The organism is Halothiobacillus sp. (genome assembly GCF_028710545.1).
Taxonomy (GTDB): domain Bacteria; phylum Pseudomonadota; class Gammaproteobacteria; order Halothiobacillales; family Halothiobacillaceae; genus Halothiobacillus.
In genome coordinates, this window is record NZ_JAQTTX010000010.1 from 1 (window position 1) to 57671 (window position 57671).

47 protein-coding genes and 2 pseudogenes (1 of these 49 running past the window's edge) are annotated in these 57671 nt (G+C 55.8%); 23 read left to right on the forward strand and 26 right to left on the reverse strand.

Annotation, left to right across the window (positions count from 1 at the left end; translation table 11 throughout):
- The 3 genes and pseudogenes from PHD44_RS03095 to PHD44_RS03105 all read right to left on the reverse strand — a co-directional run.
- Positions 1-146, reverse strand: a pseudogene (locus tag PHD44_RS03095) (IS5/IS1182 family transposase); the annotation flags it as partial.
- Positions 147-247: 101 nt separating this feature from the next.
- Entirely contained in the window at positions 248-1072 is an 825-nt protein-coding gene (locus tag PHD44_RS03100; protein ID WP_300187959.1) for an inositol monophosphatase family protein, read from the reverse strand.
- Positions 1056-1814, reverse strand: a complete 759-nt coding sequence (locus PHD44_RS03105; protein ID WP_300187961.1) for a DUF2076 domain-containing protein — start codon at positions 1812-1814, stop codon at positions 1056-1058. The genes PHD44_RS03100 and PHD44_RS03105 overlap by 17 nt, the downstream gene beginning before the upstream one ends.
- Before the next feature lie 335 nt (positions 1815-2149).
- On the opposite strand from PHD44_RS03105, the gene PHD44_RS03110 reads away from it, so the two are divergent.
- Complete coding sequence (locus PHD44_RS03110; protein WP_300187963.1) at positions 2150-5635, forward strand: EAL domain-containing protein; 3486 nt, start codon at positions 2150-2152, stop codon at positions 5633-5635.
- Between the two features lie 26 nt (positions 5636-5661).
- Here PHD44_RS03110 and ribF read toward each other — a convergent pair whose 3' ends face one another.
- The 5 genes from ribF to PHD44_RS03135 all read right to left on the reverse strand — a co-directional run bounded on the left by ribF (position 5662) and on the right by PHD44_RS03135 (position 12609).
- Positions 5662-6606, reverse strand: coding sequence for a bifunctional riboflavin kinase/FAD synthetase (gene ribF / locus PHD44_RS03115; protein WP_300187965.1), 945 nt, complete (start codon positions 6604-6606; stop codon positions 5662-5664).
- 71 nt (positions 6607-6677) lie between these two features.
- A complete protein-coding gene (locus PHD44_RS03120) occupies positions 6678-6983 on the reverse strand; it encodes a DUF3240 family protein (protein WP_300187967.1) in 306 nt (101 codons plus the stop codon).
- Complete coding sequence (locus PHD44_RS03125) at positions 6980-10084, reverse strand: CusA/CzcA family heavy metal efflux RND transporter (protein ID WP_300187969.1); 3105 nt, start codon at positions 10082-10084, stop codon at positions 6980-6982. Before PHD44_RS03125 ends, PHD44_RS03120 begins: the two co-directional genes overlap by 4 nt.
- Positions 10084-11226, reverse strand: a complete 1143-nt coding sequence (locus PHD44_RS03130) for an efflux RND transporter periplasmic adaptor subunit (RefSeq protein WP_300187971.1) — start codon at positions 11224-11226, stop codon at positions 10084-10086. Before PHD44_RS03130 ends, PHD44_RS03125 begins: the two co-directional genes overlap by 1 nt.
- 9 nt (positions 11227-11235) lie before the next feature.
- A complete protein-coding gene (locus tag PHD44_RS03135) occupies positions 11236-12609 on the reverse strand; it encodes a TolC family protein (protein ID WP_300187973.1) in 1374 nt (457 codons plus the stop codon).
- Between the two features lie 156 nt (positions 12610-12765).
- On the opposite strand from PHD44_RS03135, the gene PHD44_RS03140 reads away from it, so the two are divergent.
- The 3 genes from PHD44_RS03140 to glnA all read left to right on the forward strand — a co-directional run bounded on the left by PHD44_RS03140 (position 12766) and on the right by glnA (position 16763).
- Positions 12766-13551, forward strand: a complete 786-nt coding sequence (locus PHD44_RS03140; RefSeq protein WP_300187975.1) for a response regulator — start codon at positions 12766-12768, stop codon at positions 13549-13551.
- Positions 13548-14963 carry an ATP-binding protein gene (locus PHD44_RS03145; RefSeq protein WP_300187977.1) on the forward strand — a complete coding sequence of 472 codons (1416 nt, stop codon included), beginning with the start codon at positions 13548-13550 and terminating at the stop codon, positions 14961-14963. The genes PHD44_RS03140 and PHD44_RS03145 overlap by 4 nt, the downstream gene beginning before the upstream one ends.
- 390 nt (positions 14964-15353) lie before the next feature.
- The gene (gene glnA / locus PHD44_RS03150) at positions 15354-16763 is read left to right on the forward strand and encodes a glutamate--ammonia ligase (RefSeq protein WP_300187979.1); all 1410 of its coding nucleotides are present in this window, start codon (positions 15354-15356) and stop codon (positions 16761-16763) included.
- A 250-nt stretch (positions 16764-17013) separates the two neighbouring features.
- Here the strand turns inward: glnA and PHD44_RS03155 are convergent, their stop codons facing one another.
- The 7 genes from PHD44_RS03155 to PHD44_RS03185 all read right to left on the reverse strand — a co-directional run bounded on the left by PHD44_RS03155 (position 17014) and on the right by PHD44_RS03185 (position 24525).
- Positions 17014-17598 carry a GspH/FimT family pseudopilin gene (locus PHD44_RS03155; protein ID WP_300187981.1) on the reverse strand — a complete coding sequence of 195 codons (585 nt, stop codon included), beginning with the start codon at positions 17596-17598 and terminating at the stop codon, positions 17014-17016.
- A 322-nt stretch (positions 17599-17920) separates the two neighbouring features.
- Entirely contained in the window at positions 17921-18439 is a 519-nt protein-coding gene (locus tag PHD44_RS03160; RefSeq protein ID WP_300187983.1) for a type IV pilin protein, read from the reverse strand.
- Between the two features lie 16 nt (positions 18440-18455).
- On the reverse strand, positions 18456-21767 hold the full coding sequence (locus PHD44_RS03165; protein ID WP_300187985.1) for a PilC/PilY family type IV pilus protein: 3312 nt from the start codon (positions 21765-21767) through the stop codon (positions 18456-18458).
- An 81-nt stretch (positions 21768-21848) separates the two neighbouring features.
- Entirely contained in the window at positions 21849-22421 is a 573-nt protein-coding gene (locus tag PHD44_RS03170; RefSeq protein ID WP_300187987.1) for a PilX N-terminal domain-containing pilus assembly protein, read from the reverse strand.
- 1 nt (position 22422) lies between these two features.
- Positions 22423-23499 carry a PilW family protein gene (locus tag PHD44_RS03175; RefSeq protein WP_300187989.1) on the reverse strand — a complete coding sequence of 359 codons (1077 nt, stop codon included), beginning with the start codon at positions 23497-23499 and terminating at the stop codon, positions 22423-22425.
- Positions 23496-23963, reverse strand: coding sequence for a type IV pilus modification protein PilV (pilV, locus tag PHD44_RS03180; protein ID WP_300187991.1), 468 nt, complete (start codon positions 23961-23963; stop codon positions 23496-23498). Before pilV ends, PHD44_RS03175 begins: the two co-directional genes overlap by 4 nt.
- Positions 23947-24525 carry a GspH/FimT family pseudopilin gene (locus tag PHD44_RS03185; RefSeq protein WP_300187993.1) on the reverse strand — a complete coding sequence of 193 codons (579 nt, stop codon included), beginning with the start codon at positions 24523-24525 and terminating at the stop codon, positions 23947-23949. The genes pilV and PHD44_RS03185 overlap by 17 nt, the downstream gene beginning before the upstream one ends.
- A 315-nt stretch (positions 24526-24840) precedes the next feature.
- Here PHD44_RS03185 and PHD44_RS03190 point away from each other — a divergent pair, with 315 nt between their 5' ends.
- The 7 genes from PHD44_RS03190 (at position 24841) to PHD44_RS03220 (ending at position 32432) form a co-directional block, all read left to right on the forward strand.
- The gene (locus tag PHD44_RS03190; protein ID WP_300187995.1) at positions 24841-25323 is read left to right on the forward strand and encodes a hypothetical protein; all 483 of its coding nucleotides are present in this window, start codon (positions 24841-24843) and stop codon (positions 25321-25323) included.
- Between the two features lie 79 nt (positions 25324-25402).
- On the forward strand, positions 25403-25678 hold the full coding sequence (locus tag PHD44_RS03195) for a BrnT family toxin (RefSeq protein ID WP_300187997.1): 276 nt from the start codon (positions 25403-25405) through the stop codon (positions 25676-25678).
- The gene (locus PHD44_RS03200; RefSeq protein WP_300187999.1) at positions 25671-25907 is read left to right on the forward strand and encodes a hypothetical protein; all 237 of its coding nucleotides are present in this window, start codon (positions 25671-25673) and stop codon (positions 25905-25907) included. The genes PHD44_RS03195 and PHD44_RS03200 overlap by 8 nt, the downstream gene beginning before the upstream one ends.
- Before the next feature lie 768 nt (positions 25908-26675).
- Positions 26676-27143, forward strand: a complete 468-nt coding sequence (locus PHD44_RS03205; protein ID WP_300188051.1) for a pilin — start codon at positions 26676-26678, stop codon at positions 27141-27143.
- Positions 27144-27291: 148 nt separating this feature from the next.
- Positions 27292-29502 (forward strand): tetratricopeptide repeat protein, encoded by a 2211-nt coding sequence (locus PHD44_RS03210; RefSeq protein ID WP_300188001.1) that lies wholly within the window; start codon positions 27292-27294, stop codon positions 29500-29502.
- Positions 29503-29859: 357 nt separating this feature from the next.
- The gene (locus PHD44_RS03215) at positions 29860-30267 is read left to right on the forward strand and encodes an endonuclease domain-containing protein (RefSeq protein WP_300188002.1); all 408 of its coding nucleotides are present in this window, start codon (positions 29860-29862) and stop codon (positions 30265-30267) included.
- A 179-nt stretch (positions 30268-30446) separates the two neighbouring features.
- Positions 30447-32432: a hypothetical protein gene (locus tag PHD44_RS03220; protein WP_290679076.1), complete on the forward strand. Its 1986-nt coding sequence runs from the start codon at positions 30447-30449 to the stop codon at positions 32430-32432.
- Between the two features lie 304 nt (positions 32433-32736).
- On the opposite strand, the gene PHD44_RS03225 is transcribed toward PHD44_RS03220, so the two are convergent.
- Complete coding sequence (locus PHD44_RS03225) at positions 32737-33324, reverse strand: arylesterase (protein WP_290679073.1); 588 nt, start codon at positions 33322-33324, stop codon at positions 32737-32739.
- A gap of 180 nt (positions 33325-33504) precedes the next feature.
- On the opposite strand from PHD44_RS03225, the gene PHD44_RS03230 reads away from it, so the two are divergent.
- Together PHD44_RS03230 and PHD44_RS03235 are read left to right on the forward strand one after the other, a co-directional pair.
- Positions 33505-34245 carry an ABC transporter ATP-binding protein gene (locus tag PHD44_RS03230; RefSeq protein WP_300188006.1) on the forward strand — a complete coding sequence of 247 codons (741 nt, stop codon included), beginning with the start codon at positions 33505-33507 and terminating at the stop codon, positions 34243-34245.
- Entirely contained in the window at positions 34236-36737 is a 2502-nt protein-coding gene (locus PHD44_RS03235) for an FtsX-like permease family protein (protein WP_300188008.1), read from the forward strand. Before PHD44_RS03230 ends, PHD44_RS03235 begins: the two co-directional genes overlap by 10 nt.
- A gap of 199 nt (positions 36738-36936) precedes the next feature.
- Here the strand turns inward: PHD44_RS03235 and xth are convergent, their stop codons facing one another.
- The 7 genes from xth to dnaA all read right to left on the reverse strand — a co-directional run bounded on the left by xth (position 36937) and on the right by dnaA (position 46550).
- A complete protein-coding gene (gene xth / locus PHD44_RS03240; RefSeq protein ID WP_300188010.1) occupies positions 36937-37710 on the reverse strand; it encodes an exodeoxyribonuclease III in 774 nt (257 codons plus the stop codon).
- An 891-nt stretch (positions 37711-38601) separates the two neighbouring features.
- Entirely contained in the window at positions 38602-39525 is a 924-nt protein-coding gene (locus tag PHD44_RS03245) for a GIDE domain-containing protein (RefSeq protein ID WP_300188012.1), read from the reverse strand.
- Positions 39526-39539: 14 nt separating this feature from the next.
- Positions 39540-40115 carry a LemA family protein gene (locus PHD44_RS03250; protein WP_300188014.1) on the reverse strand — a complete coding sequence of 192 codons (576 nt, stop codon included), beginning with the start codon at positions 40113-40115 and terminating at the stop codon, positions 39540-39542.
- Positions 40116-40252: 137 nt separating this feature from the next.
- Positions 40253-42670 carry a DNA topoisomerase (ATP-hydrolyzing) subunit B gene (gyrB, locus tag PHD44_RS03255; protein WP_300188016.1) on the reverse strand — a complete coding sequence of 806 codons (2418 nt, stop codon included), beginning with the start codon at positions 42668-42670 and terminating at the stop codon, positions 40253-40255.
- Between the two features lie 221 nt (positions 42671-42891).
- Positions 42892-43965 (reverse strand): DNA replication/repair protein RecF, encoded by a 1074-nt coding sequence (locus tag PHD44_RS03260; RefSeq protein ID WP_300188018.1) that lies wholly within the window; start codon positions 43963-43965, stop codon positions 42892-42894.
- Positions 43962-45074: a DNA polymerase III subunit beta gene (gene dnaN / locus PHD44_RS03265; protein WP_300188020.1), complete on the reverse strand. Its 1113-nt coding sequence runs from the start codon at positions 45072-45074 to the stop codon at positions 43962-43964. Before dnaN ends, PHD44_RS03260 begins: the two co-directional genes overlap by 4 nt.
- Before the next feature lie 66 nt (positions 45075-45140).
- Positions 45141-46550 (reverse strand): chromosomal replication initiator protein DnaA, encoded by a 1410-nt coding sequence (gene dnaA, locus PHD44_RS03270; protein ID WP_300188022.1) that lies wholly within the window; start codon positions 46548-46550, stop codon positions 45141-45143.
- A 284-nt stretch (positions 46551-46834) separates the two neighbouring features.
- Here dnaA and rpmH point away from each other — a divergent pair, with 284 nt between their 5' ends.
- The 9 genes and pseudogenes from rpmH (at position 46835) to cmoB (ending at position 55087) form a co-directional block, all read left to right on the forward strand.
- On the forward strand, positions 46835-46969 hold the full coding sequence (gene rpmH / locus PHD44_RS03275) for a 50S ribosomal protein L34 (protein WP_012825254.1): 135 nt from the start codon (positions 46835-46837) through the stop codon (positions 46967-46969).
- Between the two features lie 27 nt (positions 46970-46996).
- On the forward strand, positions 46997-47368 hold the full coding sequence (rnpA, locus tag PHD44_RS03280; protein WP_300188024.1) for a ribonuclease P protein component: 372 nt from the start codon (positions 46997-46999) through the stop codon (positions 47366-47368).
- Positions 47353-47565, forward strand: a pseudogene (gene yidD, locus PHD44_RS03285) (membrane protein insertion efficiency factor YidD); the annotation flags it as partial. The gene rnpA and the pseudogene yidD, both read left to right, overlap by 16 nt.
- A 211-nt stretch (positions 47566-47776) precedes the next feature.
- Positions 47777-49492, forward strand: a complete 1716-nt coding sequence (yidC, locus tag PHD44_RS03290) for a membrane protein insertase YidC (protein ID WP_300188026.1) — start codon at positions 47777-47779, stop codon at positions 49490-49492.
- Positions 49493-49508: 16 nt separating this feature from the next.
- The gene (gene mnmE, locus PHD44_RS03295; RefSeq protein ID WP_300188028.1) at positions 49509-50855 is read left to right on the forward strand and encodes a tRNA uridine-5-carboxymethylaminomethyl(34) synthesis GTPase MnmE; all 1347 of its coding nucleotides are present in this window, start codon (positions 49509-49511) and stop codon (positions 50853-50855) included.
- A 251-nt stretch (positions 50856-51106) separates the two neighbouring features.
- Positions 51107-52168: a selenide, water dikinase SelD gene (selD, locus tag PHD44_RS03300; RefSeq protein ID WP_300188029.1), complete on the forward strand. Its 1062-nt coding sequence runs from the start codon at positions 51107-51109 to the stop codon at positions 52166-52168.
- Entirely contained in the window at positions 52168-53280 is a 1113-nt protein-coding gene (mnmH, locus tag PHD44_RS03305) for a tRNA 2-selenouridine(34) synthase MnmH (RefSeq protein WP_300188031.1), read from the forward strand. Before selD ends, mnmH begins: the two co-directional genes overlap by 1 nt.
- Positions 53277-54053: a carboxy-S-adenosyl-L-methionine synthase CmoA gene (gene cmoA, locus PHD44_RS03310; protein WP_300188033.1), complete on the forward strand. Its 777-nt coding sequence runs from the start codon at positions 53277-53279 to the stop codon at positions 54051-54053. Before mnmH ends, cmoA begins: the two co-directional genes overlap by 4 nt.
- A gap of 5 nt (positions 54054-54058) precedes the next feature.
- Complete coding sequence (gene cmoB, locus PHD44_RS03315; RefSeq protein ID WP_300188035.1) at positions 54059-55087, forward strand: tRNA 5-methoxyuridine(34)/uridine 5-oxyacetic acid(34) synthase CmoB; 1029 nt, start codon at positions 54059-54061, stop codon at positions 55085-55087.
- Here cmoB and PHD44_RS03320 read toward each other — a convergent pair.
- Positions 55074-56585, reverse strand: a complete 1512-nt coding sequence (locus PHD44_RS03320; RefSeq protein WP_300188037.1) for a YifB family Mg chelatase-like AAA ATPase — start codon at positions 56583-56585, stop codon at positions 55074-55076. The genes cmoB and PHD44_RS03320 overlap by 14 nt on opposite strands.
- A gap of 105 nt (positions 56586-56690) precedes the next feature.
- Positions 56691-56954, reverse strand: a complete 264-nt coding sequence (locus PHD44_RS03325) for an accessory factor UbiK family protein (RefSeq protein WP_300188039.1) — start codon at positions 56952-56954, stop codon at positions 56691-56693.
- 266 nt (positions 56955-57220) lie between these two features.
- On the opposite strand from PHD44_RS03325, the gene PHD44_RS03330 reads away from it, so the two are divergent.
- Positions 57221-57391: a hypothetical protein gene (locus tag PHD44_RS03330; protein WP_300188041.1), complete on the forward strand. Its 171-nt coding sequence runs from the start codon at positions 57221-57223 to the stop codon at positions 57389-57391.
- Between the two features lie 25 nt (positions 57392-57416).
- Here the strand turns inward: PHD44_RS03330 and PHD44_RS03335 are convergent, their stop codons facing one another.
- A protein-coding gene (locus tag PHD44_RS03335) for a winged helix-turn-helix transcriptional regulator (RefSeq protein ID WP_298217475.1) crosses the window boundary here: on the reverse strand, positions 57417-57671 show its 3' portion. 249 nt of this gene lie beyond the right edge of the window; 255 of the gene's 504 nt are visible here — the last part of the coding sequence; its start codon lies beyond the right edge, outside the window; the stop codon is at positions 57417-57419.

The window sequence follows — 57671 nt, forward strand, 5'->3', positions numbered from 1 at the left end:
GGCGCAATGCGGTCAACTTCTGCAGCCAAGGCCGCAAAGTCAATGCAGGCTGCGATCTCGCTGAGTGGGTCGCCCAGCTTGTCAATGGTCTGCTTGTGATGCTGGTCGGCAAATAGGTCGGTCTTAATGGCGCTGCGTCGTTTCATTGGAAGCAAAAGAGATGGTGGTCAGATGAATCGAATTTTACCGGATGCTGTGGGGAATGGATGGGGTTTTTCGAGGTGCCCAGATATTGATCACAGGCTTATCAAGCATTCAGTAACACGCCCAACCACTCGTCCATCAACGATTCACTAACAGCCACAACTGCCGATCGTGGTGCGAGTTTGAGTGCATCATCCAGTGCGTCACGGTGGCCATCGAGCGCGGCCGAGGATGCGCCTGCCTCCAGCGCGATCAATTGCCCTGCGGCATAATCCCAGGGTTTTTGTTTGCCATGCACATAAACCTGAACACGCCCGGCGGCAAGCCAGCACCAGTCCAGCGCGACCGAGCCGATGGAGCGCTGCGAGGCATACGGTGCGTCCCCGGCGAGGCGGCAAGCCAGCGTTTTATCCAGGCGTTTGAAATCGACGATGGCCAGACAACGTGCCAACGGCAGTTCGGGTAGTTTGCTTACGTCCAGACGGGTTTCGTTGAGGAAGGCGCCAGTGCCGCGGCGGGCATGAAACAGCTCGTCGCGCACGGGGTCATAGACGAGCCCGGCGATGACCTGACCGCGGTCGAGCAGCGCCAGTGTGAGCGAGAATACCGGGAAGCCCGCACGGAAATTACTGGTGCCATCCAATGGATCGACGACCCACAGAGCCTGTTCTCCCGCAAGGCAACGGCTCCACGCAGCGCTTTGCTCCTCGTCGGTCATTTCTTCGCCCAGAAAACCGATGGTGGGGAAATGTTCGGCCAGCCAGCTCCGAGCGGCGGCTTGAACTGCATGATCGACGGCAGTAACCCAACTGCCATCCGCCTTGGTCTCGACCCCGGTTGCCGCCGTATTCATGTGCTGGCGGGCAATCCGACGCATGGCGTCGCGGGTTTGCGGCCAATCGGCATGCCAATCAAACCCAGTCGTCATCGCCGCCACCAAACAAGCCATCAAAGAACCCGCCGCCTGCGTCGTCCTGATCGAACATTCCGCTGCTGTCCGCCTGCATCGGGTCAATCGGGTCTGCCATAGGGTCATCGAAGCCGCTACCTGCATCGGTCATGCCGCTATTATCCCAGCCGCCGGCATTCGCATCCGCACTTGTGTCAGGCGAGGAGCCATACACATTTTCCGTGATATTCGTGACATCTTCTGTCGGTTGATTGCCCGCCAGCGCACCGCCACCCAAACCACCACCCATCAGGTGTTCGATGCCCTGAAACAGCAGGGCGCCCCCGAGAACGCCGGTTGCGGTGGCTGCCGCCGTGCCGAGAAACGAACCGCCACCGAAGGCCGCACGGGAAGAAGGCACCGCTGAGTTGGCGGCTGAAGCGGCGGCTGGCAGGGGAGAAGGTTCAGCCCGGCCGATGGGCTGCCCGTAGGCATTGGTCTGTACGGGGTTGTTCGGCATAGACTGGGGCGTTGTGCCACCAAGGAAGCTGCCGGATGCCTGCGACTGTAGGGCCTTGATCTGGGCCTGGGCCTGCTCCAGGGCCATTTCGAGTAGCAGGTGCCGTTGAACGAGCAGGTAGGCCGCATCGGGTGCTGCCGTGAATGTGTCACGGATCATTTGTGCCGCTTCGGGGTCTTGTGCCGAGGGGGGCATGCCTTGGGCCGCCTCGCGCAGGTTATTGAGCAGGTTGTTCAACAGGGTGCGCTCTTGATGGTTCATCTGTCCTCTCCTCAGGTTAAGCCAGAATAAGGTTTGTGCAAAAATATCCGATTTGATCCGGGCGCCAGAATGGCACATTCAGCGTTTGATTGGAGTCCGATCGTAACCTACGGTTCCCCGTTTTTCTTGTGACTTACCTTTTGTCGCCACTGGCCGCCAATCTATGTGAGAATCCCCGCCTGGGTTGCCATGATGCCGAATGAGGCGTGAATACCGGTCGGGTCGGGTTCGGATCGGCCGGGCCGGAGCGCTGGTTTCGGCTTTTACGGCAAAAGGTGATTTATACGTTATTTTTTCAGATCGGTGTTATCAATCCGCCCCGGGTATCTATGGGTATGAAATTACGCGCCAATGCGCACTGGATTTTTGGTTTTGCACTGGCCGTTGTGTTTACGCTGACCGCCTTTTTTGTGCTGCGCGGGCAGGAAGAGCGCGCCGCCGATATCGAGTTTGAGGTCCACGCATCCGAGCGGATAGAGGACCTGGCCGCCAGTATGCACCTGTCGCTGGATTATCTCGACGCGCTGGGTGCTTATTTCGATGCGACCAGCCAGGTGGACCGCGCGCTGTTTCAGCGCCTGGCTTCCCCCTTCCTCGATGACGGTTCACCCATCTCCGCGCTTGAATGGGTGCCTCGGGTGCCGGATGCAGAACGGGCCGCCGTGACCGCCGCGGCGCGGTTGGATGGATTCCCGGCATTTGAATTTACCGAGCGCGACGCCTCCGGGGCATTGATTCCCGCAGCCAAGCGCCCGGAGTATTTTCCGGTGTATTTTCTTGCCCCCTATCGCGGTAACGAAGCGGCTTTGGGTTTTGATCTTTGGGCCGATTCGCTGCGGCGCGCTGCCATGAGACGCGCGATCGAGACGCGCAAGCCCGTGGCGACGGATCGGATCTCGCTGGTTCAGGATTCGGTCAAGGCAAACGGCTTTCTGGTTTTTCGGCCCGTATTTGCGTCCACTTCACGTTTGGCGGAGCATCGATCCGCCCCGGTGCGCGGTTTTGTTCTGGGGGTATTCCGGCTCGATCGACTGATGGCAAAGGACGACGCTTACCATCCAGCGGTGCGGCTTGTGATCTTCGATAACTCGGCCAAAGGTGGTCCACAGCTTTTATATCCGGGTGGAGAATCTGCCGATATCTCGCAGGTGCTGTCCAGCCCGCACCAGCTGACCCGTACATTGACCGTGGCCAACCGAACCTGGACGGTAGTGGCCCTGCCGCGCTCGCCCGCCTTGTCCACTCACCATTCGGCGAGTACGGCGACTCTGGTTCTGGGCTTATTGCTCTCGGTGCTCCTGGCCGTGTATTTGCGGCAGAAGGAACGTCGGCAGGCGCTGATCGAGGACACCGTGCGGACACGCACCCACGATCTTAAACAAGAGCGCAATTTCAATCGGGCAATTCTGGATTCGGCGGGGGTTGTCGTCATGGTGATCGACCGCAAGGCCGAAATCATACGCTTCAATCTCGAAGCCCAGAGATTGACCGGCTGCACGGCCGAAGAAGTCGTCGGCAAGCCGTTTTATTGGGAACGCTTTTTGCCGCCGGATCAGCGCGCCGACATCAGAGTGCTGTTCGAGCGTTTTCTGGCCAAGGATATTCCCGCGCGTCTTGACATGCCCTGGCTCGATCGTTCGGGTAAACGGCATGAGTTTGACTGGAGCACCACGCTCCTGCTGGATGATCAGATGGCGCCCGAGTACCTCGTAACGGTCGGCATCGATATGACCGATGCCCGCAAAAACGCTGAGGCGCTATCGCGAAGCGAAGCGCGGTTTCGCCAAATGTTCGAACACAACAACGCGGTGATGTTGCTGATCGACGCACAGACAGGCGGTATTTTCGATGCCAACGCGGCGGCCAGCCAATTCTATGGCTGGCCGCACGAGGCGCTGTGCCACATGAATATTTCGCAAATCAATCGGTTCACTGATGAGGAAGTGGCGGCAGAGCGCCAACGGGCGGCGAACGAGTCGCGTCGCTATTTTATCTTTCCTCATCGGCTGGCCGATGGCAGCGTGCACACGGTTGAAGTGCATACCACGCCCATTGACATCGATGGCCGCAAGATGCTGTTTTCCATCGTTCACGATATTTCAGAACGGCTGGCGGCCGAAGCCCGGGTCCGGCAGCTTGTGCACGAGCAGAGCATCATGCTGGATAACACCCTGGTCGGGATTGTGCGTGTGCAGGATCGTATGATCATCTGGGCCAATCGGGCATTCGAGAACATGCTGGGCTACGGGCATGGCGCGCTCAATGGCCTATCTACCCGCAAACTCTATAAGGACGAGGCGACCTACGAACAATTCGGTGCGCGGGCCTACCCGGCCATTCAGGCTGAAGGCAATTACAGAGGTGAAGTGAAACTGCTGCGGGTGGATGGTCGACCGGTATGGTGCGATGTCAGCGGCGCTTCTCTTGAAGTGGCGACAGGCGCATCGTTATGGATTTTCCTCGATATAACCGATAAGAAACGGGCGGAGGACGAGATCCGTCAGCTGGCTTATTTCGATCCGTTGACACAACTGCCCAACCGACGCCTTTTGACCGACCGGCTGAATCAGGCACTGATTTCCAGCCAGCGCCGGGGCGAATATGGCGCGGTCATGATGCTGGATATGGATCAATTCAAAGGGCTCAATGACACCTTGGGCCATCATATGGGCGATTTGCTCTTGCAGGCTGTTTCACGGCGTCTTTCTGCCTGTGTGCGCCAGCAGGATACCGTAGCCCGTTTAGGTGGCGATGAGTATGTCGTGTTGCTCGAAGGGTTGGGGTTTGAAGACGCGGCAGCGGTAACCCGTGCGAAGCAAGTGGCCGAAAAGATTCGAGCGTCCCTGAGTGCGCCTTATCTTCTGGGTTTGCAGAATACGGAATATCACACCACGTCGAGTATCGGGCTCACCCTGTTTCTGGGGCAGGAGAACCCGGTGGATGTGTTGCTCAGGCATGCTGATCTCGCCTTGTATCAGGCCAAGGATGCCGGTCGCAATACGGTTCGGTTCTTCAGCCCGGCGATGCAGGCCGAAATTGAAACGATTTCGGCCATGGAAGCCGCCATACGCCAAGGATTGGCGCGAGACGAGTTCATTCTGCACTACCAGCCGCAAGTCGATCAGATCGGGCGTCTGGTTGGCGTGGAGGCGCTCATCCGGTGGCAGTCGCCCGAGCTTGGACAGGTCCCGCCTACCGAGTTCATCCCCTTGGCCGAGGAAACCGGGCTGATTCTGGAACTTGGTCAACGGCTTATCGATACGGCCTGTGCCCAGCTGAAACGATGGGGCGAAAGCCCGCTCAGCCGTGATCTGACCTTGTCGATCAACGTCAGTGCCCGGCAATTCCGGCAGGTGGATTTTGTCGATCGCCTGCGAAAGAGTCTGAGCGACCATGAGGCGAATCCCGCTCGCTTGATACTGGAACTGACCGAAGGGACTGTCCTCAAGGAGGTCGATGTCGTCGTGGCGCAAATGCGTGAACTCACCGAGCTTGGTGTCGGCTTCTCGCTGGACGATTTTGGCACCGGCTATTCGTCGTTGTCGTATCTCAAGCGCTTACCACTCACGCAGGTCAAGATCGACAAATCGTTCGTGCGTGATCTGGCCGTCGATCCCAGCGATGCGGCGATCGTGCGCGCCATACTGGCCATGAGCCGCTCTCTGGGGCTTCAGGCGATTGCAGAGGGTGTCGAAACGGCGGAGCAGCGAGAGTTTCTCTCGGAAAATGGCTGCGTTTTTTATCAGGGGTATCTATTCGGACGACCAGGGCCGATCGAAGACATAGATCGTCTGATCGGCGAGGGCACCATCCTGCTGTAATCCCATACGGTGTTGGTTGCCGTTGTTCAGGCTGGGTTTGCCCTTGCTTCCAGCCAGTTGCGTGCGTGTGCGCTGTCTTTTGTGATCTGTGCGATCAGTTCTTCCAGCGTGTTGAATTTCTGCTCGTCCCTGATGGGGTGCAAGAAGGCGACCCGTACCAGCTTGCCGTAGATATCCCGATCAAAATCGAACAGATGTACCTCCAGTCGGGCATCCTGTCCGTCGACCGTCGGGCGCGTGCCTACATTCGCCACGCCGTTGACGACGGTGCCATCAGGCAGCGTGGTGGTCACGGCAAAAACACCTCTGAGCGGCGACAGCCTGCGGTGAAGTGCCACATTGGCCGTCGGGAACCCCAGTTGCCGCCCGCGTTTGTCGCCGTGAATCACCCGGCCGCAGAGCGTGAACGGGCGACCCAGCAGACGCGCCGCACCGGCCACATCGCGCTCGGCCAGCAGAGCGCGAATGCGGGTGGAGGACACGCGTTCGCCATCCAGCGCCCAGGTGGCCGCGGCCTGCACCGAAAAATCAAATCGTCGCCCGAGTTGTTCGAGCAGGGCGAAATCGCCTTGTCGGCCCTGTCCGAAACGAAAATCGTCGCCAATGACGAGGTGGCGCGCGTGAAGGGCTTCCGCCAGTACGCGTTCGACGAAGGTTTCGGCAGTGAGTTGGGCAAAGGCCGTATTGAATCGAAGCACCAGCAACACATCCACCACGCCAAGCTCTTTGATGAATGCCACACGCTCCCGAAGACGCGTCAGGCGGGCCACCGGAGCATGTGGTGCGAAAAATTCGCGCGGTAGGGGCTCGAAGATCAATACGACAAGCGGAAGCCCGAATTTTCGGGCCTGATCGGCGGCCTGCCGAAGTACGGCCTGATGGCCCAGGTGAACGCCGTCAAAATTACCGAGTGTGACCACGCAGCCTTTCGGGAAGGCGGGCAAGGCACTCAGACCGCGAATCAGTTGCATAACAGGCTCGGTGGGTGGATCGATCGAGCCGATGTTTTATCACAAAACGCGGGGGGCCGGGCAAAACGAGGCTATTCGATCAGCCCCGATTCAACCGGAATGCGCCACCAGCGGATGCCCGCATTCGAGAAGTACGCGCGCAAGTGGTCGATAATCCGGTTCGCGGTGGCCTCATCGGTAAACAGGCTCATGCGGATGAGTGGCGCGGTGCCTTCAACCTGCTCCGCGACGCTCAGGCCATGGTGCGTGTCGTTGTGTCCGCGCACATTGCTCACCAAAAAAAGCGGGTAGTCGGCAAGCTCACTTAATTGATCGACAAGCTCGGCCTCAAGGGATTCCCGCGCGATCAGTGAGAGTATGAGGGCATTGGGTATCATGCCTTGGCCTCCGGTGATGGTTGTTGCGCGTTGCGCTGATCGGATGATTGGCCGAAGCGTTTATACAGGATCGGCAACAGGATCAGCGTGAGCAGGGTGGAAGTGACCAACCCACCGATGACCACGATCGCCAGTGGCCGCTGAATCTCCGAACCGGGGCCGGTTGCGAACAACAGCGGCACCAGACCCAGGGCGGCAATGGAAGCCGTCATCATGACGGGTCGCAATCGACGCAGCGCGCCTTGGCGAACCACCTGTTCGATGTCCATGCCCTGTGCCGCCAACTGGTTGAAGTAGGAAACCAGCACCAGCCCGTTGAGCACCGCAATCCCCAGCAGGGCGATGAAGCCGACCGATGCGGGAACCGATAGATATTCCCCGCTGATGTACAGGGCGACCACACCGCCGATCAGGGCAAACGGGATGTTGGCAAACACCAGCGTGGCCTGACGAACGGAATTGAAGGTGGTGAACAGCAACACGAAAATCAGCCCCAGTGCGATGGGTACGACAACCGCCAGGCGTGCGGCGGCGCGTTGCTGGTTTTCGAACTGGCCGCCCCATTCCAGACGATAGCCTGTCGGCAGCTCCACCTTCTCGGCAATCTGGTTCTTGGCATCGGCAACGAAGTCGGTGAGCGCGCGCCCGGAGACATTGGCACGCACCACGGCAAAGCGCGAGCCCATCTCCCGGGTAACGAAAACCGGGCCGGTGGTACGTTCGACAATGGCCAGATTCGAGAGCGGTTGCACGGTACCGTTCGGCAGTGCAATGGGTAAAGAGCTCAGTTTTTGTGGCGCATTGGTCAGTGCATCAGCACGAATCAAAATGGGCGTGCGCGCTGCGCCTTCTTGCACAATACCGGCCAGTTGGCCTTCAATCTGGGCGCGCAGGATATCTTCCAGTTGATTGACGGACAGCCCGTTCCGTGCGGCAGCGGCCTGGTTCACGGCAACATTCAGATACAACAGTCCTTCGTTATCCGTGGTGGCCACATCCTGAGCGCCGGGAATCGCGCTGACGACGGATTTGATCTCGTTGCTGACCGCGTTGAGTTCCGTCAGATCGCTGCCGAAAATTTTAATGGCCAGATCGCCGCGCGCGCCGGTCAGCATTTCGGAGACTCGCATTTCGATTGGTTGAGTAAAGCCGAAATTAAAGCCGGGCAGCGTGCTGAGCACGGCACGAATTTTTTCGCGCACCTCATTGATGCTGGCCGCTTGCCACTGATCCTTGGGTTTGAGGATGATGAACGTATCGGTGTCGTTCAGACCCATCGGATCGAGGCCGAGTTCATCCGAGCCGGAGCGCGCTACGATTTGCGCGATTTCCGGCACTTTCGCCATCAGGGTTTTCTGAATATTTGTATTGAGCGCGATCGTGGTGCCGAGGTTGGTCGAAGGCAGATTTTCCACCTGCATGACAATCGTGCCTTCATCGAGATTCGGCATAAAGGTTTTCCCGATCTGGGTGTACAGCAGGCCCGCCACCACAAGCCCCGCGATGGCCACCGCCACGACAGGCCACGGGCGTTTCAGCGCAAAGTTGAGGCTGGGCTCATAAATCTTGTGCAGTTTGCGCACAAGCCAGGGTTCGTGATCGGTCACCTTGCCGAGGATCAAGGATGCAATCACCGGAATCAGCGTGAGTGAGAGAACCAACGAGGCACCCAGCGCAAAGATAATGGTCAGCGCGACCGGCGAGAACAGCTTGCCTTCCAGCCCTTGCAGCGACAGCAGCGGCAGGAACACCAGCATGATGATGATAATGCCGGAAAATACGGGGGAGGCGACTTCACGCACCGAGCGATACACGATGTGCAGGCGCGGCAGATTGGGGTGTTTGTGCGCCTCGGCCAGATGCGCCACGGTGTTTTCGACCACGACGACGGCGGCATCCACCAGCATCCCGATGGCAATCGCCAAGCCACCTAAGCTCATCAGGTTCGCGCTCATGCCGAACTGCTTCATCAGGATGAAGGTGATGAGCGCCGCCATCGGCAAGGTGAGCGCGACCGTAACGGCAGCGCGCAGATTGCCCAGAAAAAGAATCAGAAGAATGAGCACCAGCACCACGGCTTCAAGCAAGGCCTTGCTGACGGTATGCACGGCGGCATTGACCAGATCGGCACGGTTGTAGAATACGTTGATCTTAAGATCGGGCGGCAGGCTCGGCTTGATTTCGGCCAGTCGCTGCTGGACACCCGCCACGACCGCGCGTGCATTGGCGCCGCGCAGGGTCAGTACCAGACCTTCAACGGTTTCGCCCTTGCCACTGTGCGTCACGGCGCCCAGGCGTGTGATCGCGCCGATGCGCACCGTGGCGACATCACGCACATGAATCGGCTGGCCGCTGCGCTGGGTGATAACCAGATTGCGCAGATCATCCAGCGTCTTGATCCGCCCTTCGGAACGCACCAGCCAGGCTTCTTCGCCCACGTCCAGCCGTCCGGCGCCGTCATTGCGGTTGTTCTGCTCGATGACCCGCATCAGATCATCCGTTGTCAGCTTCTGTGCTGCCAGTTGCGTCGGGTTCGGGATAACCTCGAACGTGCGCACAAAGCCGCCCAGTGAATTCACATCGGCAACGCCCTTGACCGCACGCAGCGCCGGGCGGATCACCCAATCGAGCAGATGCCGCCGCTCGGTCAGCGAGAGCGTGGGGCTTTGGAGCGTGAACATGAAGGCCTCGCCCAGCGGTGTCGTGATCGGGGCGACGCCGCCAGTCGTGCCGGCAGGTAAATCACCGCGGGCGGAAGACAAGGCTTCGTTCACCTGCTGCCGCGCCCAGTAAATATCGGTGCCTTCAGCAAAATCGAGCGTAATTACCGAGATCCCGTACTTGGAGGTCGAACGCAGCATGGTCTGGTTCGGGATGCCCAGTAAGGATGTCTCCAGTGGCGCAGTAATGCGGGTTTCGACTTCCGTCGGTGTGACGCCGGGGGCTTTGAGGATGATCTGTACCTGGGTTGGCGAAATATCCGGGTAGGCGTCGATTGGAATGGTGGAAAAGACCATCCAGCCGAAACCGGCCACCAGCATGGCGACCAGCAGCACCATCAGGCGCTGGGCGAGCGAAAAGGCAATCAGACGATGCAACATTATTCCGCCCCCATGCCGAGAGCCAATGCCTTGAGCTGGCTGACACCTGAGGTCACCACGCGATCGCCCGATTCAAACGAGCCGGATACAAAGACCTGCCCGCCCGCTTCACCTTTACGGCTGACGGGGATCGAGAAATAGTTTTGGCCGCGTTGAACGAATACTTCGGTTCGATCATTTAGCTCGGTTAATGCGCTTATCGGCAAAGATACGGCGGGTTTATCCTGTTCAAGCCATAAGGTGGCAGTCGTGATCTGGCCGGGGCGCAGGGTTGGACAGGGTGATTTCGGGCGCGCGCGCAGGGTAATGAGCTGGCTTACCGGATCGACCGCCAGATCCATCAGCGAAACGGGGGCGGATTCAGGGCAGCCGGCGATTTTGAGTTCGGCCTTCTGCCCGGCGGATGGTGCCTTGCTCGGGGAAATGGCCAAAAGCCACCACTGATCCTGTGTCGCGGTGATATCGAACAGGGATTGCCCGGTGGTGACACGCTCGCCCGGCATGACCATCCGTTGGGTGATCACACCCGTGATCGGTGCGCGCACGGGCAGATTGATGCCCATGTTCTGTTCGGGATTATCGGCACCCGCCGCCTTCAGACGCGCGGCCGCAGCCTTGAGTTCGGCTGACGCCATCTGCGCCTCGCCACGAGTGGCTTCAAGCCGTTTTTTTGCGATCAGCCCATCTTTGAATAAGGCCGAATCGCGGTTCAGGTTTTGCTGAGCGAGTGTGACCTTGGCTTGGGCCATCTGCCATTGCGAGAGGGCGGCACCAAGCTGGGCGCTGGTAATCTCAAACAGTGTTTCGCCCGCCTGCACGACCTGCCCCACTTGCGGCAACGTGCCCGCCACTTGCCCATCGGCCGGGGCGGAAACCTGCATGCTGGCCTGATTGCTTGATGCGGCGCTGATGGTTGCCAAACCCTGGGTAACGGGTATCTGTGAGGAAAATACGAGTGGTTGTGTTTGCACCTTCAGGTTGGTGCGCATCGCATCGGGAATGGTGATTGCCGAGGGTGCAGCGGTGTCTGGCGTGGCAGCAAAGCTCGCCGAGGATGTGCCCAGCCAGAAGACCATGCCCGTAACCGCAGTGGCGGCGAGTAAGGCCTGGGTAATCGGTGCGTGCGTAGGGCGTATGTTCATCTAAAGTTCCTATTCTGCGGCGGGCATCAGGCCCAGTGTTTGTTTGAGGCTGCTTTGGTCGGCACGATAGGCGATATGCGCCAGCCGGGCTTGCAGACGGGCTTCGGCGGTATCTCGTTCAAAAACGAGCAAGCTTGTCCAGTCGAGCTCACCCAGACGAAGCGCCTTTTGTTTGAGCGTCAGGGTTTTTTCTGACAGCGCAGCCCGCCGGTCGAGTTGCGCCAGGCGTGAAGGCCAGGCGGCTATGCGTTGGCGCAGCGCCATGACTTCGCCAAGAATCTGCTGTGTGTTCTTGATCAGCGCGACCTGAGCTGTAGCGCGCTGCTGCGCCATCTCGGCCAGGGCTGGATCGCGGTATTTCTGACCGCCGAACGGGATGCTCAAGGTCAGTTGCAGGCTGTTGTCATAGGGTATTCCACGGTCGCCCCGGTCTCGCTTTACGCCCAGGCCGATTTCGGGGGCGCCAGCGCCTGCCGCGCGTTCAGCATCAATGCGGGCCGTGCTCATGCCGACTTCGCTCGCCATCTGGCGCAGCAGTGGCTGCTGTGCGAGCAAGCCGTCGGGCGTGTTCAGTTCAGGATTGTTCAACAGGGCCTGTTCAGTCGAAGTGACTTGACCGAGATCGGAAGGCAGTTGGCTGGTGCCGGTTAACTGTTGCCAACGGGTCTGGATGGTGTCCAGTTGCATCTGGGCGGCTGTGACCGCCTCTTGCACGGCCAAGGCCCGGCTTTCAACACTCATGCGGTCGACCTCGGCTGCTTCGCCGTGCTTGAACTGCTTTGTGACGGCAGCGAGGTCGCGCTGCATGATGCGGTTACGCTCCTTGGCCGTTGCCAGTTCGACTTCGGCCTGTCGCCAACCCCAAGCCATCTGGCGTAATTCGCCAAGCAGGACGAGCCGGTTGGCTTCGGTGCGTGTTCTGGCATTGAGTGCAGACTGCTCAGCAAGCGAACGCCATGCGTCAGACTGGCCGAAACGACGCAAAGGCAGGCGGACTCCGAGCTGCATTTCGGTGGAACCGAAATCACTCATCAGCCGATCGCTACGATACAGGCCATCGACGACCGGAGCGCCAGCCAGAATGCCATTCGCACGCGCCTGTTCCGCTGCGAATCGCGTTCTATCCGCTTCGGTCACCAGATTCTGTGAAATCCGCTGTTCCGTTTGCATAAGCACTTGCGCCCAGCTTTTATGGGGCTGCTCGACAGGGCTTGGTGTGGCTGCCATGACCGTACCTGACAGCACGCCCGCCCCCAATACCAGACCCAGCAAAGCACGCAGCATTCGATGGGAAACGGACAGAGCGAAAACGCACCGGCCGCCACTGATTGTGGTGATGCACTTAAGATGGGGCGTGGCCCCTGTACTGACTGATTTTTTCATGGGTGTATTAAACGCGATGACTGTAGCGTTGGTGTTTCATGGATGTTTCAGTTTGTAACGACTGGCCGGTGATGATTGACGCTTGTCGGCACAGAGGGGACACTCTGCCCTCCTGCCATCCATGGCAGATTTTAGATAATGGCAGGTAATTGCGTGATGACAGACACTTTCCACGATTCGGCCATTTCGCCCAATGCGCCGCGTATTTTGGTGGTCGATGACGATCCGGGCATTCAGACGTTGCTCGGTCGGTATCTGCGTGAGCAGGGTTTCGATGTGCGTATGGTGGGCAGTGGGGCTGAAATGGATACCGCGCTGGCTGCGGACCCGCGCGTGGATTTGCTTGTGCTCGACATCATGCTGCCGGGCGAGGATGGTTTGAGCATCGCGCGCCGCCTTGATCCAAAAACGCGGCCGCCGGTCATTATGCTTTCGGCGCGAGGCGAGGATATCGATCGGATCGTCGGCCTGGAAATCGGTGCGGATGATTATGTGCCCAAGCCCTTCAATCCCCGGGAGTTGCTGGCGCGGATTCGAGCCGTTCTGCGCCGTCATCGTATCGAGCCGGATGCGCATGTTGAGAAGGCGCACCGCACGCGGGTCGGCGATTTTGCTGTGAATGTGCAGACACGGCAGGCGTTCCTGCATGACGAGGCGCTGGATCTCACGCATGGCGAATGGCAGTTGTTGCAGTTCTTCATCGAGCGACCGAACCGGGTCATCAACCGCGACCAGATCATGGATTATCTGAAAGGCTACGAGCGCTCGGCATTCGATCGCAGTATCGATGTGCGCGTCACCCGTCTGCGGCGGAAAATCGAGGAGAATCCTGCCGAGCCGCGTTATCTCGTGACAATCTGGGGCGAAGGGTATCTGTTCGCGCCATCGGGCCGCAGCCCGCGTTCTCCGGATGTTCCTGCGGCGGCGGGCGAGCCGACGTGATTCGAAAATCGCGCCCACCGCGTGTCTGGAGCCTGTTTTCCACTACCGCCTTGGCTTTGGTGGGCAGTGTCAGTTTCATTCTTGTCTTTGCCTTGAGTGCGGTGACTTGGTTCGCCATGGTGCCGATGGCCAAGCATTCAGCCGATGATCTTGCGGCCTTGATTGTGCTGTCGGCCCAGACCTGGGTTGAGTTACCCAAAGATGCGCAACCATCGCTGGCAGCGGAGTTGAAAACACAGCACGGTCTGAAGATCGAGGAAATTCAAACGCTGAGCCGACAACACGGCACCTTGCTGCCCTATGTGCGTTTTCTGCACGATGCGGTCGTGCGACGCTTGAATGCCTGCCCGCCCGGCACCAGGGATAATGCTACCGGGGAGTGTGTTTACATGGGGGTGTTGCCCGATCGGGCGGGGTATTGGCTGGAATTGCCGATGGCCGATGATGTCCTGCGGTTCGAGTTCTCCCGTGATCGCGTGGGTTACCGTATTCCCTTCACGCTTGGTGCCATTCTGGTGGGCGGTATCCTGCTCACACTTATCCAGGCGCTGTTTTTGACGCGGCGGTTGACTCGGCCGGTCAGTCAGCTTGCCGAGCAGGTCAGTCGAGGTTTGCCCGATGCCCCCCTCCCCTTGACGGGGCCGCAGGAAACCCGAGTGCTGATCGATGCGGTTAATCGGCGCTCTGCCGAAGTGGCCCGACTCCTGGAGAACCGGACCATCCTCTTGGCGGGTATCTCGCATGATTTGCGCACGCCACTGACGCGTTTGAGTCTCGGTCTGGCATTGGCGCAGGACGAAATTGATCCTGATCTGCAAACCCGGATGCAGGCTGATATCGAGCAGATGAATCGTTTGATTGCCGAAGTCCTGCAAATTGCCCGCGGGGTAAGCCAGTCTGCCAGCGAACCTACCCCGTTGCATTTGTGGCTGACTCGATTTGTCGCCGCATGGCAGCAGCGGGGCACGGCAATTTCCCTTGTTGTCGATGAGCCCTCCGCCGCATTGGAAATCGATGTTGCCACGGATAGCCTGCAACGGATTCTGGATAATCTGGTCGAAAATGCGCATCGTTATGGCCGCCCACCCATCACGTTGCGCTGCCTGCGCACGGCCGATGCACAAATACTGTGCATTGAAGACGAGGGGGACGGATTGACAACGACGGAAATTATCCGCTTGCGCGAGCCCTTTGCCCGCAAGGATGAGGCCCGTTCCGGTGTGACGGGATACGGATTGGGTTTGAGTCTCGCGCAGGCGCTGGCACAAGCACAAGGGTGGGAACTGGATTTGTATACTCCGGGCGAGCACCCTTATTTGCCAGACGGCCCCATGCCCAAAGGGTTGGCGGCCTGCCTTCGCCTGCCGGCCAGTGTCGCGCCCGTTCGGCTGCTTTCATCGAGCGAAGTATGAGTCGCTACTTTAAGCGTAGTTTGTAAACGAGCGAACCGGTGCGGTTAATTGGGCGCACCTTTTCTATGCGGGGTTTACCGGCAAGCGTGATTTTTAGTGTTTTTGCACCAAAAAAGTACATTTGACGGGCAATCGGATTTAATTTGTGTTTTTACGGTGCATTCACGCAGGGCGTCTCGTGCACGGTGATCCGCGCAAGTGGTGGATTAACACTTATGAATCAGGGTGTTCTTGGCCTGTTTTTCTTTAAATTCACGCGCTCTTATTTTAGGCATGATTCCTGCATTTATTGCCAAGACAAGCGTTTGGTTCGATGATGCGCGCTGCATAGTCTGTCTCACACGCGCTTTGCGTTCGCTTAATTTTGAAACTGCCCCTCTGGAGGAATTCATGTCCGTAAGTCATGCGATGAAAATGATGGAAGAAAACGGCGTCAAGTTCGTCGATTTCCGCTTTACCGATACCCGTGGCAAGCAACAGCACGTCACTTACCCCGCTGCGCGCGTGGACGAAGACTGCTTTGAGTCCGGCATGATGTTCGATGGCTCATCTATTGCCGGCTGGAAAGGAATTAACGCCTCTGACATGATTTTGATGCCAGATGCCAGCTCTGCGGTCATGGACCCGTTCTCTGAAGAATCCACCATGATTCTGATCTGCGACGTGATTGAGCCGGACACCATGCAGGGCTATACCCGCGATCCGCGTTCCGTTGCCAAGCGAGCCGAGGCGTACATTCAGGCTTCGGGTCTGGCCGATGCAGCGTACTTTGGTCCCGAAAACGAATTTTTCGTATTCGACGACGTGCGTTGGGGCAATGAAATGTCCGGCTCTTTCGTCAAAATCGATTCCAAGGAAGCTGCCTGGAATACCGGTAAAGAATACGAAGAGGGCAACATGGGGCATCGTCCCGGCGTGAAAGGCGGTTATTTCCCGGTTCCTCCGGTCGACTCACTGCATGATCTGCGTCAAACCATGTGCCTCGTGCTCGAAGACATGGGCCAGACCGTTGAAGTGCACCACCACGAAGTGGCAACCGCCGGTCAGTGCGAGATCGGGGTTGCGTTCAACACGCTCGTGAAAAAAGCCGATGAAGTACAGAACCTCAAATACGTGCTGCACAACGTAGCGCACAGCTATGGCAAAACACTAACCTTTATGCCCAAGCCAATGTACGGCGATAACGGTTCCGGTATGCACGTTCACCAGTCCATGGCCAAAGACGGCAAGAACCTGTTCTCCGGCGACAGCTATGCGGGTCTCTCGGAAATGGCCCTGTACTACATCGGCGGTATCATCAAGCACGCTCATGCGCTCAATGCGTTCTGCAACCCGTCCACCAACAGCTACAAGCGTCTGGTCCCCCACTTCGAAGCGCCTGTGAAGCTCGCTTACTCCGCCCGTAACCGTTCGGCTTCCATCCGTATTCCGTTCGTATCCAACCCGAAAGCCCGCCGAATCGAACTGCGCTTCCCCGACTCCACCGCGAACCCGTATCTGGCATTCGCCGCCATGTTGATGGCCGGTATCGACGGTATCCAGAACAAGATCCACCCGGGCGAAGCGGCCAGCAAGAACCTGTACGATCTGCCGCCGGAAGAAGAGAAAAACATCCCGGAAGTGGCGTTCTCTCTGGACGAAGCGTTGGACGCACTGGATAAGGACCGCGAATTCCTCAAGCGTGGCGATGTGTTCTCCGATGATCTGATCGATGCCTACCTTGAACTCAAGCGCGGCGAAGTCCAGCGTCTGCGCATGCTGCCGCATCCGGTCGAATTCGAGATGTACTACAGCCTGTAATCGATATGCCTGACGCAGGCTGCCATTCGGCTGCGCGGGCTTAAACGGCTTTAACAAAAAAATCCCCGGCCTTGGTCGGGGATTTTTTTGTCTCAAGTAAATTCAGGCGGGATTTTGCATTTCGCCTCCCCCACCTTCGCCGAGCACCACTTAACATCCCCCTTTAACGCGGGCTTCGCCTGCTTAACGCAGAGCTGGCGTAAGCCCGCAAAAAGGGGGTACAGGGGGGATTTTTACAGCACTATCCTTATCATGGCCAAGGGCACGCCCCGTTCAAATCCTTGGCTTCCACGCGTAAACGGCCGGATTTCGCCAGAACCAGATCACGTGCGTTGTTGGCGATATCCGTTGGCACACACACCCGCAATGTTCCCGCCGTAAATGCGCCACCGGGCTGGGAAGCAAAACCAAGTGGAGAAAAGATAATGGGCTTTTCAACCGGGGTATTACCCTGAACAACCACATCGTCCCGACGCGCAATACCGGTAAACAGGATCTGTTCACCCGCATCCAGCGTGCCGCTTTTATCTGCATCCACAAAGGCAAGCCAGCCGTTGGACCAATCCACGCTTGCGAAACAGCCCGATTGATTGCCCGCGCACAGCGTGACCGGCCGCCCCTTCACAATCGCCGTTTGCCGAGCAGCGCCAAAAGCCGAAACAAAATCATTTGCCGTCGTTGCAAGATGATTTTGCGCGGTCATACGTGAAAAAGATGGGATGGCAATGGCCAGCAGGATCATGGCGATGATGAGTGTCATCATCAATTCGATGGCCGTAAATCCGAGAGAAGAATCTGGCGGAGCGAAGCTCGGTTCAGTGAAGTGATTCGACATCTATTGCCCTCCATCGCCTTCTTCAAAGGAGTGGGCTTTATCCTAACGCAAATAACCAATCACGGGGACCTCAAAATACCCGTGTTCCGTCGTTCCCGCGAAAGCGGGAACCCAGAGAAATCAAGGCGCTGGATTTCCGCGTACGCCGGAATGTCGGGCTTTCGAGCTTCCCTCACTAGAAGATCGCCCCTCGCTGTCGGCCAGAACCATCAGTCAGAACTGTTAATTAGGACCGTCAGTTGGAGTAGAGCGGACAACATCCGGAAATCAACCCACCCATTGAACGAATTGGATCAGTCATGATTCATTTATGATGGTTTTCCTACCAACAATCAGCCACTGTGCCAGAACCCGATTCAGTTCGCGTACCAACCTGATTGATACTCAATGTGCCACATTGGGTATCGCGGCTCAGTTGCGCACCTGTCGGGGTTGCCGTAACAGTATAGGTGTTGGGATTTGCTGCTGCATTAGGTGCTGTGGCTACCACCGTGAAGGCGTAGTCCGCGCCCGAGTTTTGTGCAGTGCTGCAATCGAGCTGATTCGCAGCCGGAACGGGACTACCCACCACAGGATTAGCAGTCCCTGCCGAGTCCTTGTCATACCGCAAATTTGTCGTGTAATACCGTTCCATGTAATTGGCATACTCCGACAAACACCCCTCCGCCGCTGCGCGTTTGGTTTTTACCACGCTGTTGATATACGACGGGTATGCAATCGCCGCGATGATGGCGATGATCGCCAACACCACCATCAACTCGATCAGAGTAAAGCCGATTGAAGTCTGGAGTCTTCCGATATTTCGTGAGTTCATACGGATCGGATGGTTTTCGATAGTCATATCATTAATATCCTTATTAGTTAACCAGCTCACGCCAAGAAATGCGTTGTTTCGCATTCAAATTCTGCGGGTTGATTTTTGTGATGGCCGCATTGCCGCCACTAGTTTGAGTAATCAGATAAGGCAAACCGTTGACCGTGACCACATATGGGGTACCAACACCGTTTAATTGAACCCCGGCCACGGTTGAGCCATCGGCTGCTTTTTGATAACTCCCTGTCGCATCCGGGAAGAACCCTTCTGTTAATCCACCACCTGAGGCGATATCGAAGGCCATGGACCAACCGGTCTGCACACCCGGATTACACTCATTCGCAGAAATCACGGGGGGGATTGCCGTGTTCACTAATACTGCATTGCCCACGATGGTCGGGTTATAAATGATCTGCTCTTGCGCGCCAGGTAAATCAAAATACCAGCCATACTGTTTGTTGGCACTGTTACTATTGCCGCACGTTTTTGTCCCCTTCCAGCAGACCTGATTTGTGGCACTGACCGAACGATAGCCCTTGATCGAGCCAGATGTCGTGGCGGTTGTGGTAGCGGCTACCGACTGGCCTAGAAGCACACTCCGCGCTAATGTCTGCGGAGCGGATAACGATGCATATTGGGTTGTAGCGGCAGGAATTGTGACACCTGCGGTTGTGGTGGTTCCATTATCCCAATCACCCATATCCCAGTCCCAGATACCGTAAAAGGTTTGGGTTCCAGAAGCATAAGTGTCGCCAGCGAAGCTGGTAGCAGGTGTTTTCTGCCCAGTACCGAAAAGCACGATGACCCGGTTTTCGTTATCGACTTTTACGGATGCAATCGCAGGCGCTGTGGTAATGGGCTGGCGAACACTGCTGCTGTCCTTGGCCACATACAACGGTGTTGCACCGGCGTTACCAAACTTGGAAACCGCCCAATCCGACGGATTACTGCTGGTGACATTAAAGCGCCAGAGATTGCCTCGCTGGTCACCGGCATAGATATAGTCCGCAACATGATCATCGTCCAGATCGGCATAAGCGACCGAACTGATGCCATTCGGGGTGGCAGAGGAGCCCACACCCGTATCAAGAAATTTAAACGTGACCGCTCCGGTCGTTGAGTTAACAAGGCCAATATACACGCCTGCGCTGGTGCCGCTATTTAAGCCATTGCCAAAAATAAAGGCCCAGTCCCCGTTATGCAGGCGGGTGATGACGGGTGTGCCGGTGGTATTACCCAGGTGCGACAAGCCAGCTGAGGCATTGGTCCAGTCCCCTTTGACGAGATTGGCGGCGTTGGTCTCAGAAAACGCACTGGGATCTGTTATGTCCAAGGCATAGATTTCCTTACCACCCATCCCGAGCCCGCCCACCAGCCAAGTGTGCCAAGCACCTCCATAATACAGGTCACCGGCTACCGGCGAGGCATCCACAAAATAATGGTGTCCGTAGGTCGGGCTAGTTAAATCCACCACATTGGTATTGGCCAGCACGGAGGCAGGCATAAACGCCAAAACTTCCCTGCCGTCGTTATTCGTGCTGTTGTAGGTGCCATCTGCGTTATAGCTGCCCGAGCGGAAGCCATGCACCAAACCATCGTTACTGCCGGTATAGACAATATTCTCGCGCGTCGCGTTATCACTGACAAACTGGCTATAACCGGTGGTGGCCCCATTTTCGGGTGGTGTGCTCGTGGGGTACAAGGCATCCGCCCAGACACTCGGCAAAGCAGTGGCGGAGGGTGAGCCGACGACCACCGGACTGGAATCAATGATGTCGCCCAACACACTGGTTCGTGTACGTAACGGGCCGGGCGTTGCGGCTTCTTGCTCTTTTGACCGATTACCGCGAAGCCATGACAACCGCTCACTACCCAAGCTGTCCGAGGAATTCAAAATTGATTTTTGCGACGATGTTAAGTTCGTCCAACGAAATGGAATACCTGAAGTGCCATTCCATGTCACGATCGCTCGACTCGTTGGAGTTTGTCTTGTGATGGAGTTCAACGCATTACCACTGGCATCCGTGCCCATATTGGGACAATCGCCCCCCGTCAACACGCAACTCGCGTCCCAGTTGGCCACACTCGAAGCGGTCAACGTGCCGCTACTGAATACCAGGGGTTCAGAAACAAGTGAGCCCCACCAGTTATTGGGATTGTAGTAGGCAAGATAGATTTGCGTACCCGTTTTAACTTCACCTGACTGAATGGTATTGGCACCGACACTACTGGAGGACTGAATGGGTGCGGCCTGAAAACAGGTGATTTCGTGCACATTATTCGAGCCACCGGTACCCGCCGAAAAACCAAAACGGAACGCAGATGGCAGCGGACCGTTGTCTGCCGTGATGGACTGGTTGGTCAATACCGGCTGATAGGTTCCGCCATTGTAGCTATACATGAATGTAAGCAAATTCGCCGGCGTCAGGATCAGCTTGTAGGTGATGGGAATAGCATTTGTGCGATCAGAAGTGCTTTCATTGGCAATCAGCGTGGCATCTGGCAATACGCGATAACCACCGGGGATCGCGTTGTAGTTATAGGGCAATGTAACTTTTTCTGACGTTTCATCATCTTTAGGGTTGTCAAAGTAGCCATTTTTACAGGCATTCTTGACCATCTTTGCCTTGTCTGAATCGGAGGTTCCGTCTGGGAATGCAAGGGGGTAATTCTTGTTCAGCCACGCCCAATTGGTATTCCCCGCGCCACGCAGGCCAATCCGGTTCGGTTGGTAATACTTCCTACCTGAGTCGTAAAAACTATTAGTGCCATTAGCTGTCGTGCCATTCGGATCATTTGAATTATAAATCCCCGTATTGGTGTTATCGCCAGAATTAAGGAAGTTACCGAACTCATCCACGCCCAGGCCAAGATAGGCGTCTTGTAAGCCATCGTATTTACCGTTTATGTTCGAGCAGCTATAACCCAAGCTACCACCCAGAGCGCCAGCGGTCAGCGGCAAGTCTTTGGTGCCATCGGTCAGAAAAAAACTGATGCCATCGGCACCATCTTTTGCCAAACCACCCTTGTCGCCGCCGTAGGTATAAGTTGTAAAGGTTACCTGTAAGCCTTGCGATGTAGGGAAGGTGAAGTCCGAAATAATCGCACCGGTTTGATTGTTTTGAGCCGGCGTCAGGCGCAGTGCGCCTGAACCTACAGTATCAACGGGCGCGCTACACGCAGGGATTGTGCCGGCACCACTTCCTGCCGTCATGCATGCGTCATCCAGCGCCTTCCAGTTATTGTTGGCTGAAGCCCCGGTAAAGTTATCTACGATCGGGTCTACCGCACTGGCTTGCCCCGAGCAAAGCAACGCCAGCAAAGCGGCTAAATAAGTAACTTTGAATATTTTCATGTTGATCGTCCTTTGAATACCAATCTTTTTTGGGAGCGTGACGTAAGTTCAATCATCTCTATTAAGAGCCCAAAAGGGCGTTTAATCTCTAAAGGTGGACTGCAGCGTGACTACAGCTCTATCTGCACTGTTGGCGGGGTCGCCACTGCGTGCCGTGATTCTAAAATAGGTTGAGTTGGCGCCAGCACCACATCCGCCGTAACTGGCACACCCTGAGAGCTGCTTCACAGATCCGTTGGTATCAGCAAAGTCACCCATGTTCTCGACCACAAACTGTGGCTGTCCACTGGCCAATGCACCCGCATCGAATTGACTGGTTGCCAACGTTTGTACCGTAACCGTCGATTGATCCGAATCCGTAAACGGATCCGTGGCACAAACCTTGTTATTAACGGGGCGACAATCCCTGATCGTTGTATCCGTCGGGTCATTTAAAACCAGTGATTCTCCCGCTCGAAGCGCGGCTTCGGCACTTTGAAACGCAATTTCCCGATCATAAAAGTTCGATGTCATCTGCTGCTGCATCGTGGTACCACGAATGGCGGCCAAGCCGACAAGAGTCACCACGACCAGCAACACCAGCGCGACAACGAGGGCCACCCCTTTATTTTTGACACCCGGATGGCTTGAGCCAGTAAATAGGTAATTATTCATATCAGTTGACCCGATTACGCAGCGTGACGGTTGTCGTGAAACTGCGGGTTAAAGGCTGGATATCCGTGCCGGCTCTTTGATCCGAACTCTGCGTGATAAGCGTGATTTGAACCGCATCCACCTGCGCCCAGTTCCCAGCTACACCCGCGGCATCCACAAAATCAGTGCTGCCGGCCAGGTGATATAGCAAATCCATGCCCGTGACATTCCGCACTATTTCTTGCGGTGTACCGGTTGCACCACCCGAAAGACCCACTTGATAGAGGGACCGCCCGCCCACCGAATTGTTGCCGATGTACCAATACACGGATTTGAGCGCGGCAAGTTCTGAGTTGGTGCCATACCAGTAGGGCGTGCCGGCAGTGGGATTAGTTGATGCATCGCAGGTTGCTGGTCCCGGAAAACCCACTTGGTCGGTACAGTTTCCCGGTGTGGCACTGTTGCCAGTATTGTGCCCCACTGTCACATTTGAGGAGTTGTAGTTGGTAACCTGCACGATCGTGGCCTGCGATGGATCACATACGAGTACGATGTCGCCCGGATTGATCGCTGTTGTTGATTGGCTCAACTTGAAATTGGCGGAGTTTGACTGCCCCCCTTTGGCCGACCCGTCCAGAGAAATTCCGGTACCCTCTACCAAGGCAAGGCGCATAGAGTCAGAGTGTGGCCCGGCCGCCCTAGACCCAGCAGCACCTGTGGTGTCCAAATCCACAGGCGGGTCGCCAGCCAAGGAGGCACTGGCATCATACCCCTTGAGTGCCGTGGTCCAGTCGAGCAATCCGGTACCGCCACCGATCACCGTGTTTACGATGCGAGACGAGGCGTTACCGCAAGGTGTGCCACCGGCCTGTCGAATATCACGCGCCAAAAATTCAAAAGCGGTGCGTGAGCTATCCTGAACTTCGGCCAGGGCTTGATTGGTTCGGTACGATTGTTGGTTAGCGAGAAGCACGCTAATCACGCCACCGATCACAACCAAACCCAAAACGAGCGAGATCATCAGCTCGACTAGCGTGAATCCCCGGTTTTTTTTCAAGAGGCATGCACTGCGATAAAAATGAATTGGATACTGGTTCATAACATGGCCCGAGTAATAACTTGTTGGGTGGCGGATCCGCCCGTGCCCGCTCGACTATCATCAAACTGAATGGTAATGGTGCAATCGCCTGTGTTCGAGCAACTCACCACACCTGTCGTCGTGTCATTGGCACCCAAAGTGTTCGCCAGCTGCGCGCACCAAACACTCAGTTGATCGGTTGCCAATCCCGAGCCGGTAGCTGGGCAGGCGTCGGCCGTCACCGTTTGGTTGTAGGTACCCGCCAGCGCATTGGCCCGATCCGCGCGCATGGCATCGAGAATCGAATAGCTCGCCACCACCGCCATGCTGCGCGCCATGGCACTATTGTTGGTAGACAGCGATTTGGCCTGTAGTGCCGCAATGCCTAAAAAGCCGATGGACAGCACCAGGACGGCGATAAGCACTTCAATCAAGCCCACGCCGCGCTGGTTGGGGCCGTAAATGGGTTTATTGACACGTTCCACTGGGACCTCCTGCGGTGCAATTCGCATTACTTTCTGTGCATGTAGAAACCACCGAACCGGAAGTGAGATAAACACAACGATGGTTGTTGCTGGAAATCTGGCCGGTATAAATATCGGCAACCAAGCCACTGTAGGGCGCGGTGGATGTGGTGGTATGCGCCAATCCCTGAGCACCATAGTTCAACGCCTTAACATTTTTAATATCAATCACGCTGGGCTGAATGCCGGAAATACCCGCATGAATTACAGTGGCGCTGCCCGCCGGAAAGTTCACGCTGCACGTATTATCGCCGCACACACCCACATCGGCATTACGCTTGATGGCCGCCATGCGCGCAATGGCGAGGTTGCTCACCAAACTGTTCGCGCTGGTTGTAAGCTTGTTGCTCACCGTAAGATAGGTGAAACTCGGAATCGCAATCGCCAACAGAATGGCGGCAACGACCAAGGTGATCATCAGCTCGATAATGGTAAACCCGCGCATTCGACGGTGACGGCCTTGGCTGCCGCGAGGGTGCGTCGATGCGCTGGCTGGGGTTGTGTGGTGCGGATTTAGTCTCATTTATTCCAATCCTTTTGTTCGACGTTATATAAGCACACAACCAAAACCCACGCCTAGTGGCTGGTTGCCGAATGGTCAAGTTGGCCCGATAAACGGCGCGGGGTTGGTTTTGCGGCGTGCGTCATTGTGCAAATCCCCCTCATTCCCCCTTTTTCAAAGGGGGAAGCGAAATGTCAAAGCACATCACCCTCCTTGAGCAAAGGCACTGCTCCACCCCACCTTCGCACAGACACCACTTCACCCCCCCCTTTAACGCGGGCTTCGCCTGCTTAACGCAGAGCTGGCGTAGCCCGCAAAGGGGGCAGGGGGGGGGATTTGCCGCGCTGCACCCAGGCCACTAAATCCCCCCTCATTCCCCCTTTTTCAAAGGGGGCGCACGGCCAAAATGCTGGGCGGCAGCTTTTTGCAAAAGCACGCCGCTTCACCACTTCTGGCAAAGGCATCGCCCCGCCATTTCGTAAACGCACCCGCTATTATGTATCTGATGCACAAGAAGTCATTCTTGTTCGGGCCGAGCACCAAGGCCAAGAAAAAGTGTCGTATTTGTGGTCATGGCTTAGAATAAATACATGTATTCACATTAAGGCGGTGAGCATGCCAACTTCAATACGTCTTGCGCCTGAAACTGAACGGCGCCTCAACCTCTTGGCTGAACGAACAGGGCGAACCAAGGGTTATTATCTGCGCGAGATTATAGAACAGGGGGTATCGAAGAAGCACAGGACTACTGCCTCGCTTCGGATGTACTTGAACGTGTGCGCATTGGGCAGGAACCCGTGTATTCAGCCGCTGACGTGAGGAAAGAGCTTGGCCTGGACGATTGAGTACACCAAAACAGCTAAAATTCAATTATGCGTAACCACAACCCGGGCCGCACATGCTGAAATTCGAATGGGACAATGCAAAGGCGCAATCGAATCTCGCCAAGCACGAGGTATCCTTCGAGGAAGCCGCCTCCGCGTTCGGTGACTCGCAGGCTCTGACTTTTCCCGACCCCGATCATTCCATAGGCGAAAAACGCTGGCTGACTTTCGGTGTCTCATATTCGGATCGGTTACTGGTTGTCGCTCATGCCGAGCGAGGCCGATCCATTCGCATCATTTCGGCGCGAAAGGCGACGCGCCACGAACGAGGAATTTACGAACATGGATAACGATGAAATCAGATCCGAGTACAAACGCGAAGATTTGGGCAAGGGTGTTCGCGGCAAGTATTTCGCCCGCTTCACCAAGGGAACCAATCTGGTTTTACTGGATGACCGTGTGGCCAAGGCATTCCCGACCGCAGAGGATGTGAACGCTGCCCTGCTGGGTTTGCTTGACTTGGTACCGAAGACTCGCATAACAGGTCGTTCCAGCGGACGCACTAAAACGCGCCGCTGAGCTCGAACATAAGGCAAACTCGATAAACCAATCGCGCGGCGCGTTCTTGTTGTTCGAATTGGGAATCGACGTGAGGTTTACCGATAGACCGTCTCAAGCAGAAACCCCGCCGAAGTCTGTATTGCGCATCAGATAAATAATAACGAAAGCACATCACCCCTCCTTGAGCCAAGGCACTACTTTCCCCCTTTGGCAAAGGGGGGCAGGGGGGATTTGAATTCGCCGAAGCCATCCAGGCCTGCAAATCCCCCTCATTCCCCCTTTTTCAAAGGGGGAAGCGAAATGTCAAAGCACATCACCCCTCCTTGAGCAAAGGCACTACCCCCCCTTTGGCAAAGGGGGGGCAGGGGGGATTTGAATTCGCCGAAGCCATCCAGGCCAGCAAATCCCCCTCATTCCCCCTTTTTCAAAGGGGGAAGCGAAATGTCAAAGGGGGAGACGAAATACCAAAGCATCGAACCAACACCTTTTTCAAAGGGAGGGGCGCGCGGCGGTCGATGCCGTGAACTTTGTCAAAAAGTGGCGATCCGCGCCCGGTGCGATTGTCAAAAAGTGACAATTTTGTTTTAACTTACCAAATCACAACACAAACCAACCATCGGCCGTACTGCGGCCCAAGCAGAACCATCCGCATTCCAGTGCGGTTTGGAGTGTTTTTCGGGCATTTCGTAACCAAGCCATCAACAACTTGGCATGTGGATTGCTTAACGCTTGTACCGGGCAATCTCGCCCACTGTGTCACAAAGGAGTGATGTCATGCTTAAGCAAATGAAGATGAACGTACAAAAGGGTTTCACCCTGATCGAATTGATGATCGTCATCGCGATTATCGGTATTCTGGCCGCCATCGCGATTCCTGCGTATCAGGATTACACCATCCGTGCCCAGGTTTCTGAAGGCATGTCACTGGCTGATGGTGCTAAAACTGCCTTGGTTGAGGCTTACAACAATAAGGGTGCTTTCCCCTCTAAAAACGCATCAGCAGGTTTAGCTTCGTCTCAATCAATCAAAGGCAACTATGTAAGTGCAGTGTCTATAGGCACGGGCGAAGCGACATGTCCTTCTTCAAAAGACGGCATTATTACTGTCTGCTACGGTGGCCCTAAAGCTAACACAGCAATTGGAACTGGAGCGAAGCTTGAGTTGAGTGCGATCACAGCCACCGGAAGTGTTCAGTTCACTTGCAGAGGTGCTGGCACTATGGCGGCCAAATATCTGCCTTCTTCTTGCCGTTAATTCTCGGTTAGTTTGATAGTGTAAACCCCGCTTCAGCGGGGTTTTTTATTGAATGAATCCCCCGCCTCCCCTTTGCAAAAGTGGATTGAGGGTATTTGCGTTACGATACCCGACTCTGATTTGCCGCCTCCATTGCACAGGATTGCTTATGCCTTACTCGCTACCACGCGCTTCGCTCAAAGATCGCTTGCTGTTGATTGCTTTGTTGTTATTGGCGGTGCTGGTGTATTGGCCGGGTTTGTCGGGCGGTTATATTTTTGATGATTTTGGCAATCTGGTGGATAACGCGGCCATGGCTCCGGAGGCGGTGCGGGCGCATTTTTGGGCGGCGGTGTGGTCGAGTGGTTCGGGGCCCACCGATCGGCCGATTTCGATGTTGACCTTTGCGCTGCAGGATTGGTTTACGGGCTTGGCGCCGTGGCCGTTCAAGTTCGTGAATCTGTTGATTCATCTGGCCAACGGGGTGCTGGTGTTTATGCTGGTGCGCGCGGTGGTGGGGTGGGTGTTTGTTTCTGGGGCTGCCCCATTTAGCCCTAGAGGCGCTAACACACCCCCACCCAACCCCCCAAGCACCGACACACCCCCACCCCAGCCCTCCCCCATAAAGGGGGAGGGAGCGAATGCCCCGTTGTCTTGCGCTGAAGAAGCCCCTCCCCCCTTGTGGGGGAGGGGTTGGGGTGGGGGGGCAGGGGCTCTTACTCCCTCCCCCCTTGTGGGGGGCGTAGCGGGCCGTGTTGCCCCACGGCCCCGGACGGGGTGGGGTGGGGGTGCTAAACACTGGCTCATCACCCCCAACACGCTGGCATTACTCATTGCAGCAGCGTGGCTGCTTGCGCCCATGCAGCTCACGGCGGTGCTGTATGTCATCCAGCGCATGGAATCGCTGGCTTCGTTCTTTATTCTGTCGGGTTTGTTGTTGTACTGGCAGGGGCGGATGCGCCTGATTGCGGGGCAAGCGGGTGGCTGGTGGCGCATCTGGGCGGGGTTGATCGGTGGCACGCTGCTGGCGACTTTCGCCAAGGAATCGGGTGTGATGTTGCCGGTATATGCGTTTTTGCTGGAATGGCTGCTATTGCGTGGGCGCACGGCGGCGGGCTTCGAGCCTAAGTTTATAGGCGTGTTTTTGCTGGTACTGGTGCTGCCGGGCATCGCGGGGCTGCTGTATACCTTGCCCAGCGCCCTCAATGGCAGCGCCTATGCCAGCCGCCCGTTCGATTTAGCCGAGCGCCTGTGGACGGAAGGGCGGGTGATGGTTGATTACCTGCACTGGCTGATCGCGCCTACCCCGAATGCCTTGAGTTTGTATCACGATGATATTGCGCTTTCGACCGGCTGGTTTGCGCCCTGGACGACGGCGACAAGCTGGGCCTTGATTGCGTTGTTAGTCGGCGCGGCCTTGTGGTTGAAAAACCGCGCACCTCTGATTGCCTTGGGTGTGTTGTGGTTTTTTGCCGGGCACCTGCTAGTTTCGACCTATATCCCGCTGGAACTGGTGTACGAGCACCGTAATTATTTGCCGAGCATCGGGGTGTTTATCGCGCTGTTCGGGTTGATGTTTGCCTGGCGGCCAATGGATGCCGAACGTGCCCGCGTGATGCGCACGCTCATGCTGGCCGGTGCGCTGGCGCTGATTGCGCTGTATGCGGGCTTTACCGCCTTGCGGGCACAGGCTTGGGGCAACCCGTATCGGCTGGCGTATTTTGAGGCGACCACGCATCCGGATTCGCCCAGAGCGAATTATGAATTGGGGCGTGTGATGATCATCATGGCGCCAAATACCAACAGTCCACTGTTTCAATTCGGCATGAGGCAATTCGAAAAAGCCAGCCAATTGCCCGGCGCGAGTATTCAGGCCGATCAGGCGCTGATTTTTATGTCTGCCAAAAACAACCTGCCGATTGCGGCGGATTGGTGGCAGCGTCTGCGCGCCAAAATCGAACGCCAACCGCTTTCTGCTGAGGATGTGGGCGCGTTGTATAGCCTGATTCAATGCAGTACCAATGGGGTGTGCCGCTATACGCCGCAAGAAATTGCCGAATTGGGGCAAACACTGCGCCTGGCGCTTTCACTTCATCCGAATAATGCGGGCATCGTGACGTTGCTGGCGAATTATTCAGCCAATGTGACGCATGATTTTCCGCTGGCGTATCAACTCATGCAACGCGCCGTGGCGATTGATCCGAAAAAATTCAGCTACTGGAATAACCTCGTCACGCTGCAAATCGCAGCCGGTAAATTCAGCGATGCGCGGGTGGGTATTGAGCGGATGGGTGAACTGAATGGCAAAGGGATTCACGACGCGGAAATTGCCTCTGCCCGTGCCGCGCTCGCGAAAAAAGAGGCCGAGGCGGGGCAATGATGGTGTGCCCTAACCCCCTCCCCAACCCCTCCCCACAAGGGGGAGGGGCTTTCAGTTCCTCCCCTTGTGGGGAGGGGCTTTCAGTTCCTCCCATTGTGGGGGGGCTTTCAGTTCCTCCCATTGTGGGGGGCGAAACAGGCCGAGCTGCCCCACGGCATCAAACAGGTTGGGGCGTTTTTAACGCCCTCCCCCTTTTATGGGGGAGGGTTGGGGTGGGGGTGTGAAGTGAGCACCTGCGCTTAACGTTACCCCCTCCCCAAACCCCGCCCAGGGCCGTGGGGCAGCACGGCCCGCTTCGCCCCCACGAGGGGGAGGGGCTTTGGTGCGAAGTGTGAAACAAGAACAACGAGGCTAAACATGACACATTCACTCATCAAAAACGCCCGTGCCTTGCGCACTAATATGACCGAAGCGGAGCGGGCGATTTGGCAGTATCTTCGGGCGGAGCAGATGGGTGTCAAATTTCGCCGGCAAACGCCTATTGGTCAATATATTGTTGATTTTGTCTGTTTCTCTCACAAGCTGGTGATCGAGATCGATGGTGGGCAACATGCAGATTCCGCGAGCGATCAGGCACGTGATGCGTTTTTGGTTTCTCAAGGGTTTAAGGTGCTGCGGTTTTGGAATAACGAGGTGGTGCAGCAGTTGGATGGGGTTTATGAAACGGTGCGTTTGGCGTTGATTGAGTTGATGCATGGGGATGAGGCGGTTGAGTCTTCTCACCCCCACCCCAACCCCTCCCCCATAAAGGGGGAGGGGCTTTAATGCCTAACCTTCTGGGGGAGGGCTTTGATACCTCCTTCAAGCAGTGGCTCAATAGCTCCCTCCCCCTCCATGGGGGGCGCAGCGGGCCGCGTTGCCCCACGGCCCCGGACGGGTTGGGGTGGGGGTGAATGAATCTATATCAACTAAATCAACAAGTAAATTTGTCTTAAGGAACGAACATGCGGATTGATTGGAAGCCTTTTGTGGCCGGGGTGTTTTTGCTGGCACTGACGTACATCGTCTATCTGCCGGGGCTGTCGGGCGCATTTCTGTTTGATGATTTCGGCAACCTGCCGCCACTGGGCGACACGGGGCCGATTCATCATGCCTGGCAGGCTTGGGCGTGGATTACTTCGGGTTTTGCCGGGCCGACCGGGCGGCCGATTTCTCTGGCGAGCTTTCTGATCGACACGCGCACCTGGCCCGCGCCTCCTGAGGGATTCAAGCACACGAATGTTGTTATTCATCTGATCAATGGCCTGTTATTGGCTGGTTTGAGCCACGCTCTGGCGCGTGGCTTCGGGCTGGACCGGCGGCGGGCGATCTGGGTGGGTGTGTTGGCGGCGGGGTTCTGGCTGTTGCATCCGTTTTGGGTGTCTACCACGTTGTATGTGATTCAACGTATGGCGATGCTGGCCGCGTTGTTTGTGTTCGCGGGCTTGTGGGCATTTGTGCATGGGCGCTTGCAACTGCGAGCAGGCAAGCCGATTCGGGCTTATATCTGGATGAGCATGGGGCTGGCGCTGGGTACGCTGCTGGCTACCTTCTCCAAAGAAAATGGCGCCTTGCTGCCCTTGTTGGCCTGGGTGATCGAGGCGTTTGTATTCGATACCGATCAGCGGGCGCTTGATCGCGATGGCAAGTGGTTTATCTGGTGGCGACGGCTGTTTATTTATCTGCCGAGTGCCGTCTTACTGGCGTATATGGCGTATCAATTGCCGATGCTTTTTGCGGGCCAAACGTATGGTCGCAATTTCACGCCCTGGGAGCGCCTCCTGACCGAAACACGGATTGTGTGGACGTATCTGCGGGAACTGTGGTTGCCGGGATTGCATGATGGCGGGCTGTTCAATGACGATATTCGGATTTCAACCGGCCTGCTGCAGCCGATTTCAACCCTGTTCGCTGCCTTGGGTATCCTGTTGCTCGTCGTCGTTTCGGTATTGGCACGCATGGCGCGCACACCTTGGATTCGAGCCGTTGGACTGGCGATTGCGTTCTATTTTTTAGGGCAGTTGTTGGAATCGACCTGGTTACCGTTGGAGTTGATGTTCGAGCACCGTAATTATCTGCCCGCCGGCTTGATGTTTTTACCACTGGCCGTGTTTCTCGTGCAACACACCACGACCAAGCAACGCTGGCCCGCGTGGACGGCCGTGGTGATCTTGACCGTCTTCGCGTTGTTGACGACCAAGCGGGCCGATGTGTGGGGCAAGCCCTTTGTTCAGGCGTTGAGTTGGGCGCATCAACACCCAGATTCGGCGCGGGCGCAGAGTTATCTGGCCAACTTTTGGGAACAAACGGGTAATTACCCCGAAGCGGAGCGCTTACTTGATGGGGCCTTCAAAAAACATCCCGATGATTTGCTCGTGCTTGCCAACCGCGCGTTTGTTGCCTGTGATATGAACGCGGCACCCGCTGGATTGAAAACATCATTATTGAATCTGGCTAAACGAGGCGATCTGGCACAGAACGTCACCGGTTATCAATTCGATACCTTCCTTGGCCGACTGCAATCCGATTGCACGGTATTTGGCCCCAACTTCGGGATGCAACTGATCGATGCCGCTTTGCTTAACCCGACGGTAAAACGCAGCGATACCGCACAACGCAGCCTGTTGCATCGACGCGCACTGTATTGGCTTAAAGAAAGCGCACCAGAACGCGCCTTTGCGGATATGAAAAAGGCCTTGCTGCTACCCGGCGCGGAACCGGGCTCTCGCTTGTTATTTGCCGCCGAGTTGGCCAGTGCACATCAACCCGCGTTGGCGCTGAAACTGCTCAATGAAGTGCCCTCAACGCTACAAAATATCCACGGTTGGTCTATGCCAGCAATCCATCGTCGCGTTTTGCGTAGCGCCGGTTTTTATCAGGATGGCGAGGCCCATTTGCGGATGGAGTTACAAAAGGATTTGGATGCCCAAGCCGAAACCCATCAACCATGAAATTTGGTTTGGCGCGGTAAATCCCCCCTGCCCCCCTTTATGAAAGGGGGGAGTGAGGTGGTGGCTTTGCGAAAGGGGTTTGTTGCGTTTAGGCATTTCGCCTCCCCCTTTGAAAAAGGGGGAATGAGGGGGATTTAGTGGCTTCGGTTTGGCGCGTTAAATCCCCCCTGCCCCCCTTTATGAAAGGGGGGGTGTTAGGTGGCGCCTTTGCGCAAGGGGTGTGTTAGGTGGTGCCTTGCTAAAGGAGGTGTGCTGCCTTTAAGCACTTCGCCTCCCCCTTTGAAAAAGGGGGAATGAGGGGGATTTATTTGCTGCTCGGCAGCCACAAGGGTTTAACCACTGCCCATACATTATCCAAAACAATCGGTTCACCTTCGGCGGTGGGATGCAGACCATCTTCCTGCATGAGCTTGGGATTCGTGGCGACGTCTTGGAGTAAAAACGGTACCAGCGGCAAAGCATTTTTTTCGGCAAGCTGTTGATACATCGCGGCAAACGGTTCGGCGTAGGCGGGGCCGTAATTGGGTGGCAGCATGATGCCGAGCAACACGACGCGCGCGCCGGATTGTTTACTTTGGTCGATCAGTTTTTGCAGGTTCTGGCGAATCAATGTGAGCGGCAGGCCGCGCAAGCCATCGTTGGCACCCAGTTCCAGCAACACCCAGCCCGGCTGAACGATGTCGAGCAATTCGGGCAGTCGCGACAGCCCGCCGGAGGTGGTTTCGCCGCTGATCGAGGCATTCACGATTTCCCATTTGCGGGTAGCACCCGCGCTTTTCTCCTCAAGGCGCTTTTGCATCAGGGCCACCCAGCCTTGGCTTTCGGCCAGATTGTGTGCGGCAGAGAGGGAATCGCCCAGTACCAGAACGGTATGTGAACGCGCTGCGGCCATTACTTTGTTTGAAGTTTTATCTGGAGTTTCGTGCGGGTTTTCTTGCCCAAACGCGGTCGATGCACTACAAGCTATGAGTGCCGGTAAAAGTACCGGTAAAACCAATTTCAACTTCAACCCCAAGTTCAACCTAAACTTCAACCCCAATTTCAACATTGATAGCCAAAGGAATTTCATGCGATGCCTCCTGAGCCCCAAACTATTTCTCATGCCGCCTCGCTGCCGGAGGATAGTGCCTTGATTCTGCGTGCGCTGCGGGTTTCTAAAACCGTCACAGCGCCCGGGAACGAACCTCTGACCATTCTGCGTGAAGCGAGTTTAACAGTTGCCACGGGTGAGGCCGTGGCTTTGATGGGGGCGTCGGGGGCGGGCAAGTCTACCTTGCTGGCTTTGCTGGCAGGCTTGGATACGCCGACAAGCGGTGAAGTCGAATTGGCGGGTTTTACCTTGAATAACCTGAACGAGGATGAACGAGCCGCCGTCCGTGCGGGCCGGGTGGGTTTTGTTTTTCAGTCGTTTCAGTTGATCGATGGCCTGACGGCTCTGGAAAATGTGGCCTTGCCGCTGGAATTACAGGGCGTACCCGACAGTACCGCACGGGCCAAATCCGCACTGGCGGAGGTGGGTTTGAGTCACCGCCTGCACCATCTGCCCAAGGTGCTTTCAGGCGGTGAACAACAACGGGTTGCCTTGGCGCGGGCGTTTGCCGGAACGCCAGCCATTCTGTTCGCCGATGAGCCGACCGGTTCGCTCGATACCGCGACCGGCGAGCGCATCATCGATTTGCTGTTCGCACTGCGCGATCGGCATCAAACCTCGTTGGTTCTGGTAACGCACGATCCGGCCCTGGCGGCTCGATGCAATCGGGGCTATCGCTTACAGGGTGGCGTACAGGGCGGAGAATTAACCCCATGGCAATAGCCGACCGACCTAAACCCGCATTCAAGTTAAGTCTATTCTCTTTAATTTCATTGGCTTGGCGCGGTTTATGGCGCGAACTGCGTAGCGGCGCGCTGATCACCATGTTTCTGGCGCTGTTGATCGCAGTGGCTGCGGTGACGGCGGTCGGGTTCTTTACCGATCGTGTGGACGCCGGTATGCGGGCGCAGGCCGCCGAGTTTCTGGCCGCCGATGGCCGGATCGAATCGCCGGACCCGCTGGCTGCATGGCAACAAAAAGCCCAGGCACTGGGCCTGACGACAACTCAAACGCTGGAATTTCCCACCGTTATTCTCGCCGGTGAACATACGCTTTTGGTGAGCCTGAAGGCGGTGGGTGCAGGTTATCCGCTGCGCGGCGCGCTGACCATTTCGACCGAGGCGCAGAATCGGCAAATCCGGCAGGGGCCGGAGGAAGGCCGTGTCTGGCTGGCACCGCGGGCGCTGGCCTTGCTTGACCTTAACGTGGGTGATTCGGTACAGATCGGCCAGAAACAATTTAAGGTTTCTGCCACATTGCAGCGAGAGCCGGATGTGGGGAATTTTCTGGCGCAAGCGGCCCCGCGCGCCATGATCAACTTAGCGGATATCCCTACCACCGGGCTTGTTACGCCTGCCAGCCGGGTTACGCACTATCTGTTGCTTGCAGTGCCGAGCGGCATGAGCCCCTCCGTGCTCAATACGCTGGCCAAATCGCTGCCTGCCGACTTGAGCATTGAACGCCCGGAAAACAGCCAGCCTGCATTCAAGACGGCGTTTGATCGTGCCGCACGCTTTTTGGGATTGGCTGCCATGGTGGCCGTTTTATTGGCGGGTGCGGCCTTGATGCTTGCCGCGCAACAATACAATCGCTTGCAGCAGGACCCGGCCGCTTTGATGCGCGCATTCGGGGTGCAATCCCGCCATATTCTTTATTTGTACACGTTGCGGTTGGTTTTTCTGGCCTTGCTGGCCGCGGTGCCCGGCATTGCGCTGGGCGGGTTGGCTCAATTTGGCCTTTCTGCCTTGCTGGGCTCCCTGCTTGATTTTCAACTGCCGCCGCCCACATGGTTGCCCGTGGGGTTTGGCGTGAGTATTGCGCTGGTCGCCTTGTTGGGATTTGCGCTGCCCTCGCTCATTCGCTTGCAGGATACGCCGCCTTTGCGGGTATTGAATCGACAACTGGCTGCCCCGCCAACGGCTGCGGTGTTGCTGTTCGGCGCGGGGCTGCTTGCCATTGGATTGCTGGTGTGGCTTCAGGCCCGCGATGCCTGGCTTACGACGTATGTGACCGGCGGGATGGTCATTAGCTTCGGTGCGTTCATTGGTATCGTGTGGCTGCTGTTACAGGCATTAAGACGCTATCCCACCCGAGGTGTGGCGCGTTTTGGGTTGGCTCGTCTGGCGCGGTCGCCCTGGTCTAGCGCGATGCAGATCGCGGCTTTGACCTTGGGATTAACCGCCTTGCTCCTGCTCGGTGTGGTGCGAGGTGATCTGGTGGCGACCTGGCAAAATCAAATTCCAAACGATGCGCCCAATTTTTTTGCCATCAACATTCAGCCAGACCAGGTGCCTGAGTTAACCCGATTTTTTAAGACGAACCACATCGAAGATGCCGGACTCGTCGCCATGCACCGCGCCCGCTGGACGACATTCAACGGCAAGGCCGTAAACGCTGACCAATTGACGGGGCAAGCGAAGCGACTGGCGGAACGGGAATTCAATTTATCGGTCATGCCCGAACATCTGGCAGCCGATAACAAGATTGTGGCTGGCTCCTGGCAGCCGGATGCGGGCTGGTCGGTCGAGCAGGGCATTGCCAAAACGCTGCATTGGCAGCTGGGCGATGAGCTTACTTTTCTGGTGAATGGCACACCCGTGACCGCAGCCATTACCAGTATCCGAACAGTTGATTGGAATTCGATGCGGCCCAATTTTTTCGTGCTGGGTAGCGCCGGTCTGCTGCCGCGTCAATCGGCGCAGTTTATCACCAGCTTTTATCTGCCCAGCCCCAATGTGGAACAACAAAAGGCGTTGTTGAGGGCATTCCCGACGCTGACGTTATTTGATCTGAACCAGATTCTCAACGAGGTTCGTACACTGATTCTTCGGGCGAGCCAGGCCGTGCAGTATGTGTTTTTATTCACCCTGTTGGCGGGCTTGGTGGTGTTGCTCAGCGCCTTTGCGGCCGGAGAGGCGGAACGCATCCGGGAAACCGCCGTGCTGCGCGTGCTGGGTGCCAGCCACCGGCAAATCATGAACAGCCTGTGGTTTGAATTTATCTTGATCGGCCTGCTGTCCGGGCTGCTGGCCTCGATTGCCGCCGGTGGGTTGGGTGCCTTGCTGGCGTTGAAACTGTTTGATTTACCCTGGGTACTGGATTGGCACATTCCGTTGTATGGCCTTGCGGCGGGTGTGCTACTCGCGGCGTTGTTTGTACCTTATCTGGGGCGGCGCGTACTTGCGTTGCCACCGGCGCGGTCGCTGCGGGGCTAGGGTAAACCTCTGCACGAATGCGGCGTACCTCGAGCAGCGGGTACTTCTCGTCAAATCCCCCCAACCCCATTTTTCAAAGGGGGAGCATCAGCCCCATCTTTTTGAACGAGAGCACTTCCCCCTTTTGTAAAGGGGGATTGAGGGGGATTCGCGCGATTTTTGCATTCGCAAGAAATTCCCTAAGGGGCTTTGGTGTACATCAAGCCAGCGTCAGTACCACGGGGGCATGGTCGGATGGTCGCTCCCAGCCTCTGGGTTCTTTATCGACATGGCAGGCGATGGTTTTTGCCTGAACGGCCGGGCTGACCAAGATGTGGTCGATCCGCAGGCCGTGGTTTCTGCGATAGCCGCCACCACGGTAGTCCCACCAGGTAAAGTTGCCTTCTTCGTTTGAAAAACGATTCAACGCATCCGTAAAGCCCATCTCGATGAGTCGGTTGAAATGCTCGCGTTCGGGCGGGCTACATAACACGGCATCTTTGAACCGCTCCGGGTCATACACGTCCGCATCGGTTGGCGCGATGTTGAAATCGCCCATCACCACGAGGTTTGGATGCTGGGCGATTTCTGCCGCCAACCACTGAGAAAATGCTTCAAGCCAGTTGAGCTTGTAGCGGTATTTTTCGGATTCGATGGATTCGCCATTGACGACATAAGCATTGATTACCCGCAAATCCCCGAATGTGGCGGCAATCACGCGCCGTTGCGGATCTTCCAGACCAGGGATGTCACAGACCACATCCGAGGGTTCGCCTAATACGTCTTGATAGACAAGCGCGACACCGTTATAGGTTTTCTGGCCGTTGAGTAGGGTTTGGTAGCCCAGTGCCGCAAATTCGCTGCCATCGATGGCTTCATTGATTTGTTTTAATTCCTGCAAGCCCAAAATAGCGGGTTGCTGCTGCGCCAGCCAGGTGAGCACCTGCGGTTTGCGCACATTCAGGGAGTTGACATTCCAGGTCGCGATTTTCATGGGTGATACGCTTTGGTTTCGTTCGATTTTGGTTGGTTAACGCAAGTGTAATTGTTTTTTTGGGGAACCGGGTTTGATTCGGCAAATCCCCCCTGCCCCCCCTTTGTCAAAGGGGGTGAGTAAGTGGCTCTGCCAGAGATCGGAGCAAGAATCTGGCTTTGCTAAATGCTGGGGGTAGGCGGTTCGGCCAAAGTTTGGAGCGGGGTTTTGGTATTTCGCATCCCCCTTTGAAAAAGGGGGAACGAGGGGGATTTGGTGACTTCGGTTTGATGCGGCAAATCCCCCCCTGCCCCCCTTTGCAAAAAAGGGGGTTCTGTAGTGGCTTTGTGAAAGGGGAGGTGAGGTGCTGGCTTTGCTAAAAGCTGGGAGTAGGTGGCTTGGCAAAAGATCGGAGCTGGGTTTTGGTATTTCGCCTCCCCCTTTGATAAAGGGGGAATGAGGGGGATTTGGTGGCTTGGTTTGGTGCGGCAAATCCCCCCCTGCCCCCCTTTGCAAAAGGGGGGTTCTGTAGTGGCTTTGTGAAAGGGGAGGTGAGGTGCTGGCTTTGCTAAAAGCTGGGAGTAGGTGGCTTGGCAAAAGATCGGAGCGGGGTTTTGGTATTTCGCCTCCCCCTTTGAAAAAGGGAGAGCGAGGGGGATTTGGTGACTTCGGTTTGATGCGGCAAATCCCCCCTACCCCCCCTTTATGAAAGGGGGGTGAGTAAGTGGCTCTACCAGAGATCGGAGCAAGGTTCTGGCATTTCGCATCCCCCTTTGAAAAAGGGGGATGAGGGGGATTTGGTGGCTTGGGTTCGGTGTGGCAAATCCCCCCTGCCCCCCTTTGCAAAAGGGGGGTGAGGTGGTGGCTTTGCTAAAAGGTGAGTAGGCGGTTCGGCCAAAGATCGGAGCAGGTTTAAGGCCGGATATAATACGCGGACACCCAGAAGAAAAAAGCCAGAACGCTACCCGTCCACAGCAGATAACCCCAGCGTCGAAACCGCTTGGCCAGCGCGGTTTGATCATCTGCCGAGATGATATAGGGGCGCCTGCTTTGAGGGTTTGCGCTCATCAGGTGTGTTTGTTGGGGGCGTTCCAGTTCCCGTACCTGCTGTGCCTGAATTTGCTGGCGTGCGGCTTCCCGCGCCTGATCCCACTCTTTGGAATCGATGGAGCCATTGCGATCCAGATCGAATGTTTTCATCTTTTGCGGATCGTTCTTCCACGCTCTGAGCAGCGAGGCAACCGACTCGTTCTCAACCACATAAGGATCGTGGGTAATGGTTTTGAACCAGCCCAGAACGTACAGATTGCGATGCGGCAGCAGGAGTTTTTCGGTGTAGCGGTAATCGCCGAAAAATTGCCCGCCCACGCTGTTGGTCAACCCGCTTGGTCGCTCGGTATTGCCGTACCATTGGCGTCGCATGTTGGGGCGAATGCTGGCCGATTCGGGATCAACCAGGCATTCGCCGGTTTCATCTTCTACCGCAATCAGGTTATCGCTTTCATGCTGATAAATGCGCCGCCAGTTAGAACGCTTGGAATCGCCGAAACTTTGCTCCCGGTGCTCAACGGACACCCAGTACCAGACACATGCCGTGCCGGTCAGTGGCGAAACAAGAGGCGAGGCATCGATATTTTTGGTGATGCCTTCAATCTCAATATAACCTTGATGCGCCGAGACAATTTTCGATGTGGGCGTATTGATGATCCAGTAGGTGCGGCGAACAAACCAGATACCCGCCAACAAGGTGATCAGCGTCAGCAGAATCAACCCGAACAACAGAAAATGGTAGCCGTTGTCGTCAAGGGAACCCACCCAGTGGGCGTACCAAGTCATCAAACCAATCTCGTTTATTGATTGAACAGCGTCTTGAGATCCGTATCCTTGATTTCATCTTCGCGGAAGGTGAGCAACTTGAACGGACGGAAACGGAACAACTGGGCGATCAGCACGTCGGGGAATTGTTCGATGCGCACATTGTTGAGATTGACGGACGCGTTATAGAACTCACGCCGATCGGCAATCATGTTCTCCAACCCGGTGATTCGTTGCTGCAAGTGTTGGAAGCTCGTGTTGGCCTTGAGATCGGGATAAGCCTCGGCCACCGCGTAAAAATCCATCAATCCTGCGCGTAACTGCCCTTCGGCCATACCCAGCGCCTCCATGTCGCCACGTTCCTGCGCGCTGCGCACAGCCGAACGGGCACGCATAACCTTCTCCAGCGTTTCTTGCTCGTACTTCATGTACTGCTTGGCGGTTTCAACCAGTTTGGGCAGCTCATCGTGCCGCTGCTTGAGCAGCACATCAATGTTCGACCAGGCTTGTGACACGTTGTGCTTCAGCACCACGAGGCCGTTATACATGATGATCGCCCAGATCACGATCACGGCGACCAGGAACAACAAAACCGAAATTGTGACACCCATGATATTTGCTCCCTTAAATCCCAATCTTGCTACTTATATTAAACACGCCATCGGCGCCTGAAATCGCCAAAAAAAACCCGACCAATGAGGCCGGGTTTTTTTGTTTTGCTCCGCGGCTCCGTCGCAGATCGATCTTATCAGATATCGATGTTGACGGCGGACAAGGCGAATTTCTCAATGAAATCACGGCGGGGTTCAACCAGATCACCCATCAAAATCGTGAAGATTTCATCCGAGGCAATGGCATCCTCGATACGAACTTGCAGCAGGCGACGGGTTTCCGGGTTCATGGTGGTTTCCCACAACTGATCCGGATTCATCTCGCCCAGGCCTTTGTAGCGCTGAATGCCCAAACCGCGCCGCCCTTCCTGCATCAGCCAGTCAATCGCCTGTTCGAAATGGGTAATCGGCGCGCTCTTTTCGCCGCGCAATACACGCGCATCTTCACCGATCAAGCCTTCGAGTTGAGAAGCCAGTTCGCCCAACACGCGGTAATCTGCGGTCGAAAAGAAAGCAGCAGGCAGGAATGTTTCATGTGAAACACCGTGCTGGCTGCGAACAATCTGAATGCCGGTCACGCCCTCTGTTGTTTTGGCAAACCCGGATTCGTAGTGCACACCGTGATCGGCAAACTGATTCATCGACTCGGTGAAGCGACCCAACCAAACCTGGAACGCTTCACCATCTTCGGTGACTTCGGCAGAGGTCATTTTCGGTAGATGCAAAATGGCTTTCAGCGCGGAAGGATCGTATCGGTGCGACAGACGATCGATCACGGCCTGTGCAACCAGATACTCACGTGCCATGGATTCCAGCGCGGGGCCGGAGATCAGCGGTGCTTCAGCATTCACCTGCAGCGCGGCACCATCGACCGCCAATTGCAAAAGATACTGGTTCAGTGCCAGGTCATCTTTGAGGTACTGCTCCTGCTTGCCCTTTTTGACCTTGTACAACGGCGGCTGGGCAATATAAATATGCCCACGCTCGACGAGTTCTTTCATTTGGCGATAGAAGAACGTCAGCAGCAGGGTGCGGATGTGACTGCCATCGACGTCCGCATCGGTCATGATGATGATGCGGTGGTAACGCAGTTTGTCCGGGTTGAAGTCCTCCCGACCGATACCGCAGCCGAGCGCGGTGATCAGAGTACCGACTTCGGCCGATGAGAGCATTTTGTCGAAACGCGCCTTTTCCACGTTCAGAATCTTGCCTTTGAGCGGCAGAATCGCCTGCGTGCGGCGATCGCGCCCCTGCTTGGCGGAACCGCCCGCCGAGTCCCCTTCCACCAGATAGATTTCAGACAGCGCCGGGTCCTTTTCCTGGCAATCGGCGAGCTTGCCGGGCAAGCCGGCGATATCGAGCGCGCCCTTACGACGCGTCATTTCACGCGCACGACGCGCGGCTTCGCGGGCACGTGCTGCCTCGATGATCTTGTTGGTGATGAGCTGGGCTTCCTGCGGATTTTCTTCCAAAAATTCCGCCAGCCGCTCGGAAGTCAGCGATTCAACCGCCGACTTGACCTCGGATGACACCAGCTTTTCTTTGGTTTGTGAGGAGAACTTGGGATCGGGTACTTTCACCGAAATCACCGCGACCAGACCTTCGCGCCAGTCTTCGCCCGAGGTGGAAACCTTGGCTTTTTTCAAAATGCCGGAACGATCCATATAGTCGTTCAGGGTGCGCGTCAATGCCGCCCGGAAGCCCGTCAAATGCGTGCCGCCATCGCGTTGCGGGATGTTGTTGGTGTAGCAGAACAGGTTTTCCTGATAGGAGTCGTTCCACTGCAAGGCCAGTTCGACCAGTACCGCGTCTTTCTGTCCCGAGAAGCTCAAAACATTCTTGTGAATAACGGTTTTGCCCTTGTTCAGATGCTCCACGAAGGCACGAATACCGCCTTCGTAGTAGAACGTGTCGGAACGCCCTGAAATTTCGTCGTTCAGGAATACCCGAATGCCGGAATTGAGAAAGGATAGCTCGCGCAGGCGCTTGGCCAGGATGTCGTAATGGAAAACGACATCCGTGAAAATTGTCGGGCTGGGCAGGAACCGGATTGAGGTACCCGATTTGTCCGTCGCACCAACTTCGGCCAGGGGCGCCTGTGGTACACCCAGACGATACGACTGGTGGTACGCATGGCCGCCGCGATAGATATCCAGCTCCAACTCATCGGAAAGCGCATTGACGACCGACACACCCACGCCATGCAAGCCGCCGGATACCTTGTAGCTGTTCTGGTCGAATTTGCCGCCCGCATGCAGCACGGTCATGATGACTTCCGCCGCCGACACGCCTTCTTCGGCGTGGATGTCTACCGGGATGCCCCGGCCATTATCCGTTACCGAAACCGAGCCATCGGTGTGCATGGTGACGGTGACGGTATCGCAATGCCCGGCCAGCGCCTCATCGACCGCGTTATCCACCACCTCGAACACCATGTGGTGCAGGCCGCTGCCGTCGTCCGTATCGCCGATGTACATGCCGGGGCGTTTGCGAACGGCATCCAGACCTTTGAGGACTTTGATACTGGTTGAGTCGTACGTCTTGTTATCGCTCATGAGAGGGCTTCCAGAAACATAGAAAATGGGCAGAAAATGGGGCGAGCAAGCCGATGTCGGCGCTTTGCAAGCCAAGCAGGGCTGCCGGATATTTTTGCTCGTAAAGCGACAGGGCAACCCTCGTTTTATCGGGACACAACACCCTTCCAGCAAAGCCGGATCGCCCTGGCCCTAGCAGCCTGTCGGACTTTAGGGAAATCGGCTGCTAGACAATCGCAGGATTATACCACGGCTGAGATTTGCCCGGCATCCAGCCTGAAAACCGCATCGAATGGGAAATCGATCTGCTGTCGATCGATTGCGGAAATAAAGACCTGATGCCCCATATTCGACAAATAGCTCAACAGGGTAGAAGAATGACGGGCATCGAACTCGGACATGAAATCGTCGAATAACAATACGGCCCGCTTGCCGCGTTGCGCCTGCCATATCTGTGCCGTGGCCAGCGTCAATGCCGCGGTAAACAACTTGATTTGCCCACGAGAGGCGGTGGACTTGAACGAGTAGTCGTTCAGTGTGAACAGAATATCCGCTCGTTGCGGGCCGATCAGGGTCTGCCCCATTTCCCGATCCCGCTCGCGGTTGCGGGCAAGCGCTTCAGATAACTCCAAGCCGGATTTGTGCCCGGGGTGGAACTGAATATCCACGGACAGATGGGGCGCCAGGGCCTCAAAAACCTGGGGCAGCACCGATTCGAGCAAATCGAGCGCAGCCACCCGCTGCTCGTTGAGCCGCTCGCCAAATTGCACGAACAATGGATCCCAGGTATCTGTAGATTGCCCCGTGCGTAATGCGGCATTGCGCTGCTTGAGCACGCGCGCAAATTGGGCGTATACGGGAACGAAATCGGCAAACAGGTAAAACGCCATGCGATCGATGAACTTGCGGCGAAACTCCGGCCCGGCCAAAACCAGATCGTCCGATTGCGCATGCAGTGCCAGCACGGGCAGGTGCGCTACAAACAGACTGGCCCGCGGCACCTCTTCTCGACCCAATCGCAAACGAAACTGATCCTTGCAGCGCTCAAGTGCCATGAAAAAATCATGATCGTCCTGATGCACACCCGCGCGCACCACCGCGCATCCCCGATCACGATCCGGGTTACGAGCGATCAGATCATTATGCGTTTGCGTCCGAAAGGATTTGAGCGAGCTGAGATAGTAAATGGCCTCAAGCACACTCGTTTTACCGGCGCCATTATCACCCACCAGAAGATTGAACCCCGCAGAAAGCGGGCAGTCGGTCATCGTCAGGTTTCTGAAATGGCTAATCGAGAGGGACGTAAGATGGGTCAAAGCTTCATTGGCATCAGAACATACTTGCTATCGATGTCGCCGGTCATAACGGGTTTGATCAGCACGCTGGACTCGGGGGCCTCGAGTTCCATGCAGACTTCCTCGGATTCGATAACCGCCAGAATGTTCAAAAGGTAGTTGATATTGAACGATATTTTCAGGTTGCCCGCATCGTAGCCGACGGACATGGTTTCCTTGGACGATTCATGTTCCGCGTTGCTTGATTCGATCATCAAGCGCCCTGGGCTCAGGTGGAAATATGCCCCCGAGAACCGTTCGTTGGACAAGATGCTGGCGCGCTGCAACACCTGTTTGAGTTCCGTTTTCGACACGATCAGTATCTTGCTGTTCGCCTGCGGTATCACGCGCGAATAGTCCGGATATTTGCCGTCGATCAATTTGCTGATCAGGTAATTTTCACCGATCAAAAGTTCGATCTGGTTATCGCGGAATGCCAGCGAAACCTCGTCGTCGCTATCGCGATCCAGTGCCTTGAGCATTTCCGAAACCATTTTTCGCGGCACGATGACCTGACGGTTGTTCTCCGTCAGTCGTTCATCGCTCAGATGGGCATAAGCCAGACGATGACCGTCCGTGGCGACCGCTGTCATTTGTCCGGGTTTGACTTCAAGCAACAGGCCATTGAGAAAGTAGCGCACGTCCTGCTGTGCCATCGAAAACTGGGTTTTATCGATCAGCGCGTAGAGATTCTTTTGGGTGATGGACACGGTCGATTGAGTCGCGGCATCGATGGTCATTTGCGGGAAGCTTTCTGCCTCGATCGAGGCCAAGCGGAACACGCCGGTGCCGATATCGATTTCCAGCCAGCCATCGGTTTGCGTCAAGGCGATCTTGGCGTCCTGAGACGCGGATTTGACGATGTCTGCCAGCTTACGGGCATTGACTGTGGTTGCCCCCGGGGCGTGCATCTGAACGTCAACAGAGGTACGCAGTTGAATTTCCAGGTCCGTCGCCACCAGCGTCAGGCGACCGTCGGCCACTTCGAGCAACAGGTTGCTCAAAATCTGCATGGTCTGGCGTTTTTCGACCCCGCCGATCACCTGATTGATGGCACTGCTGAATCGATCTCGATCAACGGCAAACTGCATAATGGCTGTCCTCAAAAAAATGGTGCGCGCGGGGAAGGCCCCGGTCAGGGGAAAGTCCGACGCATCTTATATATTTAATGTGTGTCTCAACAAGTTGTAATCGTCACTGAGCTTGGGCTCGATCTCGCGCAATTCTTCGATTTTCTTGCAGGCATGGATCACCGTGGTGTGATCCCGCCCGCCAAAGGCCTCGCCAATTTCCGGCAGACTATGGTTCGTGAGTTCCTTGGCCAGGCTCATCGCCACTTGTCGCGGGCGGGCGATGGAACGGGAACGACGGGTCCCGGTCAGATCGGTCAACTTAAGGTTGTAGTATTTCGCCACCGTGCGCTGGATATTTTCAAGCGTAATCAATTTCGCCTGCGCTGCGATTTGGTCTTTGAGTGCTTCCTTGGTCGATTCCACCGTAATGGGGCGCCCCGTAAACTGCGCGGTCGCAATCACGCGCCGCAACGCGCCTTCGAGTTCGCGAATGTTCGCCCGGACGCGTTTGGCGATAAAAAAGGCCACATCGGTACTAAGCGAGATTTGCGACTGCTCGGCCTTGCTCTGCAAGATCGCTACGCGCGTTTCCAGATCGGGCGGCTCGACTGCTACGGTCAACCCCCATCCAAAACGAGATTTCAAGCGCTCTTCGAGGCCTTCGATTTCCTTGGGATAGCGATCGCAGGTCATGATGATTTGCTGACCCTGCTCAATCAGTGCATTGAATGTGTGAAAGAACTCTTCCTGACTGCGATTTTTCCCCGCGAAGAACTGAATGTCGTCAATCAACAAGGCATTCACCGAACGATAGAAATTCTTGAATTCCTCGATCGTGTTGTTCTTGATGGAACTGACCATCTGCTGCACATAACGCTCACTGTGCAGATAAACCACCCTGGCATCGGGCGAACGCTCCAGAATCGCGTTACCGACGGCCTGCATCAAGTGGGTTTTCCCCAGCCCCACGCCACCGTAGATAAAAAGCGGGTTATAACCCACGCCCGGATTCTGGGCGACCTGCTGCGAGGCCGCGCGCGCCAACTGGTTCGATTTCCCTTCGACGAAATTATCGAAATTGAATTTTTTGTTGATGTGGCTAACGAATTCCTTGGAACCGGTATCTGATTCGGCCAAATCCACAGGCTGCTCGACACGCGGCGCAACGCCCGAGGGCGATGTGCCGGACTTCGATGACAGGGTTGCGGCTGCGGGCACATCGACAGGCTGCTCGGAAGGCACGCTGCCCACTTGCAGACCAAGCTGCAAATCCGGACGTTCGAGCAAGATCTGCGCCTGTTCGAGGATTTTCGACTTGTATTGCTGCGCGACCATGTCCATGACAAAACGATTCGGCGCCCACAGGATCAGATGATTTTCCGTCTTCAACTCTGCTTGCAGCGGTCTGATCCACATATTGATCTGCTGAACGGGCAGATCTTCGGACAACCGATCAATGCATTGCTGCCACAGTTCTGATGTGATGGTCGACATAGGGGGTAAAACGAGCCTGCAGGAAAGAGGGCAGTGTATCACCGACCCCTACTGAATCGCAGTATCCCCGGAACAAGAATTCAAACCGCCACCACGCGCTACCGGCACACGTAAAACCCGCAAACCCCTTGGTTCAAAGCGCATTTTTGATTGACAACGCGGCTTTTTTTCAGTCTAATGCTCGGCCTTTTGGCTTGTGTTGCTTTTGCGGGCAGTTTGCCCGCCCTGGCGGACGAGAACGCCACACTGCGACACAAGTAGATAAATTTACAGGAATTTTCGCCATGAAAAGAACGTACCAACCCAGTATTATCCATCGTGCCCGCACACACGGTTTCCGTGCTCGTATGGCTACCCGTGGTGGCCGTGCGGTCATCAACGCGCGCCGTGCCAAGGGCCGTAAGCGTTTAGCCGTTTAACCGACCGTCTCGATTAACCGAACCACGATGGCCTCCTCGCCAAAACGGTTTGGTTTTCCTGTTGATGTTCGCCTTCGTCGCCCTGACGAGTACAAGCGAACACTCACGTCGGGTAAGCGCGTTCATTGCGAACTGCTGATGGCTGTGGTCACCCCGAACCTAACCACCTCCCCTCGGTTGGGTCTGGCCATCGCCAAGCGTCAAGTGCGTCTGGCGCATGAACGCAACCGGGTCAAACGAATCGCTCGTGACTACTTTCGCCGTCATCTGGCCGAATGGCCATCGTTTGATTGTGTCGTCATGGCCAAAGCCGGTATCGAAAACGTATCCAACCCCGAATTACAGATCATGATGAAACAGCTATTCGACAAGGTGGCCGCGCGATGCGTTGGCTCCTGATTCGGCTGGTCCGGTTTTATCAGATTTTCATCAGCCCGTTTTTCCCGCCGAGCTGCCGATTCGAGCCGACCTGTTCCCAGTATGCGATCGAGGCCATTCAAACCCATGGCGCGCTTAAGGGCGGCTGGATGGCGTTGAGGCGCATCGGGCGCTGCAATCCATTTTGCGAAGGCGGGTTCGATCCTGTACCTGAAGCCAAATCCGGATCAAAAGTCAGCGCGCCACGCAGATGTCACGATCATCCTGTAAACTACGGCACGCCTGATGCCGACAAGGAACCGATGCCGGTTTCATCTGTCGATCATTCCCCGGAAGACGCGGATAATTGCGCGCGCCCCAGTAAAAAGAACCTGGGGCATAACCCGGGGCATAACGTTACTAACCCACCTAATTGATTGAGTCTTAAAGATGGATAATCGCCGCCTGATTTTGGTCGTTGCTCTTGGTTTTGTTTTGATTTCGCTCTGGCAAGCCTGGACGCGCGACCAATCGCAATCAGCCCAACAGGCGGCGGCCACCACACAGAATGCGGCCATTCCAGGTAGCCCGGCAGAATCAACTGCTGCCAAAGACATACCGGCATCTGTAGCACCTACAGCCAGCGGCCAGACTCAAGGCACCGTACCCGGTACCCCGGAGACCAAATCCAGCGCCAGCAATAACGCGCAAACCATTACCGTCAAAACCGACGTACTGGCGCTGAAAATCAGCCTGCAAGGCGGCGTGATCAATGAAGCGGATCTACTCAAATATCCTCAAGAACAGGACAAGGCCGACCCCGTCAGACTGCTGACGGACAGCAATGGCTTCGTCTATGTGGCGCAATCCGGTTTGGTCGGCGCGAAGGGTGCACCGGCGCCGGACCACTATGCCCAATACACCGCCCCGCAAATGGAATATACGCTGACTCCGGGGGAAAATGAGTTACGCATTCCGCTTTCCTGGGAAAAGGACGGCATCAAGATCACCAAGTGGATCATCGTCAAACGCGGTGATTACACGGTTCGGGTCGAATACAAGATCGAAAACACCAGCCAAACGCCTTGGGCCGCCAGCCAATATCGCCAGTTGACGCGGCTGGGTACCACGCCGGGCACGCAACTGGTTCACACCTATACCGGCACGGTTTACGCGGGTGATGTACCCGGCACGAAAGATCGCTTGGCCTATGAAAAGATTCCGTTTGAGGAAATGCTGAAAACCAAGCTTTCGAAGGATTTGAGCAATGGCTGGGTGGCCATCATCCAGCACTACTTCATGAGTGCCTGGGTGCCGAGCGATCGCCAGCAGGTCAACCATTTCTACACGCTCGTGTCGGACAAGAACAATCAGACCCTGTACACCATCGGCATGAGCTCGCCGGTCACGACCATTCCGGCCGGTGGCTCGGGTGAATTGTCGTCCACGCTTTATGTCGGCCCGAAGATTCAGTCGAATCTCGCTCCGCTCGCACAAGGCCTGAACCTGACGATCGATTTCGGTATTTTCACTGTCATCGCCGATCCGATCTTCTGGCTGCTCAAGTTCTTCCACGAATGGGTCGGCAACTGGGGCTGGTCGATCGTACTGGTGACGCTGGTCATTAAACTTTTCTTCCTCTGGCCTTCGGCCATCAGCTATCGCTCCATGGCGAAAATGCGTGCCGTCACGCCGAAGATGAAGGCGCTCAAGGAAAAATTCGGCGAAGACAGACAAAAGCTTTCTCAGGAAATGATGAAGCTCTACCAGCGGGAGAAAATCAATCCGCTGGGTGGTTGTCTGCCCATCGTGATTCAGATCCCGGTCTTCATTTCACTGTACTGGGTATTGGCCGAATCGGTTGAATTGCGCCAGGCTCCGTGGATTTTGTGGATTCATGACCTGTCGCAGAAGGATCCGTATTTCGTGCTGCCGTTGCTCATGGGTATTTCCATGTTCATCCAGCAGAAACTCAACCCGGCGCCGGTTGACCCGATGCAACAGAAAATCTTTGCCTGGTTACCGGTCATCTTTACCGTCTTCTTCTCGTTCTTCCCGGCAGGTCTGGTGCTGTACTGGTTCGTGAACAACCTGCTCTCTATTGCGCAGCAGTACCTCATCACGCGCAAAATCGAGAAGCAGATGGCACTGATCAAGTCCGAGTAACGCCTCGGGCGTGCTCATGCATTCGCCACAGGACACCATTGCCGCCATTGCCACTGCCCCCGGACGTGGCGGTGTCGGCATTATTCGTTTATCCGGCACGCAAGCGCACGCGATTGCCGAACGAATCGTCACGACCTTGCCGCCCATTCGCTATGCGCGGCACGTCCCATTCAAACACCCCGATACCGGCGCGCACATTGATGACGGGCTTTGCCTCGTATTTTCGGCACCGCATTCGTACACCGGCGAAGATGTGGTCGAGTTGCAAGGCCACGGTGGCCCGGTCGTACTCGATCATCTGCTGCAACTGATACTGCAACTGGGCGCGCGACTGGCCCGTCCGGGTGAATTCACCGAGCGCGCCTTTCTCAATGGACGAATGGATCTGGCACAGGCTGAAGCCGTCGCCGATTTGATCGATGCCGGTAGCCAGGCCGCCGCACAGGCAGCAAGTCAGGCCCTGCAAGGCGTGTTTTCCGAACGGGTTCATCGCGTCACACAGCAGCTGATTGCATTGCGCATGTACATCGAATCAGCCCTTGATTTTCCCGAAGAAGAAATTGATTTTCTCTCCGACGCCCGCCTCATTGCGCAGTCAAAGCAACTGGTCGATGACATCGGCGATCTGCTTTCAGAAACACAGCAAGGCGTACTTCTGCGCGAGGGCATGCGCGTGGCGATCGTCGGCCAGCCTAATGCCGGAAAATCGAGTCTGCTGAATCAATTGGCCGGTGATGACCGTGCCATCGTGACCGACATTCCCGGCACCACGCGCGATGTATTGCGTGCCGAAATTCAGATCGATGGCCTGCCCGTCCATATCATCGACACCGCCGGTTTGCGTGACAGTGACGACCCGATTGAGCGTGAAGGCATTCGCCGCGCCTGGCTGGAAGTGGAACAGGCCGATGCGGTGCTGTTTCTCCAGGACGACCACCGCAACAACCCGGATGAAGATGAAAAGATCCGGGCCATGCTGCCGAGCAAGCACACGATTGGCGTATTCAACAAAATCGACCTGACCGGTCGTCCAGCCGGATTCGATCAGGAAAAAACCCATTTGGGCATCAGTGCGAAAACCGGCGCGGGCATCAAGGAACTCCGCGCGCATCTCAAACAAATCATGGGCTATCAGTCCACGGAAGGCGGGCAGTTCATCGCCCGAAGAAGACACCTGGATGCCTTGCTCGGTGCGCAAAAAGAGATCATTTCTGCCCACGATGCCTTGACGACCCAATCCGCCGGAGAACTGGCAGCAGAATCGCTCCGTCGAGCCCAACTGGCCCTGGATGAAATCACCGGCAAGTTCACCGCAGATGATCTGCTCGGTGAAATTTTCAGCAGTTTCTGCATTGGCAAATAAAGCAGGATGTCCTCAAAGTGAAAGCTGCGAATAAGCTGGGTGTAACTCGGGAAAACAAAGTTATCCACAAAACATAAAATTTCATCCACAACAGAACCGTCAATCCATACCTGAGTTACAAGACCGGTAACCCGTTTGAATCCATGAAGAATTTGCCCTTGACCCCGATATACTGCATCACTAATCATCATCACTAACAACAGAACTAAAACATTCTTGAATTATTCAGACGTAACACAACGACCCAAACCATGAAAAATACCGAACAAGAACCCATTCGTTTGACTCAATACAGCCACGGTGCCGGTTGTGGCTGCAAGATATCTCCCGCCCTACTGGATGAAATCCTGCATACCAGCACCATTGAAAAAACCCATTTCAGCCAGCTCATCGTCGGTAACGATTCCAAGGACGATGCCGCCGTCATGGACTTAGGCGACGGTACCGGCATCATCAGCACCACCGATTTTTTCATGCCCATCGTCGATGATCCGTTCACCTTCGGTCGAATTGCTGCAACCAACGCTATCAGCGACATCTATGCGATGGGTGGACAACCCCTGATGGCGATTGCCATTTTCGGCTGGCCCATCGATAAACTATCCGCCGAAATCGCCTCGCAGGTGATCGACGGGGGGAAACAAGCCTGTCACGATGCCGGCATCCCACTGGCCGGTGGACATTCAATCGATGCGCCGGAACCCATTTTCGGTTTGGCCGTAACCGGTCGCGTTGCACTCGATCACCTCAAGCGAAACGATCAGGCCCAGGTGGGGGATTACCTCTTTTTAACCAAACCATTGGGTATCGGCATTTTGACCACCGCGCAAAAATCCGGTGTCCTGCGCGATGAAGATAGCAATACGGCACCTGATTTGATGTGTCAGCTCAACAAGATTGGCTATGAACTCGGTCAAATGAGTGACGTGCATGCGATGACGGATGTCACCGGTTTTGGCCTTGGCGGACATCTGCTGGAAATGTGTCAGGGTAGTGAAACATCTGCTGTGATCGATCTGGCACGGGTACCGAAAATCAGGAATGTCGATGTCTATCTGAAGGAAAAACAGACACCAGGCGGCACGCATCGCAATTTTGCCAGCTACGGAAAACACCTCGCAAAAATGACGGACGAGGAAAAGGCCATCGTCTGCGATCCGCAAACATCCGGCGGATTGCTCATCAGCGTGGCACAAACCGCTGTGAATGAAGTTCGTGCATTGCTTCAGGCCCAAGGGATACATGCCGAACCCATCGGTCGAATGGTTGCCGCCGAGCCAAACGAAAAGACCATCCGCTTCGGCTCGTTCTGATGGTGGAATCTGCACCCAAGGAAACCGATCTGAAGCGGGTTTTGCTGGAAAACATACCGCTGCTTGATGTGCGCGCGCCGGTTGAATTCAACGCAGGCGCTTTTCCTGAATCGACCAATATTCCGCTCTTGACGGACGAGGAACGACACCTCATCGGTATCCGTTACAAGACACAAGGACAGGACGCTGCCATTGCCCTGGGTTACGCGCTGGTGGATGAGCAGCAGAAGCAACAGCGCATTGCCAAATGGGCAGAATTTTTTCAAACACACCCGAATGGCATGCTTTATTGCTTTCGTGGCGGCCTGAGATCACGCCTGACGCAACGCATGCTCATGGATGAGGCCGGTATCACGGTTCCCAGAATCGTTGGCGGATACAAGGCCATGCGCCGTTTTCTGCTGGATCGGCTTCAAGCCGATGCGGTGCAGGCGAAATTGGTTGTTCTGGGTGGTCGAACCGGTACCGGAAAAACCGTGTTGCTGAATCAATGCGAACGCTTTGTCGATCTGGAAGGGATTGCCCATCACAAGGGCTCGGCGTTCGGACAGGAACTGGAAGCACAACCGCCGCAAATCAGCATCGATAACGAGATCGCCATTGCCTTGATGAGAAATCGGGTGGCCAGGCCGGATGCACCGATCATGCTGGAAGACGAAGGATCAAAGATCGGTGCGCGCAGCGTTCCCCCACCGTTATGGGAAGCCATGCAAAAGGCGCCATTGGTGGTTTTGCACACACCCGTCGAAAAACGGATCGAGCAGGTATTCGAGGATTACATCACCAGCCGGTATCAAAAACTCATTCGGATGTACGGCCGCGAACAGGCCGAAGAAACACTGAAAACGAACATTCTGCAATCGCTGGACAGCATAAAGAAACGATTGGGACTTTCGCGGCATAAGGATTTGTCCGCCCTGGCGCTCACGGGATTGAATCATTATTTCGCATCGGGCGATAAACTCGGCATCGAATCACTGATCGAGCAATTGCTGATCGGTTACTACGACCCGATGTACGACTATCAAATCAACAAGAAAAAACACCGTATCGTTTTTCAGGGCACTGAAACCGAAATTCGAGACTGGTGGTTTTCAACATGTGACCTATGAACAACAACGAATCAGAACATTCCGTATCGATTCTGGGTGGAAAAGACAAACTGTTCGACACACCTGAAAAACCGGGGCCATTCTGTTTCAATCAGGAAGTGGCCGCCGTTTTTCCGGACATGATCAAACGATCAGTGCCCGGATACGAATTCACCTTGGATCTGATCAAAGATGTCACGCGTTTGCTCGTGCGGGAAAACAGCAGAATCTACGATTTGGGTTGTTCGCTCGGCGCAATCACCCTGGCCTTGAGAAGTGGCGTTCTGGCGTCGGGTATCGATGCCGATTCCGTAACGATTCATGCCATCGACTCATCGCAAGCCATGATTTCCCGGGCGGAAGAACATATTGGTTCGTTTCAGGCCAGCGTGCCGATTGTTCTGCATTGCGGGGACATTACAACGCATGAGTATCGTCATGCCTCGCTGATCGTGCTGGCCTACACCCTGCAATTTATCGAACCGGAAAAACGGCTGGATCTGCTGAAAAAAATCCATGCGGGATTGAATCCCGGCGGCGGGCTGATTCTGGTTGAGAAAATTCACGATGAAGACGAGGCATTGCAAGGCATCAGCACGGAATTGCACCATGAGTTCAAGCGGCGAAACGGTTATTCCGAACTGGAAATCGCCCAAAAAAGACAGGCACTGGAAAACGTCCTGAGAACAGAAACCGAGCAAGCGCACATAAAACGTTTCCGCGAAGCCGGATTTAGCAAAACCATCCTACTTGGCAAACACTACGCTTTTGCCTCATGGCTGGCGATTAAATAGAAAAAATGGAACCGAACACGATCAAAGGCCGATTTCTGGCAATGGCGTCAACGACGATGGGCGCCCATGGGGATGCCGACGGCGACAAGGCAGCGTTTTCCCAATGGTTAATTGCGCACGCTGCGCGATTCGATGACATCAATCACGGGCACTGGGAAGAATGGAGTCAGGTCGTCGCGCAGTTGCCCGCTATTCCTGCTGAACGGGTCGTGACACTGGATCAGCCGGTGGTTTCGGTTCGTGCATCCGATGTTGAGTCCGAAAACAGGAAAGTGGTAAAGGAATCCCTAGAGCGGCAACTTCGCCAATTGTCACCCTGGCGCAAAGGACCGTTTTCACTGTATGACGTGTTTATCGACACAGAATGGCGTTCGGATTTCAAATGGCAACGACTGCAAGCGCATATCAGTCCGCTCGATGGCAAAAAAATTCTGGATGTGGGCACCGGCAGCGGGTATCACCTCTGGCGGATGTTGGGCGATGGTGCAGCAATCGCGGTGGGCGTTGAGCCGACCTTGAGTTTTGTTGCCCAGTTCTACGCGGTGGCGCATCTTCTGGGCGAACGTCGGGCCGTGATCATTCCCACGACACTGGAAAACTTAAGCCGCGCGCCGTTGTTCGATACCGTGTTTTCGATGGGCGTGCTCTATCATCGCCGAAACCCGCTCGGGCATATTCAGGAACTGGCCGAATGCCTGAAGCCGGGCGGGGAACTGGTTCTGGAAACGCTGGTGATTGAAGGCGATGCGCAGCAGGTATTAACCCCAACCGATCGCTACGCGGGCATGCGCAATATATGGTTCATTCCCAGCGTGCCCTTGCTCTGCGTTTGGCTGGCCCGTCTGGGGTTCGAATCGATTCGGCTCGTCAATCAGGAATCGACCAGTCTCGATGAACAGCGCGCCACGGATTGGACCGATTTCAAACCATCCTTGGCCGATTTTCTCGATCCGGTGGATCGTTCCAAAACGATCGAAGGCTACCCGGCGCCGCTGCGGGCGATTTTGACTGCCAAAAAGGTCAACCGATCCTGAATAAGCGATCCAAATTGCGGTACCCCATTGCCTCGCTCAGGCAAGCCGTATCGATTTGCGGTTTGCCATCCAGATCGGCAATCGTCCGGGCTACCTTCAAAATCCGGTTTCGGGCGCGGCCGGATAGTTTGAGTTTTTCAATGGCCTGATTCAGGAAAAGCTGATTTTTTTCATCGAGTTCAGCCACGCTGCCCAGTTCACTCGAAGACAACCGTGCATTGGGCTTATTCTGCCGTTGCAACATGACCGCTCTTGCTTCGGTGACGCGCGCGCGGACCTCGGCAGATGTTTCTTCAGCAGCAACCGAAGTGAATTCTGTGGCGGGAACTCTTGGAATTTCCAGATGCATGTCGATACGGTCCAGCAGCGGCCCGGAAAGTTTTGCCCGATAACGTTGCGCTGCGACAGAATCGATTTCCACCCCTTGCGGCGATGGATTCATGGCGGCAATCAATTGAAATTCTGCGGGGAATTCCGCTTGCTGCGCCGCGCGAGAAATCGTGATTTTGCCGTTTTCCAGCGGTTCACGCAGGGCTTCGAGCACCTTGCGATCAAACTCCGGTAACTCATCGAGGAACAAAACCCCAAAATGCGCCAGTGAAATTTCGCCGGGTTTCGGGTTGGAGCCACCACCGATCAAGGCCACCGATGAGGCGGAGTGATGTGGATTTCTGAACTGCCGCAGGCCAAAACGTTCCGGCGTGAACCCCTGACTTGAAATCGAGGCAATCCGCGCCGATTCAATGGCTTCGCTTTCGGTCATGGGCGGAAGAATGCCGGGCATTCGTTGCGCCAACATACTCTTGCCTGCGCCGGGCGGGCCGATCAGCAGTAGATTGTGCTGGCCTGCGGCGGCAATCGCCAGAGCGCGTTTGGCCCTGGGTTGGCCGCGCACCTCGGATAAATCGCCATCCAAAGCCGGATCAATCGGTTCCAACGGGCGCGGCACGATGTCATCGAGATTTTTCTGACCCGCCAAATGCGCCACAACGGCCGTTAAATGATGGGCCGTCAGGGCGTGAATATCCTTGATGACCGAGACTTCATCCCCGCAGGTTTTGGGTAAAACAAGGATACGTCGTGCATCACGTGTGGCAATGGCAGCAGAAAGCGATCCGTTAATCGGTCGAATGCCGCCATCGAGGGATAACTCGCCCAAGAATTCATAGTGTTTGAGTTGCTGTAATGCCGTTTCGGCATCTTTGCCGGGAATTTGACCCGTTACGGCCAAAATGGCGATGGCAATCGCCAGATCAAACCGGGCGCTCTCCTTGGGCAAATCGGCGGGTGCCAGATTGATGGTGAGCCGCTTGGGTGGAAATTCAAATCCGGAAGATAAAATCGCGGCACGCACGCGATCCCGGCTTTCGCGGACCGCCGTTTCAGCAAGCCCCACCAGTGTGATTGCAGGCAAGCCATTGGTGACATGCGCTTCGACCGTCACCAACGGCGCATCAATACCAACTTGTGCTCGGCTGTAAACTTTGGCGATGGACATGACTTTCCTTGTCTTGATCGAACCCGCCTTAGGTTGGCGCGTTGAGAAAATCAGTTGAACGAATCGGGCAAGAACGCTCGCTGTTTCAGGAAAGGGGAGCGTGGATTATTCGCTTTGCGCGTCGTTATTCAGTGCAGCTTCCAGAGCGGCTACGCGCTGTTCGAGCGCTTCGAGTTTCGACCGTGTCCGCGCCAGAACCTGCGTTTGAATATCGAACTCATCACGCGTCACCAGCTCCATCTTCTGGAACGCATTCATCACGGCCTGGCGAATGGTTTTATCCATCTCCGTCTTGGTTTGGCGCAGACTTTCCGGCAGAGCCTGTTCAATGCGTTGAGACAGTTCTTCGATGGTGTGTGCAATAGACATAAGAATAACCTCCTGTGTGGATGGTTGGATTCTTGGGGATTATCGCCCGACATGCAAGCCGCGATTTTGGACTACTTTAATCCGTTGCTGCTCTTGTTGAAGCACCAAATTAAAGCAAAAAATCCTATTTCCGAGGTTATTAAAACAAAGAACTATTGAATATCAAATAAATATACATTTGGTATGGTTTTTGTTAACGCTTGAGTCTAATGAATTCCATAGTGGAAGAGGATGTGTGGCTGTGAAGGTTCGTTGAACTCAGAGCATTGATTCAAGCAGGGAGACTCTCAGCTCTTGCGGCGCACAAGATCAGTTATCTGATTCAGGAATCGCTTCGGCGAAAATACACGGGCGTCGAGCTCAAGGACGACAGCGATACCTTGTCATTGCCCGCTCTGGATCAGGAAAAAACTCTGCTGATGCCCTCGTCCGATTGATGCAAGAGCGGCTGGTTGCTGATGGTTACTTTTCGCCCGCTGTAACCTCAAGCGGCAAGGCGAGCGTTTCCTTGACCTCTTCCATCACGATGTAACTCTTCGACTCCTGAGCGCCGGGCAAGGCCAACAGGATTTCACCGAGCAGTTTCCGGTAATCGGACATCTTCGATATCCGCGCCTTGATCAGGTAATCGAACTCACCGGAAACGAGATGACATTCCAGAATGCTGGGCAGCTTGATGATCTCCCGTTTGAAGTTTTCGAACATCACACCGGATTT

Excerpts from the sequence above, each read along its gene's own strand:
- PHD44_RS03205 (WP_300188051.1), top strand. The coding sequence starts at position 26,676 with ATGAAGATGAACGTACAAAAGGGTTTCACCCTGATCGAATTGATGATC.
- PHD44_RS03170 (WP_300187987.1), bottom strand. The coding sequence starts at position 22,421 with ATGAATAATTACCTATTTACTGGCTCAAGCCATCCGGGTGTCAAAAAT.
- PHD44_RS03185 (WP_300187993.1), bottom strand. The coding sequence starts at position 24,525 with ATGAGACTAAATCCGCACCACACAACCCCAGCCAGCGCATCGACGCAC.
- PHD44_RS03125 (WP_300187969.1), bottom strand. The coding sequence starts at position 10,084 with ATGTTGCATCGTCTGATTGCCTTTTCGCTCGCCCAGCGCCTGATGGTG.
- PHD44_RS03110 (WP_300187963.1), top strand. The coding sequence starts at position 2,150 with ATGAAATTACGCGCCAATGCGCACTGGATTTTTGGTTTTGCACTGGCC.
- cmoA (WP_300188033.1), top strand. The coding sequence starts at position 53,277 with ATGAACAACAACGAATCAGAACATTCCGTATCGATTCTGGGTGGAAAA.
- ribF (WP_300187965.1), bottom strand. The coding sequence starts at position 6,606 with ATGCAACTGATTCGCGGTCTGAGTGCCTTGCCCGCCTTCCCGAAAGGC.
- PHD44_RS03130 (WP_300187971.1), bottom strand. The coding sequence starts at position 11,226 with ATGAACATACGCCCTACGCACGCACCGATTACCCAGGCCTTACTCGCC.
- gyrB (WP_300188016.1), bottom strand. The coding sequence starts at position 42,670 with ATGAGCGATAACAAGACGTACGACTCAACCAGTATCAAAGTCCTCAAA.
- PHD44_RS03250 (WP_300188014.1), bottom strand. The coding sequence starts at position 40,115 with ATGGGTGTCACAATTTCGGTTTTGTTGTTCCTGGTCGCCGTGATCGTG.
- PHD44_RS03140 (WP_300187975.1), top strand. The coding sequence starts at position 12,766 with ATGACAGACACTTTCCACGATTCGGCCATTTCGCCCAATGCGCCGCGT.
- PHD44_RS03225 (WP_290679073.1), bottom strand. The coding sequence starts at position 33,324 with ATGGCCGCAGCGCGTTCACATACCGTTCTGGTACTGGGCGATTCCCTC.
- PHD44_RS03175 (WP_300187989.1), bottom strand. The coding sequence starts at position 23,499 with ATGAACCAGTATCCAATTCATTTTTATCGCAGTGCATGCCTCTTGAAA.
- xth (WP_300188010.1), bottom strand. The coding sequence starts at position 37,710 with ATGAAAATCGCGACCTGGAATGTCAACTCCCTGAATGTGCGCAAACCG.
- PHD44_RS03105 (WP_300187961.1), bottom strand. The coding sequence starts at position 1,814 with ATGAACCATCAAGAGCGCACCCTGTTGAACAACCTGCTCAATAACCTG.
- PHD44_RS03320 (WP_300188037.1), bottom strand. The coding sequence starts at position 56,585 with ATGTCCATCGCCAAAGTTTACAGCCGAGCACAAGTTGGTATTGATGCG.
- yidC (WP_300188026.1), top strand. The coding sequence starts at position 47,777 with ATGGATAATCGCCGCCTGATTTTGGTCGTTGCTCTTGGTTTTGTTTTG.
- mnmE (WP_300188028.1), top strand. The coding sequence starts at position 49,509 with ATGCATTCGCCACAGGACACCATTGCCGCCATTGCCACTGCCCCCGGA.
- dnaA (WP_300188022.1), bottom strand. The coding sequence starts at position 46,550 with ATGTCGACCATCACATCAGAACTGTGGCAGCAATGCATTGATCGGTTG.
- PHD44_RS03230 (WP_300188006.1), top strand. The coding sequence starts at position 33,505 with ATGCCTCCTGAGCCCCAAACTATTTCTCATGCCGCCTCGCTGCCGGAG.
- PHD44_RS03245 (WP_300188012.1), bottom strand. The coding sequence starts at position 39,525 with ATGACTTGGTACGCCCACTGGGTGGGTTCCCTTGACGACAACGGCTAC.
- PHD44_RS03210 (WP_300188001.1), top strand. The coding sequence starts at position 27,292 with ATGCCTTACTCGCTACCACGCGCTTCGCTCAAAGATCGCTTGCTGTTG.
- mnmH (WP_300188031.1), top strand. The coding sequence starts at position 52,168 with ATGGTGGAATCTGCACCCAAGGAAACCGATCTGAAGCGGGTTTTGCTG.
- PHD44_RS03165 (WP_300187985.1), bottom strand. The coding sequence starts at position 21,767 with ATGAAAATATTCAAAGTTACTTATTTAGCCGCTTTGCTGGCGTTGCTT.
- PHD44_RS03120 (WP_300187967.1), bottom strand. The coding sequence starts at position 6,983 with ATGATACCCAATGCCCTCATACTCTCACTGATCGCGCGGGAATCCCTT.
- glnA (WP_300187979.1), top strand. The coding sequence starts at position 15,354 with ATGTCCGTAAGTCATGCGATGAAAATGATGGAAGAAAACGGCGTCAAG.
- PHD44_RS03215 (WP_300188002.1), top strand. The coding sequence starts at position 29,860 with ATGACACATTCACTCATCAAAAACGCCCGTGCCTTGCGCACTAATATG.
- PHD44_RS03325 (WP_300188039.1), bottom strand. The coding sequence starts at position 56,954 with ATGTCTATTGCACACACCATCGAAGAACTGTCTCAACGCATTGAACAG.
- cmoB (WP_300188035.1), top strand. The coding sequence starts at position 54,059 with ATGGAACCGAACACGATCAAAGGCCGATTTCTGGCAATGGCGTCAACG.
- rpmH (WP_012825254.1), top strand. The coding sequence starts at position 46,835 with ATGAAAAGAACGTACCAACCCAGTATTATCCATCGTGCCCGCACACAC.
- PHD44_RS03100 (WP_300187959.1), bottom strand. The coding sequence starts at position 1,072 with ATGACGACTGGGTTTGATTGGCATGCCGATTGGCCGCAAACCCGCGAC.
- PHD44_RS03135 (WP_300187973.1), bottom strand. The coding sequence starts at position 12,609 with ATGAAAAAATCAGTCAGTACAGGGGCCACGCCCCATCTTAAGTGCATC.
- selD (WP_300188029.1), top strand. The coding sequence starts at position 51,107 with ATGAAAAATACCGAACAAGAACCCATTCGTTTGACTCAATACAGCCAC.
- PHD44_RS03220 (WP_290679076.1), top strand. The coding sequence starts at position 30,447 with ATGCGGATTGATTGGAAGCCTTTTGTGGCCGGGGTGTTTTTGCTGGCA.
- PHD44_RS03160 (WP_300187983.1), bottom strand. The coding sequence starts at position 18,439 with ATGACTATCGAAAACCATCCGATCCGTATGAACTCACGAAATATCGGA.
- PHD44_RS03195 (WP_300187997.1), top strand. The coding sequence starts at position 25,403 with ATGCTGAAATTCGAATGGGACAATGCAAAGGCGCAATCGAATCTCGCC.
- PHD44_RS03235 (WP_300188008.1), top strand. The coding sequence starts at position 34,236 with ATGGCAATAGCCGACCGACCTAAACCCGCATTCAAGTTAAGTCTATTC.
- rnpA (WP_300188024.1), top strand. The coding sequence starts at position 46,997 with ATGGCCTCCTCGCCAAAACGGTTTGGTTTTCCTGTTGATGTTCGCCTT.
- PHD44_RS03155 (WP_300187981.1), bottom strand. The coding sequence starts at position 17,598 with ATGTCGAATCACTTCACTGAACCGAGCTTCGCTCCGCCAGATTCTTCT.
- PHD44_RS03200 (WP_300187999.1), top strand. The coding sequence starts at position 25,671 with ATGGATAACGATGAAATCAGATCCGAGTACAAACGCGAAGATTTGGGC.
- dnaN (WP_300188020.1), bottom strand. The coding sequence starts at position 45,074 with ATGCAGTTTGCCGTTGATCGAGATCGATTCAGCAGTGCCATCAATCAG.